General features: G+C 64.1%; 50 protein-coding genes, 1 tRNA gene and 5 pseudogenes (2 of these 56 cut by a window edge). 21 read left to right on the top strand and 35 right to left on the bottom strand.

The features are described 5' to 3' along the window. The 3 genes and pseudogenes from IPK20_03935 to IPK20_03925 all read right to left on the bottom strand — a co-directional run. Positions 1-403: pseudogene (locus IPK20_03935) on the bottom strand (alpha/beta hydrolase); it reaches 469 nt to the left of the window's first position. A 40-nt stretch (positions 404-443) separates the two neighbouring features. Beyond that, positions 444-1,349, bottom strand: a complete 906-nt coding sequence (locus IPK20_03930; GenBank protein ID MBK8015941.1) for an EamA family transporter — start codon at positions 1,347-1,349, stop codon at positions 444-446. A 146-nt stretch (positions 1,350-1,495) separates the two neighbouring features. Further along, positions 1,496-1,996, bottom strand: a complete 501-nt coding sequence (locus tag IPK20_03925) for a DUF4124 domain-containing protein (GenBank protein MBK8015940.1) — start codon at positions 1,994-1,996, stop codon at positions 1,496-1,498. 171 nt (positions 1,997-2,167) lie between these two features. Here IPK20_03925 and dnaE point away from each other — a divergent pair, with 171 nt between their 5' ends. After that, positions 2,168-5,626 carry a DNA polymerase III subunit alpha gene (dnaE, locus tag IPK20_03920; GenBank protein ID MBK8015939.1) on the top strand — a complete coding sequence of 1,153 codons (3,459 nt, stop codon included), beginning with the start codon at positions 2,168-2,170 and terminating at the stop codon, positions 5,624-5,626. Positions 5,627-5,741: 115 nt separating this feature from the next. Continuing rightward, a complete protein-coding gene (locus tag IPK20_03915; protein ID MBK8015938.1) occupies positions 5,742-6,233 on the top strand; it encodes a WbuC family cupin fold metalloprotein in 492 nt (163 codons plus the stop codon). On the opposite strand, the gene IPK20_03910 is transcribed toward IPK20_03915, so the two are convergent. The 3 genes and pseudogenes from IPK20_03910 to IPK20_03900 all read right to left on the bottom strand — a co-directional run bounded on the left by IPK20_03910 (position 6,215) and on the right by IPK20_03900 (position 8,568). Then, on the bottom strand, positions 6,215-6,712 hold the full coding sequence (locus tag IPK20_03910) for a hypothetical protein (protein ID MBK8015937.1): 498 nt from the start codon (positions 6,710-6,712) through the stop codon (positions 6,215-6,217). The genes IPK20_03915 and IPK20_03910 overlap by 19 nt on opposite strands. A 16-nt stretch (positions 6,713-6,728) precedes the next feature. After that, positions 6,729-7,595 (bottom strand): PEP-CTERM sorting domain-containing protein, encoded by an 867-nt coding sequence (locus tag IPK20_03905; protein ID MBK8015936.1) that lies wholly within the window; start codon positions 7,593-7,595, stop codon positions 6,729-6,731. A gap of 141 nt (positions 7,596-7,736) precedes the next feature. Beyond that, a pseudogene (locus IPK20_03900) lies at positions 7,737-8,568 on the bottom strand (ABC transporter substrate-binding protein). A 376-nt stretch (positions 8,569-8,944) separates the two neighbouring features. Between IPK20_03900 and IPK20_03895 the strand changes: the two are divergent. Further along, complete coding sequence (locus IPK20_03895) at positions 8,945-12,208, top strand: cobalamin-dependent protein (protein MBK8015935.1); 3,264 nt, start codon at positions 8,945-8,947, stop codon at positions 12,206-12,208. An 80-nt stretch (positions 12,209-12,288) separates the two neighbouring features. Next, positions 12,289-13,173 (top strand): 23S rRNA (adenine(2030)-N(6))-methyltransferase RlmJ, encoded by an 885-nt coding sequence (locus IPK20_03890; GenBank protein ID MBK8015934.1) that lies wholly within the window; start codon positions 12,289-12,291, stop codon positions 13,171-13,173. 104 nt (positions 13,174-13,277) lie between these two features. Here the strand turns inward: IPK20_03890 and IPK20_03885 are convergent, their stop codons facing one another. Next, positions 13,278-13,592: a hypothetical protein gene (locus tag IPK20_03885; GenBank protein ID MBK8015933.1), complete on the bottom strand. Its 315-nt coding sequence runs from the start codon at positions 13,590-13,592 to the stop codon at positions 13,278-13,280. A 616-nt stretch (positions 13,593-14,208) separates the two neighbouring features. On the opposite strand from IPK20_03885, the gene IPK20_03880 reads away from it, so the two are divergent. The 4 genes and pseudogenes from IPK20_03880 to IPK20_03865 all read left to right on the top strand — a co-directional run bounded on the left by IPK20_03880 (position 14,209) and on the right by IPK20_03865 (position 19,260). Then, positions 14,209-16,509: a PAS domain S-box protein gene (locus IPK20_03880; protein MBK8015932.1), complete on the top strand. Its 2,301-nt coding sequence runs from the start codon at positions 14,209-14,211 to the stop codon at positions 16,507-16,509. 181 nt (positions 16,510-16,690) lie between these two features. Next, positions 16,691-17,340 (top strand): annotated as a pseudogene (locus IPK20_03875) (response regulator). Between the two features lie 357 nt (positions 17,341-17,697). Continuing rightward, positions 17,698-18,393, top strand: coding sequence for an Hpt domain-containing protein (locus IPK20_03870; GenBank protein MBK8015931.1), 696 nt, complete (start codon positions 17,698-17,700; stop codon positions 18,391-18,393). A gap of 51 nt (positions 18,394-18,444) precedes the next feature. Beyond that, on the top strand, positions 18,445-19,260 hold the full coding sequence (locus IPK20_03865; GenBank protein ID MBK8015930.1) for a hypothetical protein: 816 nt from the start codon (positions 18,445-18,447) through the stop codon (positions 19,258-19,260). An 18-nt stretch (positions 19,261-19,278) separates the two neighbouring features. Here IPK20_03865 and IPK20_03860 read toward each other — a convergent pair whose 3' ends face one another. Further along, positions 19,279-21,402 (bottom strand): EAL domain-containing protein, encoded by a 2,124-nt coding sequence (locus IPK20_03860; GenBank protein MBK8015929.1) that lies wholly within the window; start codon positions 21,400-21,402, stop codon positions 19,279-19,281. Between the two features lie 173 nt (positions 21,403-21,575). Further along, a complete protein-coding gene (locus IPK20_03855) occupies positions 21,576-23,423 on the bottom strand; it encodes a PAS domain S-box protein (GenBank protein MBK8015928.1) in 1,848 nt (615 codons plus the stop codon). A 409-nt stretch (positions 23,424-23,832) separates the two neighbouring features. Between IPK20_03855 and IPK20_03850 the strand changes: the two genes are divergently transcribed. The 3 genes from IPK20_03850 to IPK20_03840 all read left to right on the top strand — a co-directional run bounded on the left by IPK20_03850 (position 23,833) and on the right by IPK20_03840 (position 27,457). Next, positions 23,833-24,630, top strand: a complete 798-nt coding sequence (locus IPK20_03850) for a class II aldolase/adducin family protein (protein MBK8015927.1) — start codon at positions 23,833-23,835, stop codon at positions 24,628-24,630. 70 nt (positions 24,631-24,700) lie between these two features. Then, positions 24,701-25,639 carry an AEC family transporter gene (locus IPK20_03845; GenBank protein ID MBK8015926.1) on the top strand — a complete coding sequence of 313 codons (939 nt, stop codon included), beginning with the start codon at positions 24,701-24,703 and terminating at the stop codon, positions 25,637-25,639. Between the two features lie 270 nt (positions 25,640-25,909). Then, positions 25,910-27,457 carry an altronate dehydratase gene (locus IPK20_03840; protein ID MBK8015925.1) on the top strand — a complete coding sequence of 516 codons (1,548 nt, stop codon included), beginning with the start codon at positions 25,910-25,912 and terminating at the stop codon, positions 27,455-27,457. Between the two features lie 5 nt (positions 27,458-27,462). Here the strand turns inward: IPK20_03840 and IPK20_03835 are convergent, their stop codons facing one another. Beyond that, positions 27,463-28,704, bottom strand: coding sequence for an MFS transporter (locus tag IPK20_03835; GenBank protein ID MBK8015924.1), 1,242 nt, complete (start codon positions 28,702-28,704; stop codon positions 27,463-27,465). Positions 28,705-28,947: 243 nt separating this feature from the next. Here IPK20_03835 and IPK20_03830 point away from each other — a divergent pair, with 243 nt between their 5' ends. Next, the gene (locus IPK20_03830) at positions 28,948-29,922 is read left to right on the top strand and encodes a serine protease (GenBank protein ID MBK8015923.1); all 975 of its coding nucleotides are present in this window, start codon (positions 28,948-28,950) and stop codon (positions 29,920-29,922) included. Next, entirely contained in the window at positions 29,923-30,585 is a 663-nt protein-coding gene (locus IPK20_03825; protein ID MBK8015922.1) for a gamma-glutamylcyclotransferase, read from the top strand. A 32-nt stretch (positions 30,586-30,617) separates the two neighbouring features. On the opposite strand, the gene IPK20_03820 is transcribed toward IPK20_03825, so the two are convergent. Both IPK20_03820 and IPK20_03815 read right to left on the bottom strand, forming a co-directional pair. Continuing rightward, positions 30,618-31,487 carry an aldo/keto reductase gene (locus IPK20_03820; GenBank protein ID MBK8015921.1) on the bottom strand — a complete coding sequence of 290 codons (870 nt, stop codon included), beginning with the start codon at positions 31,485-31,487 and terminating at the stop codon, positions 30,618-30,620. Next, on the bottom strand, positions 31,484-31,906 hold the full coding sequence (locus IPK20_03815) for a VOC family protein (GenBank protein ID MBK8015920.1): 423 nt from the start codon (positions 31,904-31,906) through the stop codon (positions 31,484-31,486). The genes IPK20_03820 and IPK20_03815 overlap by 4 nt, the downstream gene beginning before the upstream one ends. Before the next feature lie 216 nt (positions 31,907-32,122). Between IPK20_03815 and IPK20_03810 the strand changes: the two genes are divergently transcribed. The 3 genes from IPK20_03810 (at position 32,123) to IPK20_03800 (ending at position 35,703) form a co-directional block, all read left to right on the top strand. Further along, positions 32,123-33,421, top strand: a complete 1,299-nt coding sequence (locus IPK20_03810) for an aspartate aminotransferase family protein (GenBank protein MBK8015919.1) — start codon at positions 32,123-32,125, stop codon at positions 33,419-33,421. A 306-nt stretch (positions 33,422-33,727) separates the two neighbouring features. Then, positions 33,728-34,486 (top strand): SDR family oxidoreductase, encoded by a 759-nt coding sequence (locus tag IPK20_03805; protein MBK8015918.1) that lies wholly within the window; start codon positions 33,728-33,730, stop codon positions 34,484-34,486. Between the two features lie 8 nt (positions 34,487-34,494). Continuing rightward, a complete protein-coding gene (locus IPK20_03800; protein ID MBK8015917.1) occupies positions 34,495-35,703 on the top strand; it encodes an oxygen-independent coproporphyrinogen III oxidase-like protein in 1,209 nt (402 codons plus the stop codon). A gap of 10 nt (positions 35,704-35,713) precedes the next feature. Here the strand turns inward: IPK20_03800 and trmB are convergent, their stop codons facing one another. The 3 genes from trmB to thiS are packed head-to-tail and all read right to left on the bottom strand — an operon-like array spanning position 35,714 to position 37,453. After that, positions 35,714-36,412, bottom strand: coding sequence for a tRNA (guanosine(46)-N7)-methyltransferase TrmB (trmB, locus tag IPK20_03795; protein ID MBK8015916.1), 699 nt, complete (start codon positions 36,410-36,412; stop codon positions 35,714-35,716). Positions 36,413-36,435: 23 nt separating this feature from the next. Further along, positions 36,436-37,233, bottom strand: a complete 798-nt coding sequence (locus tag IPK20_03790) for a thiazole synthase (GenBank protein MBK8015915.1) — start codon at positions 37,231-37,233, stop codon at positions 36,436-36,438. Positions 37,234-37,249: 16 nt separating this feature from the next. Continuing rightward, positions 37,250-37,453 (bottom strand): sulfur carrier protein ThiS, encoded by a 204-nt coding sequence (gene thiS, locus IPK20_03785; protein ID MBK8015914.1) that lies wholly within the window; start codon positions 37,451-37,453, stop codon positions 37,250-37,252. Positions 37,454-37,620: 167 nt separating this feature from the next. On the opposite strand from thiS, the gene IPK20_03780 reads away from it, so the two are divergent. Beyond that, positions 37,621-38,088 carry a hypothetical protein gene (locus tag IPK20_03780; GenBank protein MBK8015913.1) on the top strand — a complete coding sequence of 156 codons (468 nt, stop codon included), beginning with the start codon at positions 37,621-37,623 and terminating at the stop codon, positions 38,086-38,088. Between the two features lie 333 nt (positions 38,089-38,421). Here the strand turns inward: IPK20_03780 and IPK20_03775 are convergent, their stop codons facing one another. After that, the gene (locus IPK20_03775) at positions 38,422-39,078 is read right to left on the bottom strand and encodes an OmpW family protein (GenBank protein MBK8015912.1); all 657 of its coding nucleotides are present in this window, start codon (positions 39,076-39,078) and stop codon (positions 38,422-38,424) included. A 217-nt stretch (positions 39,079-39,295) separates the two neighbouring features. Between IPK20_03775 and IPK20_03770 the strand changes: the two genes are divergently transcribed. Both IPK20_03770 and IPK20_03765 read left to right on the top strand, forming a co-directional pair. Beyond that, positions 39,296-40,102, top strand: a complete 807-nt coding sequence (locus tag IPK20_03770; protein MBK8015911.1) for a c-type cytochrome — start codon at positions 39,296-39,298, stop codon at positions 40,100-40,102. Between the two features lie 214 nt (positions 40,103-40,316). Beyond that, a tRNA-Gly gene (locus IPK20_03765) sits at positions 40,317-40,390 on the top strand. Between the two features lie 35 nt (positions 40,391-40,425). On the opposite strand, the gene IPK20_03760 is transcribed toward IPK20_03765, so the two are convergent. After that, on the bottom strand, positions 40,426-40,698 hold the full coding sequence (locus IPK20_03760; GenBank protein MBK8015910.1) for a hypothetical protein: 273 nt from the start codon (positions 40,696-40,698) through the stop codon (positions 40,426-40,428). Between the two features lie 316 nt (positions 40,699-41,014). Between IPK20_03760 and IPK20_03755 the strand changes: the two genes are divergently transcribed. Continuing rightward, positions 41,015-41,812, top strand: coding sequence for an A/G-specific adenine glycosylase (locus IPK20_03755; GenBank protein MBK8015909.1), 798 nt, complete (start codon positions 41,015-41,017; stop codon positions 41,810-41,812). Here the strand turns inward: IPK20_03755 and IPK20_03750 are convergent. The 13 genes and pseudogenes from IPK20_03750 to IPK20_03690 form a co-directional block, all read right to left on the bottom strand. Continuing rightward, positions 41,799-42,383 carry an LON peptidase substrate-binding domain-containing protein gene (locus IPK20_03750; GenBank protein MBK8015908.1) on the bottom strand — a complete coding sequence of 195 codons (585 nt, stop codon included), beginning with the start codon at positions 42,381-42,383 and terminating at the stop codon, positions 41,799-41,801. The two genes, IPK20_03755 and IPK20_03750, sit on opposite strands and share 14 nt — an antisense overlap. 9 nt (positions 42,384-42,392) lie before the next feature. Further along, positions 42,393-43,019, bottom strand: coding sequence for a UbiX family flavin prenyltransferase (locus IPK20_03745; protein ID MBK8015907.1), 627 nt, complete (start codon positions 43,017-43,019; stop codon positions 42,393-42,395). A 2-nt stretch (positions 43,020-43,021) separates the two neighbouring features. Then, positions 43,022-43,567 (bottom strand): hypothetical protein, encoded by a 546-nt coding sequence (locus IPK20_03740; protein MBK8015906.1) that lies wholly within the window; start codon positions 43,565-43,567, stop codon positions 43,022-43,024. Positions 43,568-43,671: 104 nt separating this feature from the next. After that, positions 43,672-44,534 (bottom strand): annotated as a pseudogene (rapZ, locus tag IPK20_03735) (RNase adapter RapZ). Between the two features lie 58 nt (positions 44,535-44,592). Further along, complete coding sequence (locus IPK20_03730; GenBank protein MBK8015905.1) at positions 44,593-45,537, bottom strand: HPr kinase/phosphorylase; 945 nt, start codon at positions 45,535-45,537, stop codon at positions 44,593-44,595. Beyond that, positions 45,506-45,991, bottom strand: a complete 486-nt coding sequence (locus IPK20_03725) for a PTS sugar transporter subunit IIA (protein MBK8015904.1) — start codon at positions 45,989-45,991, stop codon at positions 45,506-45,508. The genes IPK20_03730 and IPK20_03725 overlap by 32 nt, the downstream gene beginning before the upstream one ends. A gap of 69 nt (positions 45,992-46,060) precedes the next feature. Beyond that, complete coding sequence (locus tag IPK20_03720; GenBank protein MBK8015903.1) at positions 46,061-47,581, bottom strand: RNA polymerase factor sigma-54; 1,521 nt, start codon at positions 47,579-47,581, stop codon at positions 46,061-46,063. A 50-nt stretch (positions 47,582-47,631) separates the two neighbouring features. Further along, positions 47,632-48,396 carry an LPS export ABC transporter ATP-binding protein gene (gene lptB / locus IPK20_03715; GenBank protein MBK8015902.1) on the bottom strand — a complete coding sequence of 255 codons (765 nt, stop codon included), beginning with the start codon at positions 48,394-48,396 and terminating at the stop codon, positions 47,632-47,634. 4 nt (positions 48,397-48,400) lie between these two features. Further along, a complete protein-coding gene (gene lptA / locus IPK20_03710; GenBank protein ID MBK8015901.1) occupies positions 48,401-49,012 on the bottom strand; it encodes a lipopolysaccharide transport periplasmic protein LptA in 612 nt (203 codons plus the stop codon). Further along, positions 48,972-49,376, bottom strand: a complete 405-nt coding sequence (gene lptC / locus IPK20_03705; GenBank protein ID MBK8015900.1) for an LPS export ABC transporter periplasmic protein LptC — start codon at positions 49,374-49,376, stop codon at positions 48,972-48,974. Before lptC (IPK20_03705) ends, lptA begins: the two co-directional genes overlap by 41 nt. Beyond that, a complete protein-coding gene (lptC, locus tag IPK20_03700) occupies positions 49,358-49,591 on the bottom strand; it encodes an LPS export ABC transporter periplasmic protein LptC (protein ID MBK8015899.1) in 234 nt (77 codons plus the stop codon). The genes lptC (IPK20_03705) and lptC (IPK20_03700) overlap by 19 nt, the downstream gene beginning before the upstream one ends. After that, a complete protein-coding gene (locus IPK20_03695) occupies positions 49,588-50,121 on the bottom strand; it encodes a phenylphosphate carboxylase subunit delta (protein ID MBK8015898.1) in 534 nt (177 codons plus the stop codon). The genes lptC (IPK20_03700) and IPK20_03695 overlap by 4 nt, the downstream gene beginning before the upstream one ends. Further along, positions 50,121-51,114 (bottom strand): annotated as a pseudogene (locus IPK20_03690) (KpsF/GutQ family sugar-phosphate isomerase). Before IPK20_03690 ends, IPK20_03695 begins: the two are co-directional and overlap by 1 nt. 115 nt (positions 51,115-51,229) lie before the next feature. Between IPK20_03690 and IPK20_03685 the strand changes: the two are divergent. Next, positions 51,230-53,188: a cation:proton antiporter gene (locus IPK20_03685; protein ID MBK8015897.1), complete on the top strand. Its 1,959-nt coding sequence runs from the start codon at positions 51,230-51,232 to the stop codon at positions 53,186-53,188. A 13-nt stretch (positions 53,189-53,201) separates the two neighbouring features. Here IPK20_03685 and IPK20_03680 read toward each other — a convergent pair whose 3' ends face one another. From IPK20_03680 to IPK20_03660, 5 genes are all read right to left on the bottom strand, one after another. After that, positions 53,202-54,695, bottom strand: coding sequence for a type II secretion system protein (locus IPK20_03680; GenBank protein ID MBK8015896.1), 1,494 nt, complete (start codon positions 54,693-54,695; stop codon positions 53,202-53,204). Positions 54,696-54,897: 202 nt separating this feature from the next. Continuing rightward, complete coding sequence (locus tag IPK20_03675) at positions 54,898-55,572, bottom strand: prepilin-type N-terminal cleavage/methylation domain-containing protein (protein ID MBK8015895.1); 675 nt, start codon at positions 55,570-55,572, stop codon at positions 54,898-54,900. A 199-nt stretch (positions 55,573-55,771) separates the two neighbouring features. Further along, positions 55,772-56,176 (bottom strand): hypothetical protein, encoded by a 405-nt coding sequence (locus tag IPK20_03670; protein MBK8015894.1) that lies wholly within the window; start codon positions 56,174-56,176, stop codon positions 55,772-55,774. A 19-nt stretch (positions 56,177-56,195) separates the two neighbouring features. Next, positions 56,196-56,513, bottom strand: a complete 318-nt coding sequence (locus tag IPK20_03665; protein MBK8015893.1) for a hypothetical protein — start codon at positions 56,511-56,513, stop codon at positions 56,196-56,198. Continuing rightward, positions 56,513-56,984 carry the 3' portion of an ABC transporter permease gene (locus IPK20_03660; GenBank protein MBK8015892.1) on the bottom strand. 296 nt of this gene lie beyond the right edge of the window, so the window shows 472 of its 768 coding nt (coding positions 297-768); the start codon falls outside the window, past its right edge; it ends in the stop codon at positions 56,513-56,515. The genes IPK20_03665 and IPK20_03660 overlap by 1 nt, the downstream gene beginning before the upstream one ends.

The following is a 56,984-nucleotide window of genomic DNA, read 5'->3' as shown; positions in this document are numbered from 1 at the left end:
CCCGGCGCAGTGAGTTTCATGCCGAAGCCTTCGGCCAGCACGAGTCTTCCGATCCTTTCGGGCCGGATTCCCGCATAGAGCCCGGCGATGTTTCCCCCATGCTGTGGCCGACCACGGCGGCCGGCACCTGGGAGCAGAAGGTATCCAGGAGCACATCGAGATCGGCGAGATAGTCCGGAAACCAGTAGCCGTCCGGAGCCCATTCGCTCAATCCGAAGCCCCTCCAGTCCGGTGCGATGACGTGCCAGCGATGACGCAGCTCGTCGACCACGAACTGGAACGAGGCCGACACGTCCATCCAGCCGTGCAGCAGCAGCAGGGGCGGATCGGCAGGCTCGCCCCAGGTGCGGACGTGGTAGCGGAGCGAACGGATGCGGACGAAGCGGGAGACGGCGGTCTTCATGGGGACGGTCGGGGGATGTGGGAATCGGCGGCTGGAATGATCAGTCGGGCGGCTGGTCCGTGAGCAGATCGTGGCGATGGCGCCTTGCGATGTGCCAGGCGTTCAGGGCGAGGGCCGCAGCGATGGTCGTCATGCCGGCAAGTTCGGCGGGACGCAGGTGCTCGCCCAGCTGCACGGCAGACGAGACGGCGGCCACGACAGGCACGGCGAGCGACGACAGGCTGGTCGTGCCGGCAGGAAGTCTGTGCAGAACGTAAAGCCACATGTACCACCCAAGTCCGGTGGCGATCACGCCGCTGAAGAGCAGGCACGCCACGAAGGGTGCGTTCCACTCGACAGGCTTCTGCGGAACGACGGCACCGATGAGCAGCATGGGCACGAGCCCCACCAGCATCTGCCAGAACGTGAACTGCAGGGCATCCGTGCCTTGGCGGTTGTGCAGCCGCTTGGCGAAGACGACGCCGGCGGCCCAGGAGATTCCGGCCAGCACCGCCAGCAGCTTCGACAGGAGCGAAGTCTGCATTTCCCACGGTTCCAGGATGGCGGTCAGCCCGGATAGCGCGAGTGCGATCGCGAGCCACTGGATGCCTCGCAGGCGCTCGCCCAGCACGGGCCACGCGAACAGCAGCACCCAGAACGGCATCGTGAAAGTAAGGATGGAGGTCTTTCCCGGACCGCTGTCCACCAGAGCCCAGGTGTTGAAGATCAGGAAGGCCGCGGTCTGGACGCACCCCACGACCGCGACGGAGCGCCACGGCATCGGCGACAGCCGCCGGCCTGACGCTGCGACGATCACCGCCAGCGTGACCGTCCCCACGGCGACACGCATCCAGGCGAAATCGAACGGCCCGGCGTAGGCCAGCGCGATCTTGGCGGCGATCCACGCGTAACCCCAGATGAGCGCGAGCGCGGCCATCACCCACGCAGCGCGCACTTCAGGGCGCATGCCCGAGGCCTCCCCGGAACGAACGGTTGCTCCGAGGCAGGGTCGATCGAGCCGCCGGCAGTTCGCGCGTCGAGGCGCGCCTGGCCGGGAGGGCGGGACCGGCGTCACGCCCGTCCGCACGAGTGGCCACGTGGCATCGAGGCGCCTCAGCGAGTTTCGTTGCGGGCCCGCAGGGCGTCGTCGAGATCCTTCCGCGCGTTCTCCACATTGCGTTCGAGTTCGGCCTGACGGTGCATGTAGGCTTCGTTGGGCCGCACTCCCCCGCCTGCGTTGCCGGTCATCTCGCCGGGCTGGGGTTCGCGGCCCCGCTCGAGCGCGACCTGGGCATCCTCGAGCGCCTTGCGCGCCCTGGTGACGCGGTCCTCGGCCGTCTGGGCCGCCTTGCGCCTCGCGTCCAGCCGGGTCTCCAGCTCGTTGCGTTTGCGTTTCTCCTCGTCGGCCCGCTTCTGCGCGGCCGCCTTCTGGTCGGCCGAAGGCGGGGGCGGCGACTCCAGAGCCTTCGATTGCGTGGCGCCCTTGAGAGGCTGGTCGGAGTAGATCACGCGGCCATCGGGCATGACGTTCTTGTACAGCGTCTGCGCGTGCGCGCACGCCGCCGCGAGGCAGACCATGCCGATGATCATCGATGAGGCGGCCGCGGCGCGCATGAACGTTCTCCCCCGGACGAGACGGAAACGATGTTGCCGCGCGAGACTTCCCACAGACCGTGCCGCGGCTTGTCGAAGCATAGACCGAAACGCCTGCGAGGTCGTTCCGCGCCGGAGTCCGGCAGACCCGGGCGTTATAGAATCCCAGATGATCCCCCGCTCGCCGACGGCATGACCGACCCCCGCTTCATCCACCTTCGCCTTCACAGCGAGTACTCCGTCGTCGACGGTGCCGTGCGCATCGACGATGCCGTCGCCCGCGCGTGCCGCGACCGCATGCCGGCACTGGCGCTCACCGACCTGTCGAACCTGTTCGGCGCGGTGAAGTTCTATCAGGCCACACGAGCCAAGGGAATCAAGCCCGTCCTCGGGCTCGACTGCTGGATCACCCACGACGAGGACCGCGACAAGCCGCATCGCCTGCTGCTGCTCGTGCAGAATCGGGACGGCTACCTGCGCCTGTGCCGCTGGCTCACTCGCGCATACCGCGAGAACCAGCACCGCGGCCGCGCGGAGATGCGGCGGGAGTGGTTCGAGGAAGAAGGCACCGCCGGACTCATCGCGCTGTCCGGAGGTCCCGCCGGTGACATCGCCCAGGCAGTGCTCTCGGGCAACAACGAGCGGGCGCGCGGCTTTGCCACCTACTGGTCCGAGCGGTTTCCCGGGCGTTTCTACATCGAGTTGCAACGGGCGGGTCATGGCGAGGCGCAGAGCGCGGAAGGCGGTCTGCTGCGCATTGCCGCCGACCTGCGTCTGCCGCCTGTTGCCACGCATCCGATCCAGTTTCTCGATCCCGAGCACTTCACCGCCCACGAGGCGCGGGTGTGCATCGCCGAGGGACAGGTCCTTGCCGACCAGCGCCGTCCGCGCCGCTTCACGCCGCAGCAATACTTCAAGTCGGCCGATGAAATGGCCGCCCTGTTCGAGGATCTGCCTGCGGCGCTCGCCAACACGGTGGAAATCGCGAAGCGCTGCAACCTCACTCTGGAACTGGGCAGGAGCAAGCTGCCGTTGTTTCCCACTCCTGCCGGCCAGAGTCTGGAGGAGTTTCTGCGCGACCAGTCGCTCGCCGGTCTGGAGACGCGGCTCGCACACCTGTATCCGGATGCGGCGGAGCGTGAAGCCAAGGCTGCGGTCTACCGGGAAAGGCTCGAGTTCGAGATCCGCACCATCGTGCAGATGGGATTTCCCGGCTACTTTCTCATCGTGGCCGACTTCATCAACTGGGCCAAGAGCAACGGCGTGCCGGTGGGCCCGGGGCGTGGATCCGGCGCGGGCTCGCTGGTCGCTTACGTGCTGGGGATCACGGACCTCGACCCGCTGCGCTACGACCTGCTGTTCGAGCGCTTCCTCAATCCCGAGCGCGTGTCCATGCCCGACTTCGACGTGGACTTCTGCCAGGACGGGCGCGATCGCGTCATCGACTACGTCCGCCGGAAGTACGGAGCCGAGTCCGTCTCGCAGATCGCGACGTTCGGAACGATGGCCGCAAAGGCCGTGGTGCGCGACGTCGGCCGGGTCATGGAGTGGAATTACAACCGCACGGACGAACTGGCCAAGCTGATTCCCTTCCAGCCCGGCAAGCTCATCACGCTGGCGATGGCGCGGGAAATGGAGCCGCGGCTCAAGGAGCGCGAGCAGACCGAGGAGGAGACGCGCGATCTCCTGGCGCTCGCCGAACAGCTCGAGGGACTCACGCGCAATGTCGGCATGCATGCGGGCGGCGTTCTGATCGCGCCGGGCAAGCTCACCGATTTCTGTCCGCTGTATTGCCAGCAAGGTTCGGACAGCGTCGTGTCGCAGTTCGACAAGGACGACGTCGAAGCCGCGGGGCTGGTCAAGTTCGACTTCCTGGGCCTCACCACGCTCACCATCCTCGACTGGACACTGCGGTTCATCCGGCTGCTCGATCCGGCCGCCGACGTGCAACTCGAGGCGCTGCCGCTCGACGATGCCGCGGCCTACCGGGTCTTCGCCACCGGCAACACGACGGCGGTGTTCCAGTTCGAATCGCGCGGAATGCGGGAGCTGCTCACGCGCGCCCGTCCGGACCGGTTCGAGGACATCATCGCGCTGGTCGCGCTCTACCGTCCGGGTCCGATGGATCTCATCCCGGACTTCATCGACCGCAAGCACGGGCGCAGCTTCGAATACCTGCATCCGCTGCTGGAACCCATTCTTCGTCCCACCTACGGGATCATGGTGTACCAGGAGCAGGTGATGCAGGCCGCCCAGGTGTGCGCCGGGTACTCCCTGGGCGGTGCGGATCTGCTGCGCCGCGCGATGGGCAAGAAGAAGCCGGAAGAGATGGCGAAGCAGCGCGCCATCTTCGTCGAGGGTGCTGCGACCAAGGGCATCGGCGAGGCCAAGGCGAACGAGATCTTCGACTACATGGAGAAGTTCGCGGGCTACGGCTTCAACAAGTCGCACGCCGCGGCGTATGCGCTGGTGGCTTACCACACCGCCTACATGAAGGCGCATCATCCTGCGGCCTTCATGGCGGCGAACCTTTCGGCGGTGATGGACGACACCGACAAGGTGCAGCTCTTTCACGAGGATGCGCGGGCGAACGACATCCGCATCCTTCCTCCGGACATCAACACCGGCGAGTACCGTTTCGTGCCGGTCGATGGAGGCAGTGTCCGCTATGGCCTGGGCGCCGTGAAGGGAACGGGCGAGAGCGCGATCGAAAGCATACTCGCGGCACGGCGCGAGGGCGGTCCGTTCCGCGATCTGTTCGACTTCTGCCGCCGCATCGACACGAGACTTGTCAACCGCCGGGTCGTCGAGTCGCTGGTGCGGGCAGGCGCGTTCGACAGCATCGACAAGGACCGCGCGCGGATCTTCGCTTCGGTGGGCATCGCGCTGGGTGCGGCGGAACAGGCGATGCGCAGCGCCAATCAGTCGAGCCTGTTCGGCGGTGCTGCGGAGTCCAGCGTTCCGGCGCTCGCGCTCGTGGATGCCCGGTGGACCGAGCACGAGCTTCTCCAGCACGAGAAGACCGCGCTCGGTTTCTACCTGAGCGGACATCCGTTCACGGCGTACCGCGCGGAGTTCGCCAACGTGGTGCGCACTCCGCTGGCCCGGCTGGCGCCTCCCCCCATGGACGAGCCCAACCGTGGCGTCGTCCTGGGAGGCGTCGTGGATTCCATCCGGTTCCAGAAGACGCAAAGCGGACGGATGATCGTCCTCATGCTGTCCGACGAGACGGGCAGCCAGGAGATCACGGTGTATAGCGAGGTCTTCGACCAGTACCGCGACATCGTGCGCGAAGATGCCGTGCTGGTGGTGGAAGCGAAGCTGCGCGCCTTCCGCCGCGGCGGTGACGACGGGGACGGCGGCACGAGCCTGCGCATCTCCGCCGAAAAACTCTACGACGTGGCTGGCGCCCGCGCCCGGTTCGCGCGCGGGCTGCGGCTCAGCATGAACGGCGAGGCCGACGCGGACCGATTGAAGAAGTTGCTTGCGCCCTATCTCAAGGGCACGTGTCCCGTCCGCATCGAGTACCGCAACGGCAAGGCGCGCTGCGAACTGCTTCTCGGGGAGCAATGGCGCGTGACGCCGGACGATCAGCTCGTGCGTTCGCTGCACGAGTGGCTGCGCGCAGACAACGTGCGCTTCGTGTACTGACTGACACCGGCCGCCGCGCAGCGCGGTTGCAGTACACTCGGAGCGTCTTCGATCGATCGTGCCGGGCTCGCATGAGCACCGTGCGATTTCCTCCTGCGACACGGCAACACCCGTCATGACATCCGCAAATCAAGTGACGCTGATCGGCGACGATCTGCTGGACCAGACAAGCCACGAAGCGCGCCGCAGCGCCCGCGGCCGCAAGAACCTCAACTTCCATGCGGCCGAGGACGCGCCCTGCAATCGGCTGCTCAATGCAGTGGAACCGGGCTCGTACGTGCAGCCGCACCGGCATCTCGACCCGGCCAAGGACGAAACCTTCATCGTGCTGCGCGGCGCCTTCGGGCTGGTGCTCTTCGACGATGAGGGTACGGTCACTCGTGCCGTGCTGCTGCGTGCCGGCGGGAACCTCGTCGGCGCCAACGTTCCTCACGGGGTGTTCCATACCGTGCTGTCGTTCGAACCGGGATCGGTCTTCTTCGAGTCCAAGGCCGGACCCTACCGGCCGCTCGCCGACGAGGAGCGCGCGCAGTGGGCGCCGAAAGAGGGGGAGACGAGCGTTCCTGCGTTCATGACTAGGCTCGAGTCCTACTTCGACCGGGGCTGATCCTCCGCGGCCGGCGACCCGGCCGGATCTGCCAGGGAAAGCGCCAGTGCTTCGATCGCCTCCATATCCGGCACGCGCTCGTCCGACCATTTCTGGTGGCGGTACTCCCGTCCCCCGCGGCCCTTCACCAGAATCTCGATGTAGGCGCTGCCCGGAGGGCGCGGTCCTCCGGGTTCGCGTGTGTGTCCCAGCAGGCGGGTACCGGCCAGAATCAGTTCGCGCCGTTGCGGTTCGGTGAGCGGGATCTCGTGGGTCGCGGGCCTGGCACCGCGTCCGGCGGACGGGACGCGCATGAGGGTGGCGGTGCCTCCGGCGCGGAGTGTCACGATGATCGTCACGCCCAGAGGATCCGGCGCCACGTAGCGGACTTCAGCCAACTCGCCGTCGCGGCGCCCGGTTCCGGAGGCGCGACATGCGCCCGCGACGGCGCACTGCCCCAGGGCGATCAGCAGCGAACGCCGAGATCGCTTCCCGGCCACGGACCCGATCGAAGGATCAATGCAACGATGACCGGCGGCGCCCGGCGGAAATCGTCACCAGCAGGCCGCACGCCAACAACGCCCAGGTGCCCGGCTCGGGGACGGCGGACAGCACGAAGTGAGGATCGAGGGCCGCCATGCCACCCACCAGCCGGTTGTAGTCGTCGAAGGGGACGAGCACCGGATCGGAAAGGAACTGGAGGAACTGGGCGTAGTAGCGGCTGTACATCACCGGATCGTCGCTGACCGCCCCGAGGCCCATGAGGCCGTCGTTGGAAAGCGTGGGGTTCACGGCACGGTCCACCGCACCGCCCAGGTATTCGTCGTACAACCCGATCATGTGCCCGAACTCGTGCGCCTTGGTCGAGTCCGACGAATCGGCGAACCACTTGATCATGCTGTCACGGCAATCGAGCGCGTTGGGGTGGGAGTTGCAGTCCCCCGGCCGCGCCGCCACCGAGACGGCCTGGTCGAAAGGCCCTTCCAGCGTCACGTCGATGCGCAGCCCGAAGCTCAGGTCGTTGGCGAGGTCGTCGATCCGGAATTTTCCGTTCCATATGGATTCGATCTCGTCTTCCGTCTGGGACTTCCAGGCCAGCTGCTGGGCCTCGGTGAAACCCAGCGCCAGAGCGAAATTGAAGGCGATTTCCACGTGCTTCACCACGTCGGTGCCGTCGAAGTACCGCTCGTAGCTCAGTTGCCATCCGAAGGACGGGACCGACACCTGGGTGGACGTGCCGGGCACCGTATAGGTGTAGGCCGGGGAGGACAGAGTCCCGTCGACCTCATCGACCACGGCGCCAGGGGGAATGGCGGCATGCGCGGCGGCGAGCGGGGCACAGACGAGCGCGGCAAGGACGGCGAAACGTGAAGCGACGTTCATGAAAGGGTCTCCTGGAGGGCCGGCTTTCGGTCGCGCGAGCCGGAATCGTGTCGCGCGCCACAGCCTGTTGGCCCGACTGTGCACCAGAGGCCTGCTTCGGCGCAAGCGCTTCGTCCTGGCACATTCGCCAGCGCGGCGGCCCTACCGGGCGCTGAGGGCGGTACGCAGTTCCCGCAGATATCTCAGCCCTTCGATGGCCCGGCTGCCGTACCAGGAGGTCATGCCGCCGTCGATGAGCGACACGTCCGGGGTGCAGCCGGGCGGTAGGGCGGCGCGCACTTCCTCCAGGTGACGCTCGCCAAAGCTGTAGGGCTCCGTGGACAGCAGCACGTGGCGGACATCGCGCAGCAGGGGTGGCGAAAGATCCACCGAGGATAGCGCGAATGCGCGACCTCCGGCACCGTGTCCCAGCCCACCAGATTCAGCATGCGCGAGATATAGGTGTCCCGCGAGACGGTCATCCAGGGAGACTTCCAGATGAAGTAGAGGACCTTTTCGCGGGGGAGCTCCTGGACGGCGACGCGGGTTGTCTCCAGCGCCATCCCGAACGTCTCGCAGAGTTCCTCCGCCCGGGCCTCGCGCCCGAAGATCGCGCCCATGAGACGGTAAAGCTTGAGATTGTCCTCGGGTTCGATGGGATGGGTGACGACCACGTTCGGGACGAAAGCCGACAGTTCCTCCACGACCGGGCGGGGTTCTCGTCGACGTTCACGATGAGGTGGGTGGGTCCCAGCTTGCGGACCTTGGGAACATCCACCGTCTTGGTACCGCCCACTTTGGGCACTCGGCGCACGGGGCCTTTGGGATGCACGCAGAACCCGGTGCGGCCCACGATCTTGTCCTCGAGACCGAGACTGAACAGCAGTTCGGTGATGCTGGGAACGAGAGAGACGATTCTGACGACGCCCGACGCGGGCTCGTGGCAGGTCCCGGCGGCATCGATGAGGCGTGGATCGGCGACTCGGTCGGGCATGGCGTGTCCTCGAAACCCGGGGGGGCCGGACGCCCGGCGCGCCGTCGCCTCCCGGGGCGGTTGCGCCAGAATTCTAGCCCGGATATTTTTCTCGCCGGGACCGCCTCGCGTGCGGCGACGGCGCCGGAAGCTCCGGCGGTCCCGACCCGATGCCCGACGGCATCGGATTGGGTCGGAGGGCGGGGCAGATGCCTGGACTCCGACGAACGGAAAACCCCGCCGTGGCGGGGGCCGCCGGGGCGGTTTCGGTTGACGTTTACGTCAACGGCAACTTGGTGCAATAATCCGCGCCCCTTCGTCCGTCAAACGGATGGCCGGCCCGCCCACGAGGCAGGCCTTCCACCGAGTCCGGCCTTTCTCATAAAGCGAGCCCGCCATGACCGATCTCTCCGTGCAGAACCAGAGCCCCGAGTTCAAGACCGTCAACAAGGTCCGATTCGTCACCGCCGCCAGCCTGTTCGACGGCCACGACGCGTCGATCAACATCATCCGGCGTCTGCTGCAGTCCAACGGCGCCGAGGTCATCCATCTCGGCCACAACCGTTCGGTGGACGAGATCGTGACGGCAGCGATCGAGGAAGACGCCCACGGTGTCGCCGTGTCGTCCTACCAGGGCGGGCACGTGGAATACTTCCAGTACATGATCGACCTGCTGCGCAGCCGCGGCGCCGGCCACGTGAAGGTTTTCGGAGGCGGCGGTGGCGTGATCGTCCCCCAGGAAATCGCGCATCTGCAGTCGTACGGGGTGGAGCGGATCTACTCGCCCGAAGACGGCGCCAGCATGGGCCTGGTGGGGATGATCCAGGACATGCTCAAGCGCTCGGACCGGGACATCGCCAGCGAGGTGCCGGCCCATCTGGACGGGCTGACGGCAGGCGAGCGCCATGTCCTGGCCCGGGTGATCTCCGCGCTCGAGAACGAAGTCCTCCCCGATTCATTGCGCGCCGAACTCAACCGCCAGGCCGCCGGCCGCGGCAAGGTGCCGGTGCTGGGAATCACCGGCACCGGCGGCGCCGGCAAGTCCTCCCTCACCGACGAGATCATCCGCCGGTTCCGTCTGGATCAGAGAGACCGCCTGAAGATCGCCGTCGTCGCGGTCGACCCCTCGCGCAGGAAGTCCGGCGGCGCCCTGCTCGGCGACCGGATCCGCATGAACGCGAACCATCATCCCAACGTCTTCTTCCGTTCGCTGGCCACCCGCGAAGCGGGCAACGAAATCGCCGCCTGCCTGCCGGATGTGATCTCCGCCTACAAGGCCGCAGGCTTCGACCTCATCGTCGTGGAGACGTCCGGCATCGGCCAGGGTGACGCTGCGATCGTGCCGCTCGTGGACACCTCGCTGTACGTGATGACGCCGGAGTTCGGGGCCGCGAGCCAGCTCGAGAAGATCGACATGCTGGACTTCGCGCATTTCGTGGCGATCAACAAGTTCGACCGGCGCGGCGCGGAAGATGCCCTGCGGGACGTCAGCAAGCAGATGCAGCGCAACCGCGAGGCGTTCACCACGGCGCCGGACAAGATGCCCGTGTTCGGGACCATCGCTTCCCGCTTCAACGACGACGGCGTGACGGCCCTGTACGGAGCGCTTTCCGCCGAGCTCGCCGGCAAGGGGCTCGCGCTGGAGCCCGGCGCACTGCCCCGGCTGTCGATCCGCTCGTCCTCGGCCGTGAAGGCCGTCGTGCCGGCTGCCCGCGTGCGTTACCTCGCGGACATCGCCCACGCGGTCCGCGACTACAAGGCCCAGGCGCTGGTGCAGTCTCGCATTGCCCGCGAGCGTCAGCAGCTCTCGGCATCGCTTGCCATGCTGAACGCGGAGTGCAAGGAGTCGTCCCCGTCGCTCGAGGCGCTGATCAGTGTCCGCGATCAGAAGCTCGACCCCAAGGCGCGCAAGCTGCTGGAGATGTGGCCCGATCTGCAGAAGGCCTACTCGGGCGATGAATACGTCGTGAAGATCCGGGACAAGGAGATCCGCACCGAACTCACGACGACCTCGCTTTCCGGCACCAAGATCCGCAAGGTGGCCCTGCCGCGATACGAGGACCACGGCGAGCAGCTGAAGTGGCTCATGCTGGAGAACGTCCCCGGCTCCTTCCCCTTCACGGCAGGGGTGTTCGCCTTCAAGCGGGAGAACGAAGACCCCACCCGGATGTTCGCCGGTGAAGGAGACCCGTTCCGGACCAACCGCCGGTTCCATCTTCTTGCCAAGGACATGCCGGCCAAGCGCCTGTCCACGGCCTTCGACTCGGTGACGCTGTACGGCTTCGACCCCGATCTGCGTCCGGACATCTACGGCAAGGTCGGCAATTCCGGCGTGTCCATCGCGACGCTCGAGGACATGAAGGTGCTCTACTCCGGCTTCGACCTGTGCGCGCCCAACACGAGCGTGTCCATGACGATCAACGGGCCTGCGCCCACGATGCTCGCGATGTTCATGAACACGGCGATCGACCAGCAGGTCGACAAGTTCCGCGCCGACAACGGCCGCGAGCCCACGGAGGACGAAGCGGAGAAGATCCGCGAGTGGACGCTGCAGACCGTGCGGGGCACGGTGCAGGCGGACATCCTCAAGGAAGACCAGGGACAGAACACCTGCATCTTCTCGACGGAGTTCTCGCTCAAGGTCATGGGCGACATCCAGGAGTACTTCGTGCACAACGGCGTCAAGAACTTCTACTCCGTGTCCATTTCCGGCTATCACATCGCCGAGGCGGGCGCGAATCCGATCAGCCAGCTCGCGTTCACGCTCTCCAACGGGTTCACCTTCGTGGAGGCCTACCTCGCGCGGGGCATGCACATCGACGACTTCGCGCCCAACCTGAGCTTCTTCTTCAGCAACGGCATGGATCCCGAGTACACCGTGATCGGCCGCGTCGCGCGCCGCATCTGGGCCACCGCGATGAAATTCCGCTACGGCGCCAACGAGCGCAGCCAGAAGCTCAAGTACCACTGCCAGACGTCCGGCCGCAGCCTGCACGCGCAGGAGATCGACTTCAACGACATCCGCACGACGCTGCAGGCACTGATCGCCACCTACGACAACGCCAACAGCCTCCACACCAACGCCTACGACGAAGCCATCACCACGCCCACGGAGGAATCGGTCCGCCGGGCCATGGCGATCCAGCTCATCATCAACCGCGAATGGGGCCTCGCCAAGAACGAGAACCCGAACCAGGGCAGCTTCATCATCGAGGAGCTCACCGAGCTCGTGGAGGAGGCCGTCCTGGCGGAGTTCGAGCGGATCAGCGAGCGGGGCGGCGTGCTCGGTGCCATGGAAACCGGCTACCAGCGCGGACGCATCCAGGAGGAATCGCTCTACTACGAGCACAAGAAGCACGATGGCTCCTATCCGATCATCGGCGTGAACACCTTCCGCAACCCGCACGGCGATCCGATTCCGGCCACGCTCGAGCTCGCGCGCTCCACCGACGAGGAGAAGCGCTCGCAGCTCGACCGCCTGCGCAAGTTCCACGAGGACCATTCGACCGAGAGCAGCCAGATGCTGGCGCTTCTGCAGCAGGCCGTCATCGACAACGGGAACATCTTCGAAGTGCTGATGGACGCCGTTCGCTGCTGTTCCCTCGGGCAGATCTCGCACGCCCTGTTCGAGGTGGGCGGACAGTACCGAAGGAGCATGTGAGGCACGATCGGCTGTCCGCGGCGGCCGGAATCGATTCCCGGCCGCTCCGGCGGTCCGGCTGCCTCACCTGAGTCCTCCCCGTGCTCGCCTACCGTCACGCCTTCCACGCTGGCAATCACGGCGACGTGCTCAAGCACGTGTTGCTGGTGGCCGCGCTCAACCATCTCAACGCCAAGGACAAGCCATACTGGGTGGTCGACACGCACGCCGGCGCGGGCGGCTATGCGCTCTCGACAGGCTATGCGCAGCAGCGCGCGGAGTACGAGTCGGGCATCGGCAGGCTGTGGTCGAGAAGCGATCTTCCGCCCCTCGTCCGCGACTACGTCGAACATGTCCGGGCGTTCGATCTCGCCCATGCGTCGCCGCGCGCCACGGGTGAATCGGCGGGAAGCGAATCCTTCCCGCGCCAGTACCCCGGTTCCCCGGAGCTCGCCCGCGCACTGCTGCGCAGCCAGGACCGTCTGCGGCTTTTCGAACTCCATCCCACCGATCACGAGATCCTTGCAGCCCACTTTGCGGACGAGAAGCGAGCCAAGGTGGAGAACAGGGATGGCTATGGGGCGATCAAGGCCCTGCTGCCGCCACCCTCCCGGCGGGGACTCGTGTTCATGGATCCGCCCTACGAGCTGAAGACGGACTACCCCAAGGTGCTGGAAGCGGTCGAGGAGGGTCTGCGGCGTTTCGCGCACGGCATGTTCATGATCTGGGTGCCCGCGCTTTCGCGCCGCGAACCGCAGACGCTGATCGACCGGCTCAAGGCGCTGCCGGTGTCGGACTGGCTGCTGGCCAGTCTCATCGTGTCCGAACCGGACGAAGGCGGATTCGGCATGCTGGGGAGCCACGTCTTCATCGTGAACCCGCCCTGGACGCTGGCGGCCCAGCTGGAGAGGGAACTCGGCTTCCTGGCGCGGACGCTGGCCCGGTATCCCGGGTCACATCACAGACTCGAGCAGCGCGCGAGCTGACGCCGGCCCGGCTGTCGCCTTCAGTCCGGAACGATGCGCACCGCGTAGTTGGGCGGCAGATGCTGCGTCACGGTCGTCCATGAGTCCCCGGAGTCTTCCCAGATTCACAGGTTGCCGGTGGTCGATCCCATGGCGAGCAGCGTCCCGGAGGCATCGATGTCCAGCCCGTGGCCGTACACCAGATCGTAGGCCGGTCCCCGTGGCAGACCTTCGGAGAGCACCTCGAAGGACTTGCCGCCATCGCGGGTGCGGGTGACCACCAGCCGCGCTTCCACGGGTACGCGCAATTCGTCCCGGGTCGCGGGCACGAACCAGACGGTGATGGGTTCGCCATTGCTGCGCGGATCCACCGCGACGGAGTGGATTCCGGGATGTTCGTAGCCGCCTCCGAACCACTCCAGCTGCTGGGACGATCCCATAGCGGCCGCACGAGATGGAAGACATCCCCCAGCACCTGGCGCACCGTATCACCGCGGGCCTCGCATGACGGCGCGGAGATGTGTCGCTGCGGCTGCGGGGTGAAGTGGACGATGGGCATCGCGAGCGTGGCCGCCAGCTCGGGCCGGGAGCGCCCGGTCTACGCGGCCTCGCGGCCGCGCTCCGTGCAACATGGCTGTCACTTCCCCCTCGGATCCCGTCGAGGGAAGGCTTCCGGCCCCGGGTCGCGCCGTCTTCGCGTTGACCCTCCGACACCGATTTGCCAGAATCCCAGTTGTTGCAGTCCTTCCGAGTCCTCCCGACGCCGACTGGAACGCGTGTCACGACGGGCCGCCAACTCCCCGCGGTCTGGGCGAATCCCTCACGAATCCCTTTGCGGATTGCTGGAGTTCTCGATCATCGTGACGCAAGCAGGCGCCTATTCCCAGCCCAGGTTTCGTCCAGGTCCCACCACGTGCGATTGCGCCTTCGATCGCGCCGAGGAAGAAGATTGATGAGTGCAGCACAGCCATACCCGCTTTTCCCGGAGCGGGATGAGCAGGGGACGGCCGGCAGCACGTTGGCCGGCAGCCGCCACTACGCCTCGCGTGAACTTCGATGAGTTTTCGCGACACGATGACGTTCCAGAGTTCCGCTGTGGCGGGAGCGGTCGCGAGCCCTGCCGGGCCTTCCCGACTGTCCGGGTCCGTCACCGCGGCCGGGGATCGGGACTTTGTGCCGGATTTCTGGCGATTGGCGTTCCAGGAACTGCCATTGCCCGTTTGTGCGTTCGATCCTGGAACATTCGAGGTCGTCTTCTCCAATCGCGAGTGGATGTCGCTTCAGAGCAAGCGCGCGGCCTCGGATCGGCCGACGAGTCTCCAGGGTCTGTTCGGCAGCGAGTGGTCACGATTCTGCGAGGAACTCTCCGCCGATGTGGACAAAGGGCAGCCGTTTGCGCTGCCGAGGACCTATCGAGGAGAGGGCGGACTGATCCTGTCCGTGAGAAGGCTCGCCGCGAATTCCGCGCCCCCGGAAGTCGCCCTGCTGTCGGTGGCTTCCGCGTCCGCAATCGCACCTGCGTTCGAATCGGTTCCACCCCAGGGCGACGGACTCATGGACCTGTCCAGCGAGTGGCTCTGGGAGCAGGACGAGGAATTCCGATTCACCTGGTTCTCTCCCAACATCTACCGCATTCTCAAGATCGAGGCGTCCCAGAGCAGCGTGGGCAAGACGCGCTGGGAGATCGCTCCCATGGACGTGCCGGAAGATCGCTGGCGGGAACACCGGCAGACGCTTCTGCGCCGGGAACCGTTCCGCGATTTCATCATGACCCGCAAGGGCGGCGATGGCCGGCTGCACACGCTCAGCATCAGCGGTATCCCCGTCCACGACGGCGCCGGCGCTTTCCGCGGATATCGGGGGGTGGGCCGCGACATCTCCCGCAGCCGCTCGGTCGAGGACGCGTTGCGGGAGAGTGAAGCCCGCATCCGGGCGCTCGTGGAGCTGTCCGCCGATTACTACTGGGAACAGGACGAACGACTGCGCTTCACGCAGATCTCTTCCGGACACACCGGTTCCGCGGTGTGGAAGCGCATGATCGGCCGCACTCTCGACGAGTGCAGCCATGACGCGCTCAGCGAGCCGGGTCTCGCGGAGTACGCCGAAGCGACGCGCGAACTGCGAAGCTATCGCGGTCTCATCGTGCGATGTGGCGACGACCATGGCGACATGCGTGTGCTCTGCGTGAGCGGCATGCCCGTGTTCGACCGGGACGGCGCGTTCCGGGGCTATCGAGGTGTCGCGCGGGACACGACAGAGAGATGCGCCGCGGAAGAGGCATTGCGGGAATCGGAAGAGCGCTTCCGCCTGCTTGCCGAGAACATGCGCGATGTCTTCTGGATCGTCGACGCGTCCGCGCGCAACTTCCTTTACGTGGGCCGCAGTTGCGAACGCGTGTGGGGCGTGCCGCGGGAGAAGGTGTACGAGGACGCCCGCGTCTGGCACGGACTGCTGCACCCCGACGACCGGGACCTCGTGCAGACGTTCCTCCAGACGGTGCAGGAAGGCGAACCGATCGACGCGGAGTTCCGCATCGTGCGTCCCGATGGAACGACGCGCTGGCTGTCCGCACGTTCGTCCATCATGGTGAACGGACGCGGCGAGCGGCTGACGTGCGGCATCACCGAAGACATCACCGAGCGCAAGCTGCGTCACGACAGGGCGCTGGAGCTCGCCGCACGTCAGCGTGACGCGTTGGTGCGCGAGGTTCACCACCGTATCAAGAACAACCTTCAGGGTGTGGTGGGACTTCTCCGGCGCGAGGGAGTGAACAAGCCGGCGTTGCGGGAACTCGTGGACTGCGCGGTGACGCAGGTGCAGGCGGTGGCGACGATCCACGGAATGCAGGGCCGGTCCAGCCGGATGCACCTGCGTCTCGGCGAGATGGTGCAGGAGATCGTGAACATGCTGCAGTCGATCAGCTACGGGCCGCTGCAATGTTCGGTGAGCATTCCTGCCGGGGCCGACATGATCGTCGCCGAGGGGGAGGCGGTCGCGCTCGCACTCATCCTGAACGAATTGCTGCTCAATGCGGTCAAGCACTCTTGCGGCGGCAGCGCCGGTACACGGGTCCTGGTGGAGGCGCCGGACGGCCATGCGCAGATCACGATCCGGAACGCCGGAACGCTTCCCGCTTCCATGCGGTTTCCCGACGAAGGCCTGGGAGCCGGTCTGAGTCTGGTCAAGGCGCTCCTGCCCGGATCGGGTGTGGAGGTGTCGTTCGAGCAACTGAATGACGAGGTGTGTACCCGGGTCGGGGTGACCGAACCGGTGCTGTGCAACCGGCGAGAGGGGAACTCGCCGGATCCGGCGGCCGTTCCGGCCGCACCGCGGCGAGTCCCGGGGAAGAACTCATGAAATGTGGAGGGGTGCGTGCAATGGCAGGGCGGGGACTGGCGGGATCGGACGCCTCGCAGCAGCCGCATCCTGCCGTGGCCGAGTGCCGGCCGGAGCTTCCGCGGACTGCTGTGGCCGATGAGCAACGAGACCGCAAGCCGGACGAACCGGCTGCGATTGCATGATTTTGGGGGAAACGACGATGAATGACCATGCACAAACCGAAACTCAGCGCGGCCAGAGAGCCAGCCTGCTGCTCGTCGACGACGATCGGCTGGTCCTTGCCACGCTTTCGGACGGTTTGCGGGAGATGGGTTACCGGGTTTCGGTGGCGGCGTCCGGCCGCGAGGCCATGGAGGCGATTGGACGGGAGACCTTCGATCTCGTGATCCTGGACGTGCGCATGCCCGGCATGGACGGGATCGAGGTCGCGGCCCGGCTGCGGGAGACGGGCGGTCCTCCCCCTTCATCTTTCTGTCGGCCTACGGCGATCTGGACATCGTGCGCCAGGCGTTCGAGAACGGGGCGCTCGGCTATCTGCTGAAGCCGATCGACATTCCGCAGATCGTGCCGTCCATCGAAGCCTCGCTCGTGCGGGCCGCCGAGATCGGCCGGTTGCGCGAATCCGAAAGCCGGCTGGGCAACGCGCTGGTCATCGAGCAGAAGACGCGCACGGCCGTGGGCGTGCTGATGGAGCGCTACCGCATCGACCGGCAAGCGGCCTTCGAAGTGCTGCGCCACCACGCGCGCTCGTCCCGACGCAAGATCAGCGAGTGCGCGGAGGACATCCTCAAGGCCGTCGAGCAACTCAACAAGCTGACCCCGCCGAAGGACCACATCAATCGGCCATGATGGAGTTCGCGCGCGCGCCGCTCGTCGCCCGAAGATCGCTAAAGAACGACCGCGCATCGTCGTAATTCCGGTCAAGGACCTTGCGGGCGGCGTTCCTTTTCGATCCGCTGCCAAGAGCGTCCACACCGTCTCGCCGACCTAATTCCTGTCGGCCACCATCTGCCAGTGTGCTTGGGGGTCGAACATGGAGTCTTCCGTCGGGGCGCGGTCAGCACCCCTCACAGCAAGTATTGCGCATGTCCCGGAGCGCACATTCCCCCTGCCGGACGCATCGCGCGTTCGTTCCTGCGTGAAGGGAATCGGTCCGCGGTTCGAAGGCGCCCGCCGTAAATGCTGCCGGCAGCAGGGGTGCCGGTCATGAGCGCGTCGCACGCACTCCCACGCGGCGTCTACGTTACCGAGGCATCGCAGCACGTGCGCCAGGCGCGCGGCTGCATTCCGTTCCTGGATGGACCGCCGGCCGATGCCGGCGAGTCGCTGGAGAAGATGTTCCGTGCGGTCTGCACGATCCGGGGTGGCGCAGCGACCTTCGGTTTTCCGGATATCGCGTCCATCAGTCATGTGGTGCAGTCTCTGGTGGACCAGATCCGGCAAGGCGGCCTGCGTCCCACGCCCTCCCTCAAGCGCACGCTGTGTGAGGCGCTGGATTCGATCGATACGCTGCTCTCCCGGACGGCTCGCGCCGAGGTGGCGCCGGCGACGACCAGACAGGAACCCACCGAAGAAGTGGACGGTTGCGACGACCTCAAGCAAGTCCCGGCCACCGAGATCGTGGACGTCGTGCTGCGGCCATTCGACTACGACGCGCTCCATCGCGTGGTGACGCAGCTCGACGACGAGGGCCTGGTGCGGCTGCTGTATGGCCCGGATCTTCTGCCGTGCGGCAGGGTGCATTGCGTGCTGCAGCCCGCGGATCCCGACGCGACGCTCCGCCTCCATACCCGGCTGTCGTCGGTCGCCGCGCCATGCGCATTCAATGCGGACGCCGGTGAACCCGGCGGCGAGCCGGTCGGATGCAACGCGGGAAAGGGCAACTTCCCGCTCACGGACTGACCTTCGCATGCCGTTGCCAGCCACCCACCGAAAAATTCCGGCCGCGATGTCATGACTCGAGTCCACCAGCACAAGATCCGGCGGCTCATCGCCGAGCGCACCGGCCTGGTTCTTTCGCATGTTCTCGAACAGCACGTGTACGAGCACATCGTGATCCGCGCCGCCGAATCGGAAGCGGCCGGCATGGATCGCTATGTCGAGGCACTCGAGGATCCGCACGCGACGGAATGGGGCGATCTGCTGGATCTGCTCCTTGCCCACGGCGAGTTCGACTTCGATGCAGGCAACCGTCTGCAGCGTGCACTGGATCGCGTCGCGCACGTCCGAGCCCGGATTCCGCACATATGGATATGTGGCTGCGGCTTCGGAGAGAGCGCGTACTCGGCTGCGTTCTTCCTCGCCGAGCAGCGAGACTGCCGCGAATTCCCGGCCCGCATCCTCGCGACCGACGTCCATCCCGACGCACTCGCTGCAGCGTCAGCCGGCGTGTATCCCCTGCGCTGCGTCACGAGAATGGCGCACGACAGGGCGTCCCGGTTCTTCCTTCGCGGCACGGGAGGATGGAGCAGGTTCGCGCGGGTACGCGCGGAGTACCGGCAGACGATCGAGTTCCGCAGGCTGGACGTCGGGCTGCCGGTGTGGCCGGCGTGGGGCCCGTTCGACGTGATATTCGTCACGGGCAAGGCTTTCGGCCAGGCCGGCCGACCTCCGCTGCTCATCCGTCAGAGATTGGACAGTCTCCTGCGCGACGACGGAGTCGTCGCATGGGAGCCGATGCGGTGGAACGACCGGTACGAGGCGCAGACGTCCGTGCCGGTCCGGCTTGCGGACAGATCGGCGAGGGTGGAGCGCCGGCCCACCGCGTGAGAGCCGGGGAGGGTTCGCTCACCCGGCCGGCACATTGCGCGGAACCCAGCATGCGGCGACCTTCGTCAGCGCGTCGACGGTCATCGGGCGCCCGAACAGGAATCCCTGGGCGCATTCGCATCCCATGGAGGCGAGCAGGGCGTGCTGTTCCGGTGTTTCCACGCCTTCGGCCACGATACCGATTTCCAGGGCACGGCCGAGGGACACCATCGCTCTGACGATGGAACGTGCGTCATCGTCCGCCATCGCATCGTGGACGAACGAGCGGTCGATCTTGAGCACGTCGACCGAGAACCGGCGCAGGTAGCTCAGCGAGGAATGACCCACGCCGAAATCGTCGACGGCGAGCCGCACCCCGCGCCGCTCGAGACTGTGCAGCGCGGACATGGTCGCCGGCACGTTCTCCATCAGCGTGCCCTCGGTGATCTCCAACTCCAGCAGCGACGGCGCCAGTCCGGAACGCATGAGTGCCTGTTCCACCAGGGACGGGAGCCGTGGGTCCTTGAACTGTCCGTTGGACAGATTGACGGCCACCCGCAGGCTGCACCCAAGCCGGCTGTTCACCCGGGCGATGTCCCGGCAGGCCCGCGAAATGACCCATTCGCTCAGCGTGGCGATCTGGCCGATGTCCTCGAGCAGACGGATGAACGTGTCCGGCATGACGGTGCCGCGGCGCGGATGGTGCCAGCGAAGAAGCGCCTCCACTCCGATGAGGCGGCCGGAGAGCATGTCCACCTGGGGCTGATACATGAGCGCGAACTCCTGCCTCGCTGCCGCGCCACGCAGGTCCGTTTCCAGCGCCAGGTTCTCCTGCGCTGTTGCGCTCATCTCCGGGCGGAAGAAGGAGAAGCCATTGCGACCCGTGTTCTTGGCGTCGTACATCGCGATATCGGCGTGTTTGAGGAGCGTGGCGGGGTCCGCGCCATCCTGAGGATGGATCGCGGCACCGATGCTTGGAGACACGTAGAGGGCACGGCCCAGCACGTCGAAGGGAGGAGCAAAGCCGGCCACGATCTTCTCCACCACCCTCCTGCAGTGGGCGAGACCCTGAAGATCCCGCAGGATCACGGTGAACTCATCTCCGCCGAGACGTGCCACCGTGTCGGATTCCCGCAGACAGGCCCGCAGACGAAGGGCGACGCAGCGCAGCAGTTCGTCTCCCGCCTCGTGCCCCAGCGTGTCGTTGATGAGCTTGAACCGGTCGAGATCCAGATAGAGCAGGCCCACCGGCTTGCCGCTCCTGCCGCAAGCGGTGATCGCCTGTGCCAGCCGATCCAGGAACAGGTTGCGGTTGGGCAGTCCGGTCAGAACGTCGAAGTTGGCCAGCTGGTTGAGCCGCTCCTCGATGGAGACTTGCTGCGAGACGTCCCTTGCCGTCGACACATAGTGAGTGATCCTGCCGGCGCCGTCGCGGATGGGGCTGATGGTCTTCTCTTCGTGGTACAGCTCGCCGTTCTTGCGCCGGTTCACGAAGCGGCCGCGGAAGACGTTTCCGCTCGAGAGCGTGCTCCACAACGACCGGTAGAAGTCCCTTCCGTGCAACCCGCTGCTCACGAGCCGCATGCTGCGGCCCCTTGCCTCGCTCCATTCGTAACCGGTCACCTCCTCGAACGAGCGGTTGACATACTCGATCGTCCCGCGCGAGTCGGTCACGGCGATGGCGTCTCCGGTCTGTTCGACGGCCACGGCCAGACGCTCGGTCTCCTGCAGTCTGCGCTGCAGCGGGGACGAATCGCCCACCACGAAGTGGCGCACACTGGTGCCGCTTGCCTGCAACTGGCACCGGGACAGGGTGGCGGGAAACCGTTCTCCGTCCGGACGCATCGCAGTTACACGCAGGACGGCTCCGGCAACCCCGATGTCCGGCGGAAGATCTCCGTTCCGTGCGAGCCACTGGCCCGGGAAGGCGCAGGAAGGGAACAGCGCCAGGAGCGGCCGGCCGATCAAGTCCTGGCGGGAACACCGGAATATGGCCTCCGCGTGTTCGCAGGCATCGACGAGGTTGTCCCGTTCGTCCGCGACGAGCAGGCCGTGGGTGATCAGAGTGTCGCTGTAGTCCCGGGCCGCCGCAGCCGCATTGGTGCCTTCGCCGCCACGGGCAGGCCTGCGCCAGTGCAGAGCGCCATCGAGGGAGTGCCCCATCCGCTTCCTCCATCCTGCCGACGGGTCCTGAGCGGTCCGGAGGCAGGGATATCGTTGCGGCGGAAGGTCGGCCGGAGTGTCCAAGGAGCGCCGCTTAGAGTGGGCGGCGCGTGCCCGGGGCACGACAGCAGAGGGTCGCGCCGGAGCACTGGGAATTCTATCCCTGTCTTTCCTTACTGTCGCGCGGCATCGGGCAGCTGCACCCGAATGTAGGGATCGGTGAGCGTCACCGCGGTGCGGACGCCCTCCGGTGTGTTGCAGATCTCGACCGACATGCCCGCTCCAGGCATCAGCGCGCGAACCAGACCGAGACCGGTGCCGGCATCGGTGTGTTCGTCGAACCGGAAGGCCGCAGGCAGGACGCCGGAATTGCTGATCACGACGCGGATCTGGTCCTCTGCGTGGTCCAACCCCACGCTCACGTGGGTCCCGGGTCCCTTCGCGTGCTTGACGGCATTCATCATGAGTTCGTTCAGTACGAGAGCGATGCCGGCGGCTTCGCCTTCGAGGACGCCGTAGCGCCGATGCGCTGCGTCCGACTGCTGCAGAAGAATCGGCTGTGCCGTGAGTTCCTCGAGCATTCGCGCAATGGCGCTCACGATGTCGCACACGGCCACCCGGTCGGAGCCGCGGCCGGACTGGAGTCCGTGCACCAGCGCGATGGACTGCACCTGCGAGATCGCCGCTTCGAGCGGCGCCGATCGCCCCCCGGAAAGTCTCGCGTGCTTGCGCAGCAGACCCACGACACCCTGGAGGCTGTTCTTGATCCGATGATGGACCTCGCGCACGAGGACGTCACGCTGGCGTTCCGCATCCTCCAGAAGCCGCCGCTGGTGCTGCACGCGGTCGGTGATGTCCTCGGTGACGCCGCAGACGAGCATCCGCCCCCGCCGGTCCTTCATCGGAGTCGAACGAGCTGTCAACCAGCGTGCCTGTCCGTCCGGCCGGACAATGCGGAAGTCCACTGTCACGCTCTCGCCTTGCCTCTGACGCTCCACGGCGTCGTCCAGGTTCGGCAGGTCTGCAGGATCGACCAGCTCGCGCCAGGCGCCCGGATTGTTCCTCGCTTCGTCGGGCGTCAGCCCCCATACGCGCTGCACGGCAGAGCCGAGGTACTCGATGCGCTCGAGCGAGGGGTCGCTGATCCACAGCACCTCCTGCGTGTTGTCGGTGATGAGCCTGAACTGCTCGAGCGTGTCCTCGAGATCCGTTCGGGTCTCTCGTTGTGCGGTGATGTCCTCGCCCGTGGCACAGATGCTCACGGTTCCAGTCTCGACAGAGGTCTGGAACGTGTACTGCTCCCTGAGCCACCGGATCGTTCCGTCCGGCCGGACCATCCGGTGTTCCGAAACGAGCCTTTCGGACCTGGGACCGTGCAGCCACGTCTCAAACCTTTCCAGGTAGTAAGGTCGATCGGCGGGGTGGATGGATCGCACGCGGGCGGACGGATCACTGCAAAGACCCGTCGCCGTCATTCCACTCAGGGTCTCGTAGGCAGGATTGACATACTGGAGGCGCATCTCGCCGTCATCGAATTCCGCGAACCAGACCGTGGCTTCGATGTTCTGGATCAGTTGGCGGAAGCGATCGCGCAGGTCCCGCACGGGATGCAGGGAGTCTGGGAGACCTGGCACCTCCCGATCTCGCCCGGGCGATCCATCCGCCAGAATGTCACCGAGCGTTCTGCGGTCGGTCAGGTCACGGACGTGCAGGAGAGCGGTCAATGCGCCGTCCGGGCCCAGCGGGGCAACGGCGGCATGCACCTCGAAGTGCCAGACTCCGTCCGAAAGCACTGCCGGGAACTCCACCGCGCGCGGGGCTGCGTGTGTGAAGACATGATCAAGGGCAGCTTCGAGGGCGTCCACGCATGCCTCGGGCAGCGCCAGCTCCTTCAGCAGCCGGCCCGTGCAACCGGCAGCGTCGACGCCCCACCGGGCAACGGCGCGGCTGGCGAGAAGGCATCGTCCGTCGCGGTCGAAGCAGAACTGGATGTCGGGAGAGAGGTCGCAGAGCGCGCTCAAGAGCGCGTAACCGGAGGGTGGCGCTCCAGTGGGGGACACATGCGGCGCCGCGATCATCGTGGAATTGCCCGATGGAGAAGTCCCCTTCGACTCCGGGCGGAGTTTCGTTCGCGGCGCAGCAGGCAATTTATTTCCGATATTGCTCATCCGATCCCCATCACTCCGGACCGCAGGGGATACGTTGGTGTGGCATGGGGTCGAAGCACCGCGGGGATTCGGCGGCACGCGAAGACGCTTTCGGTGAACGGCGAGGGCCGCAAGTCTCTTCCGGATCACTATCGCGAACTGGTCCGGGCAAGTCAAGACGCCGCAGATCCCAGCGGCGACGGCATGCGGAAGGCTGCGTCTGCAGTGCCGGCCAGGTCTGCGGGGTTATGATCGGACCACCCAATGCTGCTGGAGACATCACATGACCGAGCAGGCACGACAACTGCGATCCGTGATCGCCGATTCCTCGTCGGCACGAAGCCGGATGAGCCCGGGCGAATGGGAAGTTCGCTGCGATCTCGCGGCCGCCTATCAGCTCGCTCACCTGTTCCGCTGGACCGATCTCATCTTCACTCACTTCACTGCCCGGGTGCCCGGCACGCGGCACATGCTCATCAACCCGTACGGTCTCATGTTCGACGAGATCACCGCGTCGACCCTGGTCAAGATCGACGAGGAGGGCGACGTCATCGAGGATTCCACAGGCCTGGGAGTCAATCATGCCGGCTTCGTGATCCACGGTTGCGTTCATGCCGCGCGGCCCGAGGTGAACTGCGTCATCCATACCCATACCCGGGCCGGAGTTGCCGTGTCGGCACAGAAGGACGGGCTGCTCGCACTGAGCCAGCACGCGCTGCGTACTTTCGGGATGCTGACGTATCACGACTACGAAGGCATTGCGCTCGAACTGGATGAGCGCACTCGGCTCGCGCGGGACCTCGGTCCGGAGTCGAAGGCGATGATCCTGAGAAACCACGGCCTGCTTTCGCTGGGAGCCACGGTCGGCGAGGCGTTCGAGCTCATGTATTACCTGGATACCGCCTGCCAGATCCAGATCGACGCGCTGGCCGGAGGCCGGAACACGGTGATCGAAATCTCCGAGCCAGTCGCGCAGAAGGGCTACCAGCAGTTCCAGGGACCGGGCGGAGCGGAAGTCAGCAAGGCTTGGACCGCGCTCGTGCGGATGCTCGAACGCAAGGGAGTGGATTACCGCTGCTGACCCTGAGCGCGGGGGTGCCGCAAGCGGACCCGTCCCGGGTTCGCTGCGCGCCGACCCCGGCTCGCACCGCATGAGCACCATCGTCCATCAGTTCGGCCTCGTCGCGCCCCACTTCGTCCTGGTTCTCATCGGATTCCTGCTGGCGAAATCCGGCAAGTGGCCCAAGGCGGTCAGCGATTCCCTGGCGGCCTTCGTCTTCGCGGTGGCCGTGCCGGCGTTTCTCTTCCGCCTCATGAGTGATCCCGGACGGTTGCCGCCGTTCGATGCCCGGCTGCTGCTCGCGTTCTTCGGGGGATGTCTGCTGACGTTTCTCGCCGGACGCCTGGGTTCGTGGTGGCTCTTCCGCCTGAACGGAGTCCAGCAGACCGTGTTCGGGCTCGGCGGCGTCTTCTCCAACAACGTGCTCCTGGGCATTCCGCTGGCAAAGGCCATGCTGGGGGAGGCCGGCGTGGGACCCGTCGCGCTGGTCATCGTGTTCAACGCGATCATCCTGTGGTCGCTCGCCACCGTATCCGTCGAATGGGCCCGCCACGGCGAGGTTTCAGTGAAGGGTTTTGCACGGACCGCAAAGCAGGTGCTCACCACGCCCGTGATCGTAGGGGTCATTTCCGGCGCCGCCTTCGGGCAGACGGGATGGCAGCTGCCGTTCATCCTGGATGAGCCGTTGCGCATGGTGGGCCAGTCTGCTGCACCGCTCGCGTTGATCGTCGTGGGGATGGGACTGTCGGAATACGGCGTGAAGGCGGGCTGGCAGGAAGGTTCCGGCATCACCGTTCTCAAGCTGCTGATCCAGCCGCTCATCGTCTGGACCATGGCGCACCTTCTGGGCTTGCCTCCGCTGGAGACCCAGGCCGTGGTACTGCTGGGTTCGCTCCCCGTGGGCATCAACGTCTATGTGATGTCGCGGCAGTTCGAGGCACTGCAGGGCCCGGTCGCATCGGCCATGGTGTTGTCCACGGCCATCTCCGCCGTCACGACGCCCTTGCTCGTCGCGCTCGCGAAGCATTAGGGAAGGCCCGGCCAGGCAGACTGGCCGGCCCGCGCGCAACCGCCGCGCACGGGCGGACCGGGTGAGATTGCGGGCGCGACCCGGTACCATCGCGCCCTCCGCACGGCGCCGGATTCGGCCCGGACGAACTCGGGCGGATGGCAGACGTTTCAGGTGGCGGGCGCGCGTGCTCCATGCGCCGTCGTGTGGGCCTTGCCGTCGCCCGCCCGCCCCCGGACCCTGCATCGGGACCACTTGCAACCATCCGATTTTCCGCAGAGGAGCGACCGCATGATCGAGATCCACGACAAGCCCGCCGCCGGAACCACGATCCGGCTGCATCCATCCGACAACATCGTCGTAGCCAGGACCGATCTGCCGATCGGAGCCCGGCTGGATCCGGAAGGCATGACGAGCCGCAGTCAGGTCCAGGCCGGGCACAAGATCGCGGCGCGTCCGATCCGCAAGGGCGAGCCGATCGTGAAGTACAACGTGACCATCGGCTTTGCCTCGGCGGACATCGTTCCGGGCACCTGGGTACACGCGCACAACATGGAGTTCCGGGAATTCGATCGAGACTACGCCTTCTCAGAGGATTACCGCGCGGTCGAATTGCTGCCGGAATCGCAGCGGGCGAGCTTTCTCGGCATCGTGCGGGGCGACGGCCAGATTGCCACGCGCAACTACATCGGCGTGCTTTCCACCGTGAACTGCTCCGCCACCGTGGTGCACAAGATCGCCGAGTGGTTCACGCCCGAGCGGCTCGCGGACTTTCCCAACGTCGATGGAGTCGTGGCATTCGCGCATGGCTCCGGCTGCGGCATGGAGCAGACGGGCGAACCGATGGATCTGCTGCGGCGGACATTGGGTGGCTACGCTCGCCACGCGAATCTCGCCGGGTGTCTGGTCGTGGGGCTGGGCTGCGAGAGAAACCAGGTGAGCGGGCTTCTGAAGGAGCAGTCGCTGCAGGAGAACTCCCGGCTCAAGGCGTTCGTCATGCAGGAGTCGGGAGGCACACGGAAGACGATCGAGGCCGGCATCGCGGCCGTTCGCGAAATGCTTCCCGCCGCCAATCGCGTGACGCGCGTGCCGGTGCCCGCGAGCCACATCACCGTCGGACTGCAGTGCGGAGGCTCCGACGGTTTTTCGTCGATCACGGCCAATCCGGCGCTCGGTGCCGCCATGGATCTGCTGGTGCGTCACGGAGGCACGGCCATCCTTTCGGAGACTCCCGAGATCTACGGCGTCGAACACACCCTCACGCGCCGGGCAGTATCGCGGGAAGTGGGCGAGAAGCTGATCGAGCGCATCCGCTGGTGGAAGGACGAGTACACCGTGGGCCGCGACACGCAGATCAACGGACGTGTGAGTCCGGGCAACCAGTCAGGCGGGCTGGCGAACATCCTGGAGAAGTCGCTCGGTTCGTCCATGAAGGGCGGCACGGGGCCCCTGATGGCGGTGTACCGTTACGCGGAACCGGTCGTGCAGAAAGGGCTCGTCTTCATGGACACGCCCGGATTCGACCCCTGTTCGGCGACGGGACAGATTGCGGGGGGCGCCAACGTGATCCTGTTCACGACGGGCCGGGGCTCGATGTTCGGTGCCAAGCCCGTCCCGTCCATCAAGCTCGCGACCAACACGCCCATGTACCAGCGGCTCGAGGAAGACATGGACATCAATTGCGGGGAGATCCTGGACGGCAGGGTCTCCGTGCAGGAAATGGGGCGGCAGATTCTGGATCACATTCTCCGCGTCGCATCCGGCGAGCGCAGCAAGAGCGAACTCCTGGGCCTCGGTGACCATGAATTCGTGCCCTGGAACATCGGGGTCGTGGGCTGATGGACTCAGGCTCGGGCGGTGGCGGGAGCCGGACCTCCTTGGGGAGGAACCGATGAGGCCCGCCGCAGCAGCCAGATGGCGATGACCATGTTGAGCACGTTCCACGCAGTGCCGTTCAGGAAAGCAGCACGGTAGCCGCCGGTGAGATCGAATATCGCGCCGGACATCCATCCGCCCAGGGCCATGCCGACGATGGTGGCCGTGATGGTCGCGCTGATGCGGGCGCCGGCCTGTGCCGGCGGGAAATGCGCGCGGATGATCATGGCGTAGGAGGGAACGATTCCGCCCTGCGACAGGCCGAAGAGGGCCGACACGATGTACAGCGGCACCAGCCCGTCGAAGGGGAGGAACAGCAGCAGTGCCGCGCCCTGAAGAGTGGATCCCAGGAGCAGCGTTTTCAGCCCGCCGATGCGATCGGAGATCCAGCCGGACGCGAGCCGGCTCACGATTCCGAAACCCAGCATGAGCGACAGCATCTCCGCGCCACGCGCGGGACCGTAGCCGAGGTCCGCGCAGTAGGCCACGAGGTGCACCTGCGGCATCGACATGGCGACGCAGCAGGCCACGCCCGCCACCAGCAGGGCCGTCTGCAAGGTCGACGGGCGCAATCCCAGCGGACGCTGCATGGCGATCGCAGCCGCGCCCGCGGGCGCGGCTGCGGCGGGCGATCGGCGACGCAGCACCCAGGAAAGCGGCAGCATCGCGACGAGACAGAACACGGCGATGCCGGCGTAGGTCGCGCGCCATCCTGAGGTGGCGATGAAGTGCTGGATGACCGGCGGCCAAAGTACTCCGCCCAGGTAGTTGCCGCTGGCGAAGATGCCCACCGCCAGCCCGCGACGGCGGGCGAACCACAACGACGTGTCGGCCAGCAGCGGGGCAAAGGTGGCGGCGCACCCCGTGCCGATGGCGATGCCCTGTGCAAGCGCGAACATCCACAGGCTGCCTGCGAACGATGCCGCCAGGAATCCGGCGGACAGCACGGCAATGCTGACCGCCACCGGGAGGAAGATGCCCACGCGGTCGCTTGCCCTTCCCACCAGCAGTCCTGCAGCGGCGAAACCGATCATGGTGAGCGTGTAGGGCAGCGACGCGTCGGCGCGGGCCACACCGAATTCCGCCTGTACCGCCGGGAGCGCCACGACGACGGACCACATTCCGACAGCGCCCAGCGTGGAAGAGGGCCAGAGCGAGCCACAGACGCAGCCACGCGTAATCGGAGTCGATGTCCGCCGAGCGCGTGGCATCGGTGCCGACGGTGAAAACGGTGGCTTTGCTCGATGATCGAGGCGGCATGCAGAGTCTCTGAAAGGCGTCCTGGCCCGGCGACGTGCGGCGCGCCGCGGAGTCCGCTTCGGGATCGACCTTGCACTCGCGCCTTCGGACAGAACCATACACCAGAAGAACGCACACGCCGCACCGCCGCGGTGAGTTATGATTTTCCTGTCGTGCCGCGTCCTGCGTCGCGCTCATTCCTCTTCACGGTTTCCATGGCCGAAGATCGCGACTGGTCCTTCCCACCCGATCTGCAACCCAAGCAGCGCGACGTGGCTTTCGAATTGCAGCCGGTCCTCGATGCGGTGGTCTCCGTGCGAACGGAGATTCCGGACAACGCCTTCACCGCCTCGATCCTCGGTACCGAGCGCGCTGGAAGCGGTGTCGTCATCCGCGACGATGGTCTCGTGCTCACCGTCGGCTACCTCATCACCGAGGCCGAGACGCTGTGGCTCACGACGAACGACGGGCACGTCGTCCCCGGCCACCCCCTGGCCTACGACTTCACCACCGGCCTGGGGCTCATCCATCCGCTGGGCAAGCTGCAGGTGCCTTCGATTGCCCGCGGTTCGGCGGCGCGCATCGTGGCGGACGACGAAGTGTTCGTGATCGGCCACGGTGGGCGCGAGCATTCCCTGCGGACGAAGGTCGTCGCCCGGCGCGAGTTCGCGGGCTATTGGGAATACCTGCTCGACGATGCGCTGTTCGTCTCGCCGCCGCATCCTCAGTGGGGCGGGAGTGCGCTCGTGGACCAGGAGGGGTTTCTGATCGGTATCGGTTCTCTGCTGGTCGAGGAAGTCGTCGATGGCAATCGCGTCCAGGGCAACATGTTCGTGCCCATCGATCTCCTGGAGCCCATACTCGATGATCTGTTGCGCACCGGTCGCACCGCGAACCCGCCCCGGCCCTGGATGGGCATGTACGTGACCGATGCCCAGGGCCAGCTTGTGGTGGCGGGTCTGGCCCGGTCAGGCCCCGCCGAACGCGCAGGCGTGATGGTGGGCGACAGGGTGGTCGATGTGGCGGGCGAGCGGGTTCACTCCCTTGCGGATCTCTTCCGCGCTGTCTGGCGGCTCGGACCGGCGGGAGTCGAAGTTCCGCTCGCTTTCCGCCGCGAGGACGCCATGGTGCGGGTGAGGCTCATCTCCGCCGACCGCTCGGATTTCCTCAAGAAGCCACTCCTGCACTGAATGGGCGAGGTAGGTCGGCGGGAGCTGGAAGACGACGCCGTTCGCCGGGCCGTGAGGGAGGCAGGATTCGGACACTTGCTGCTCCCCGACGACGTTCTCGATGCCTCGCTCGAGGCGACGCTGTCGCTGCGCGAGCCGGAACTGCCTGTGTGGGTCTTCGCCTACGGCTCGCTGATCTGGCGGCCTCTCATGCAACATGTCGAGAGACGTGATGCCCAGGTGCACGGGTTCCATCGCGGTTTCTATCTGCGCTCGTTCGTCAACCGTGGCTCGCCGGCCCGGCCGGGCCTCGTGCTCGCCCTGGATCGGGGCGGTTCATGCCGGGGAGTGACCTACCGTCTGGAAGAGGATGCCGTTGCCGGGGAACTCCGGCTGCTCTGGCGGCGCGAAATGATCATGGGGACCTACGAGCCGCGCTGGCTGCGCGCACAGACGCCAGGCGGAGCCGTGCAGGCTCTGGCCTTCGTGGTGAACCGCGCGCTCCCGCTGACCTACGCCGGACGGATCAGCGACGAGGAGATCGTGCAGATCGCGCGCACGGCACGGGGCCACTACGGGTCGTGTGCGGAGTACGTCATGCAGACCGCGCTGAGTCTCGAGAGCGCGGGTATGCCGGATCGACGTCTCAGCCGGCTTGCGGAGAAGCTCAAGGATCAGCGCTGAGCACGCGGATCGCGGTTCGAGCGGGCCTTCGGTCAGGTCATCGCGAGCGGCTTCTTTCTCGAGGGAGGCGGAAACGACTGGTCGACTTCCGCGAGATCCCGGTCCGTCAGGCGTACGCCACAGGCGCCGAGATTCTCCTCGAGGTGACGGGCCTGCTGTGCCTTGGGAATCGCGATCACTCCCTGCCGACGCAGGACCCACGCGAGGGCAGCCTGGGCGGCGGTCGCATCGTGCCGTGCCGCGATGCGAGCAAACGCCGGATCGCCGGCCAGCGCGCCCTGATCGATCGGACAGTAGGCCATGAGCGGGACGCCACGATCCTGTTGCCAGGGAAGCAGATCGAACTCGACGCCGCGCTCCGATGCCGAGTAGTACACCTGGTTCAGCGCGCATTGCGGCCCTGACGGGAGTTGCCACAGTTCCTCCATGTCCGCCATGTCGAAGTTGCTCACGCCCCAACGCGCAATGAGCCCTTCTGCCCGGAGTTCCTCGAACGCCTCGACGGTCTCCCGCAGCGGCACACGGCCTCGCCAGTGCAACAGATAGAGATCCAGCCGTTCCAGTCGAAGCCGGGCGAGAGAGCGCCGGCACGCCTGGGGCACACCTTTGCGGCTCGCGTTGTGAGGGTAGACCTTGGACACCACGAACACGTCCTCGCGGCTCACGGTGCCGGCTTCGATGCTGTCGCCCAGTGCCTGTCCCACCACCTGCTCGGCGCCGCCTTCGCCGTACATTTCCGCGGTGTCGACAAGGCGGTACCCCAGCTCCAGCGCGGTTCGCACTGCAGTGACTTCCCGTGCGCGGGAGCGCTCGCTTTCGCCCATCCGCCATGTCCCCAGGCCAAGGGCGGGAACGCTCGTGCCATCAGGCAGCCGTACGGCCGGAGGCGAAGGAGGATTCATTTTGCGAACAGGCGCGATGGGTCGGCGAATGCCTTGAACTCGAGCGCATTGCCGCAGGGGTCGAGAAAGAACATGGTGGCCTGTTCGCCGACTTCGCCCTTGAACCGGATGTGAGGCTCGATCAGGAATTCCACACCTCGCGTCCGCAGCCGCTCCGCGAGCGCGGACCACTCGTCCATGGAGAGGACGACCCCGAAGTGACGCACCGGAACGCTGTCGCCATCCACCGGGTTCGTCCGCCGGTGTCCCGCTTCGTCCGGGGCGAGATGGGCGACGATCTGATGCCCGTAGAGATCGAAGTCGATCCACTCCGCGGATGACCGTCCTTCCGGACACCCCAGGAGGCCGCCGTAGAAGCTGCGGGTGGTCTCGAGCGAAGTGACGGGAAAGGCGAGATGGAACGGGTGTGTCACAGGCATGGCGATCGTCTCTGCGGAAATTCGTGTGCATCGGGTGCGCGGGGGCATCCTCGCCCGCAGGCCGCGCGTTCGTCCGGATTCTGACAGCAAACCGCGCGCGTTTGCGCTGCCCCCGGTCCGAGGCTAACCTCGCGATTTCCCGATGTCCGCCTGCATACTGCGGACTGCGAGATCCACCGGTCGCACCTGACGATGAACACAAAGGAGGAAACGAAAATGGACGCCGCCAGACAAGCCGAACTTCTCGCGGATGCGGGGCGTTATCTAGCGGGCGGCGGAACCGGTCTTTTCATTCTGCCGCCGGAGCTCAATCTTGTCGTGGCCAGAGGCAAGGGCAGCCGGGTGTGGGACGTCGCAGGCAGGGAGTATCTCGACTATCACCTTGGCTCCGGTCCGGTTCTTCTCGGACACGCGAACGAAGCAGTCACCGAAGCGGTTCAGGCCCAACTCGGCAAGGGCACGACGTACTTCTTTCTCAACGAACCGGAGATACGGCTCGCAAAGCGGCTGGTCGAGGCGATTCCCTGTGCCGACGTCGTCCACTACACCGGTTCGGGAACCGAGGCGACCTACTATGCACTGCGCATCGCGCGGGCATGGACGCGTCGGACGAAGATCCTCAAGTTCGAAGGTGCCTGGCACGGGATGCACGACTACGGCCTGTGGGGCACCGTACCTGCCAAGCCTTCGCAGTATCCGCAGTCCCTCCCCGACTCGGTGGGCGTCCCGAACCAGGCGGGAGAAACGGTTCTGGTGACGCCGTTCAACGAGACCGAGCGTGCCGTCGCCATGATCGAGCGGCATGCGGACGAACTGGCTGCCGTGATCGTGGAGCCCCTGCAGCGGGTGATCCAGCCCGAGCCGGGATTTCTGGAGGCGATCAGAAAGGTGACCCGTGACCGGGGCATCGTGCTGATCTTCGACGAGATCGTCACCGGGTTTCGCATTGCCTGGGGCGGTGCGCAGGAACGCTATGGTGTTCTGCCCGATCTCGCCTGCTACGGCAAGGCCATCAGTGGCGGATTCCCGCTGGCTGCCGTGGCCGGAACGGCCGAGGTGATGTCCGTGCTCGATGCTCGCAGCCGACCCAAGGCTGACGTCGTGTGGGCGACCAACACCCTGAACGGCAATCCGGTGTGCGCAGCGGCGGGTCTTGCGGCTCTTGATCAGCTGTCGCAGCCCGGCGTCTACGACCGGCTGCATCGTGTCGGATCCCGGCTGCGCTCCGGCATTCTCGAGGCCGCGCAGCGGCACGGCTTCGCGGTGCAGGTACCCGGGGAGGACGCCGTATTCGGCGTACGCTTCACGGCCCACAAGCCATTGCGCACATGGATGGATCTGACCACGTCGGACAAGGACCTTGGCTGGCGTTGGGCCATCGAACTGATGAAGCGCGGGCTGCTCGTGAACCCCAACGAGAAGTTCTATATCTCCATCGAGCACACGGATGCCGACGTGGATCACACGCTGGGCGTTGTCGATGAGGCGTTTGCGGCGTTGCGCGCAGGTTCCTGAGGCCGGGTCCGATCGGGTCCGGCGAATGCGTGCAGGGCCCGGGGTGGTAACGCAAGTGCCGGCCCATGCGTGCCGAAATTGCGGAGTCCGGTTGCACTGCGGACGGCGTCCGGCGCGCGCTGAGCGGCCTTACAATGCCTGGCTCCAGGCAGAGCTCATGAGGCAATGGCGGTAACGCGTCGAGGACGTTACAGGATGAGTCCTTGGCCCGGTCGCGTGGGCTGTGGCGGCGTCCGTCACCTCGATCGGAGCTCTCGGCGGGACTTGGGCAACATCCATCAACATCATTGAAAGTGGGAGCAGGCGATGAGTGCGAACGGCAAGGTGGCGTTGGTCACGGGGGCGGGAACGGGTATCGGCAAAGCGGCGGCGCTGGCACTGCTGAAGGCAGGCTATAAGGTCGCCCTTGCCGGGCGCCGTCTCGAGCCGCTGCAGCAGGCAGCCAGGGATTCCGGCGCGTCTGCCGACATGACACTTGCCGTGTCCACCGATGTGGCGGACCCGGCGTCCGTCAAGGCGCTCTTCGCGACCGTCAAGCAGACGTGGGGCCGGCTGGACGTGCTCTTCAACAATGCGGGCGTCGGCGCACCGGCCATTCCCATGGAGGACCTCACCTTCGAGCAGTGGAAGACGGTCGTCGACATCAATCTGACCGGGCCGTTCCTCTGCACCCAGGAAGCGATCCGCATCATGAAAGAGCAGACGCCCCAGGGGGGACGGATCATCAACAACGGGTCCATCTCGGCACACGCTCCACGACCCAATTCCGTTCCCTACACTGCCACCAAGCACGCGATCACCGGACTCACCAAGTCCACGTCGCTCGATGGCCGCAAGTACAACATCGCCTGCGGCCAGATCGACATAGGCAATGCCGGTACGGAACTCACCGCGCGGATGGCAAAGGGTGTGCCCCAGGCGAACGGCGAACTGGCGGTGGAGCCGTTGATGGACGTCAATCACGTGGGCGAAGCGATCGTTCACATGGCCGGCCTGCCCCTGGAAACGAACGTGCAGTTCCTGACGATCATGGCGACCAAAATGCCGTTCGTGGGACGAGGCTGAGTCACGAGATGCCGGGGGCGCAGGGCAGGCCGGATGCAGCACCCGCCTCCCTGCGGCGAATCGGTGAGGGCATCCGATTCAGTGTGCTGCCGCCTCTTTCTCTTTACGTTCATGTGCCGTGGTGCCTGCGGAAGTGCCCCTACTGTGACTTCAACTCGCATGAATCCCGCGAGCCGATTCCCGAGAGCCGATACGTCGACGCACTGATCGCGGACCTCGAGAGCGTCGTGCCGGAAGTCTATGGCCGGCGAGTGGAAACCGTTTTCTTCGGCGGCGGAACTCCAAGTCTCTTCTCGCCAGAGTCTTTCGATCGTTTTCTGTCTGCCGTGCGCGCGCTTCTCGGCTTGGAACCGGACGCCGAGATCACGCTGGAAGCCAATCCCGGGACGTTCGAACAGGCCAAGTTCCAGGCATTCCGGGAATTGGGCATCAATCGTCTGTCCATCGGGATCCAGAGCTTCAAGGATCGCTTCCTGACGTCGCTTGGCCGTGTCCACGATTCGGAGGAGGCGGGCCGCGCCGTCGGGATTGCGCGCCGATTCTTCGACAACATCAATCTGGATCTCATGTACGCCCTGCCCGGCCAGTCGGTGGAGGAGGCGCTGGCGGACATCCACCAGGCAATGGCAGCGGGTGTGGCTCACGTTTCCGCCTACCACCTGACGCTCGAGCCGAACACGTACTTCGCGCGATTTCCACCGCCGCTGCCGGACGACGATACGGCGGCCGACATGCAGGAGCGGATAGAGAAGGCGCTTGGCCAAGCGGGCTACGACCATTACGAGACTTCGGCGTTCGCCTTGCCTGGCCTGCGTGCACGGCACAACCTGAACTACTGGAGCTTCGGTGACTATATCGGTGTTGGCGCCGGAGCCCACGGCAAGATTTCCTTCCGCGACAGGATCGAGCGGCAGACCAGGGCGAAGCATCCTCGCGACTACATGGAGCGGGCTCTGCAGGGGCGGGCCGCCGACAGCAGGCGCGAAGTCACGCCCGGCGAAGTGCCGTTCGAATTCATGATGAACGCGCTGAGGTTGAATGGAGGTTTCCCTCTCTCGCTGTTCGAGGCGCGTACCGGACTCGACTCCGCCGTCGTCCTGCCCACGCTGAATCGCGCCGAGGAGGACGGCTACCTCGAGCGAGACCTTCGCGACGTGCGGCCAACGATGCGAGGCAGGCGCTTTCTCAACGACCTGCTGCAGCGATTCCTCGACTGAACCGGACGATCTAGGGTGCGGCCCTCGGGAATTCTCCGTGCCGGCGAAACACGAGATCCCAAACGCCGTGGCCCAGCCTGAGTCCTCTCGATTCGAACTTGGTGAGGGGGCGGCTTTCGGGACGCGGGGCAAAGCCCTCGGAGGTATTGGTCAGCCGCGGTTGAGCGGAAAGCACGGCCAGCATCTGCGTTGCGTACTCCTCCCAGTCGGTGGCCAGATGCACATAGCCCTCCGGCTCGAGGCGCGATGCAAGCAGTTCGACGAACGCTCCTTGAATCAGGCGGCGCTTGTGATGACGCTTCTTCGGCCACGGATCGGGAAAGAAGATGTGGATGCCCCGAAGGGAGCACTCGGGAATCATGTGATTCAGCACTTCCACCGCGTCGTGCTGGATGATTCGCACGTTGGTCAACTGCTGCGCGGCCAGCAGCTGCAGCAGATTTCCCACTCCGGGGGTGTGCACTTCCATGCCGAGAAAGTCGATCTCCGGGTGACGCGATGCGTAGTCGGCCGTGCTTTCTCCCATGCCGAAGCCGATCTCGACGATGCGGGGCGCCCGTCTTCCGAACGCGGTGTCCAGATCGAGACACTCCGGGGCATAGGGAATGCCAAATCGCGGCAGTTCCTGCTCCACCGCACGGCGCTGGGCATTCGACGTGCGGCTCTGACGCAGGACGAAACTGCGGATGGGACGTGTCTGCCCTTCCATGCTGGGACGTTGCCTGGCGGGGCTCAGGCGGCTCGGGAGGGGGCGATTACGCCGGATGTCGGCGAGCTGGCGGCGGCCTGATAGGCCTTCCTGGGCATGCGGCCGGCTACGAAAGCCTCCCGTCCTGCCTCCACGGCCTTGCGCATGGCCGAAGCCATCAGCACCGGATCACGAGCCGCCGCGATGGCGGTGTTCATCAGAACCCCCTGGCAGCCGAGTTCCATGGCGATCGTCGCATCCGACGCAGTGCCCACCCCTGCATCGACGATCACCGGTACCTTGGCCTGATCGAGAATGATTTCGAGGTTCCAGGGATTGAGAATGCCCATTCCGGACCCGATCAGGGAGGCGAGCGGCATGACCGCCACGCAGCCGATGTCTTCAAGTTGCCTTGCAATAATGGGGTCGTCCGACGTGTAGACCATCACGTCGAAACCTTCCGACACGAGTGTCCTCGCGGCGTCGAGCGTCTCGATCACGTTCGGAAACAATGTCTTCGGATCGCCCAGGACTTCCAGCTTGACCAGGTTGTGGCCATCCAGCAGCTCTCTGCCAAGCCGTAGCGTCCGCACGGCATCTTGCGCCGTGTAACAGCCTGCCGTGTTGGGCAGGAGCGTGAATCGGGAAGGCGGAATGAAATCCAGGAGGCTCGGTTCATTGGTCATCTGCCCGATGTTCGTCCGGCGTATGGCCACGGTAACGATCTCGGCGCCGCTCGCTTCGATGGCGTCACGCGTCTGCTCGAAGTCCCGGTACTTGCCTGTGCCCACGAGTAACCGCGAATGAAAACTCCGCGTACCGATCTTCAGAAGTTCTGTCATGACTTTCCTATCGGATTCAACCGCCACCCACCGCGACGACAACCTCGAGTTGATCCCCCTCCTTCACCTCGACCAGGTGATGGCGGCTTCTCGGGACGATCTCCCCGTTGCGCTCCACGGCTACCTTGCGGCTCCCCAGGCCCATCTCGTCCAAGAGGGCCGAAACGGTCGTTTCGGCGGCGACGGACATGGACCTGCTGTTCACGGAGATGGTGACCACTGCGGCTGGAACTCTTGTTGCTGGGTTGTGTGAAACGTGCAGGGTGAAGTATAAGCGGGCTGGCGAAGCCTGCCGATGGAGCCCGATAACGAACTGTTAAACCTCGAGATTGGGACCGTCCGGAAGTGCCGGACGTCGAATTCGTCATGTCGACTATCGTTACACCCATGATGACACGCAGCCTTTGGTTAGTGTGGATCCTCCTCGCCATCGCCTGGGTCGTTCCGTTGGCGGCAGGGGTCCTTTGGCTTCTCACTTACCAGCCGAATCCCTCATCCCAGACCGCCCAGACCGTTTTTCAGGGAATGGTTCTCTGCATCATGGGGATGGCGGCGTCCTCGATACTCAACCTGTGGCTTTACCTGCGGCGCAAGCGCTCCGCGCGATCCACCCGATGGCTCGCCAAGGGTTTCATCTGGAGTGTCGCCGTCACCTTCCTCGCCGTCCTGTGGATCAGAGCGTTGTTCGTTGCGATCCATGATGACGTCACCGAGCATGGAGCCTTCGTCGGCTGGTTCGGCTATGCGCTGATCATGGTGGCGATGGTGTCGTTCAACCTCATCGTGATGTGGCGCCGCACCCACATGCGCCGGCGGCGGCGGTCACATGGCAGGTCTCCTTCGGAAGACGACTGAGCGACGCTTCCGGAGGTATCAGGACTCTTCGTAGCGCGCTCTCCCCGAGCAGTTGCCTCTTCGGCCCGGACGTCGCATGCGAAAGATCCGGATTGCGCCGGGCGCCATCAGCGCCGAATCAGCCCCACGAGAGCAGACTCCAAGAGGCCGCCGCGCCGCAGGAACGGACGCGTTGCCGCCGGGAACCGCATGGTGGCTGAGCCGCTGCAAGGTGCGTTGGGTCGCCGCGGAAGAATCCGGCAATTCCAAGACAATGTCTGCGCCACGTCGACCGACAGGCGCAGACATCAAGAGACATCACGCGCTCGTGGAAACCCGCGAGCGCGGTTTGAATCAGAAGCGGTAACCGATGCCCACACCGACGGCAATAGGATCGAGCGTCACCGCGCTCACTTTTGCACCAGTCGCCTTCAGCATGACGTCAGAGTTGATGTAGATTTTCTTCACGTCGATGTTGAGGAAAATCTTGTCGGCCAGCTTGATGTCCATGCCCACCTGCAACGCTGCGCCGATGCTCGAGCTATCCAGATCCAAGGCACCGACGCCTGGAACGTTCAACGAGACCGAAGAGATCCGTGTGTAGTTGATGCCCGCGCCGACGTATGGACGCACCATGCCGTCCGGAAGAAAGTGGTACTGCGCGGTCAACGTGGGTGGCAGATGCTTGAACGTGCCGATCTTGGTGCCGCTCAACGTGACATCGTGTTCCTGCGGAATCGTGAGAATCAGTTCCGCAGCGATGTTCTTGGTGAAAAAATACGTGATGTCGACTTCAGGGATCGTCTTGTCGCTCACTTCGATGGCATCGGCCGGTACGCTCAGCGACCCGATTGCATCCGACTTGTTCGCCATCGAAAGATTCACGGCACGCGCTCGGACCATCCACGAACCTTCATCCGCTTGCGCCGTGCCCATAGCCACCGTTGCAGCCACTACCGACATCGCCAACCCAACCGCGCCTTTCATGATTGCTTTCCTTTCTAGGTCCATTGACACCGCGAAGCAGTGTGCGCTGCGCACTCACCAAAGTATTGACGCACGTCAACGGTATGCCCCCCTCCGCGATTGCCTGTCGAGCGAACCCGGAAGCCGCCTTCCGACAGGTTGAATTCCGACGATGTCCCGATGCTGATAAGGTAGGACGTCGGATCCTTGGAGGCCGGTTGGAGGCGACACGATGTCCAGAGTATCGAACCTCGCGCGCGGGATGGCGGTGGCCTTGGCCGTCCTGCTGACTCTTGTGGCATGGAGGCCAATCGCATTTGCATCGGATGCCAGTTTCACTGTTCCGGACGAATCGTCGATTCCGAGCGGCCCCGTGGGCGACGCGATTCGACGTGGGCGGCTCCTGCTCACCGAAACCGCCACGCAGTTGCCCGAATATGCAGGAAACGATTTGCGTTGCTCCAGCTGCCACCTCGAAGCGGGGCGCCGGCCGTATGCGGCACCCTGGGTCGGTATCTGGGGCGTCTTTCCCGAGTACCGCAGCCGCAATGCGCGAATCAATGCGCTCGAAGACCGCATCAATGATTGTTTCGAGCGGTCACTCAACGGAAAGCGTTTACCTCTCGACAGCGACGATCTGCGAGCAATGATGAGTTACATGCACTGGCTGTCGCAGGGAGTGCCGACCGGAGTTTCGGTAACCGGAAGAGGCTTCCGTCGAATCGAAGCGCCGGCTCCACCGGACAGCAGACGCGGACGCGTCGTATACGACACGAGATGCGCGGCCTGCCATGGACCGGAAGGACAAGGGATGGCCGGCTCCGGCGGAGAGATCCTGTACCCCCCCTTGTGGGGTCCGCGCTCGTTCAATGTCGGTGCGGGAATGGCGAGACTGTCCACGGCCGCTGCGTTCGTAAAGGCGAACATGCCTTTCCACGAACCCGGCACGCTGACGGATCAGGAGGCCTTCGATGTGGCCGCGTTCTTCACCGCCCAGCCAAGGCCCGACTTTTCCTCCAAGCACCTGGACTGGCCCAAAGGCGGCAAGCCCAAGGATGCCCGCTACTGACTGATGAAGGGCAGAATCGTGGATTCCGGGAGACGCGACTTGGCGCAACTCGAACGATTCTGCGCCGACCGTGTTGCAGCCCAGAACAGAGACCGGAAAGCTGGAAGGGAGGGGCGGGACTCCATCTGCCTGGCGGTTGCGCACATTCGTCGGACCGACATTGCCGACGCTGGCACCATGCGCCCTTCGGGTTGCCGTAGAATACCGGTCCGAAGCGGGTGTAGTTCAATGGTAGAACGAAAGCTTCCCAAGCTTTAGACGTGGGTTCGATTCCCATCACCCGCTCCACAGCAGAGCCGCTCTGTACTGAACAGGGGCCGATGCTATTGTTCGGGGGGGTTGCAATAGCGGGACCACTCGAACACCAGGTCCAGTGCCGCTTTCCGGCGAATGCCGTACTTGCGTATTTGCATCATCGCCGACTCTTCGCTGCCACGCTTTGCGATCTTCCGGCCGAATCCCACTTCGTTCAGCGGACCGACAAGAACGTCTCCTTCCTTGAGCGCGATAGGCGTGAGCCGCATGACGACTCCGTGACCCGCATCGTTCTTGGTCACGATGAAATCGCAGCGCTCGTCCGTCCAGGCAATTTCCATTTCAAGAGTCTCGCGGGCAAGAACGGGATGACAGGTTGCAAGAAGGAAGGCGGCGACAGTCGCGATCCGCGCAGCAATCCGGAGTTGGCTACCTTGGGGGAAGAACTCGAACATGAAAGTGGTCTCGAAGATGGACGCTCGGTGATTCATCGCCGAACAAGTCAGAGGGGTGGATGTTAGGACACCATTCCCAGGGTGTGCGGACGAAGATTGCATCTTCTGACGTGCTGCGGGCTCGAACGTTCACCGCCGCGGTTGCAGGCGAGGGCAAGAAGAGTCAGGAATCTTCTTGTCCTTGCAGCGCACCCGTCTTCAGTTGCGTTGGTGCGGCATCGGGAATCGCGCGGTGAACCACTCCTTTGCCGAGCGCATCGTTCGTTGGCAGCGGGTTCACGGCCGTCATGCCCTTCCATGGCAGCGAACCCGGGAACCTTACCCCATCTGGATCTCGGAGATCATGCTCCAGCAGACCCAGGTCGGTACGGTGGTGCCGTACTTCGAGCGATTCCTGGCACGTTTTCCCGTCTTGGGCGTACTGGCCGATGCGGCGCCAGACGATGTTCTGCGCCATTGGAGCGGTCTTGGCTACTACGCTCGTGCACGTCACCTTCACGCTGCCGCAAAGCACGTCGTTCACGACCTGGATGGACACTTTCCCCGGAGCAGCCAGGACATCGCGACTCTGCCGGGAGTCGGCCGCTCCACGGCAGCAGCAATCGCCGTCTTTGCCTTTGGTGAACGAGCCGCCATCCTGGATGGCAACGTCAAGCGGGTCCTGGCGCGCGCGTTCGGAGTCGAAGGTTGGCCCGGTTCCCCAAGGGTGGAGACCCAACTTTGGGCCCTTGCCGAATCGCTGTTGCCGCGTCCGGACGACATCGTGCCGTATACCCAGGGGCTGATGGACCTGGGTAGTCTCGTCTGTACACGCACTTCGCCAATGTGCGATCGGTGCCCATGGGAAATTCATGTGGGTGAACAATCCATGGCCGCAAGGGATGAGTCATTGCGCTGGTGGCCTTTGTCGGCACTTTCCGACGCTGGTGTTCCCGCACCCGTGAGGAGGATCCTGTCGCAGCTGACAGTCGAGGGAATGCTTCCGTTTACCCGCGACTGATCAAGTCCAGAATCCTGTCGAGCCTCCCCTGGGCATCGTTGGAAACCAGCCAGCGCTGCTTCTCCAGAAGGTCGAGGGGCAGAATCTCCGCCAGGCGATAGCTGACCCACGAGGCGTCGTCGAAACGATGAGGTTCCGGGAAGTGCGCGGCGCCAAACTTGCCAACAACCTGTTCGAGTATCTCCACACAAGGCTGATGTCGCGACGCGACCGGAGCCGAGGGCTCGGGATCGAGCAGGACCGCTTCACCCACTATCAGGCCATCGGCCTTCACGACGGTGCTCAAGAGCCGGAATCGCTCCTGGCCATGAGTCCGAACATGAAACACCCCGAGCTGTGGCATCTCCCATTGGTCGATGACGGCCAGGCAACCGACCTCCGTGGGCAGGGCAGGCTTGCCGACTTCACCACCCTCGGAGATCAGACAGACCCCGAACCCCGTGCCGTCGCGCAGACAGGCCTTGGTCATCGCAAGGTATCGTTGCTCGAAGATGCGTAGAGGCAGTGATCCGCCGGGGAACAATACCGTGTTGAGGGGAAAGATTGGGAGCGAAATGGAACGATCCGGCACGTCTTGCCGCTACTGCCGTGATTCCGGGCCCGACGCGCCCCATCGTGGCACGAGGCGATGTGCAATGCCTAGCTGATCAAGCACTCGCGCGACGACGAAATCGACGATGGATTCGACCGACCCGGGTCGGTGATAGAACCCAGGGTTCGCAGGAAGGATGACGGCCCCCGCCTGGGCGAGACGCAGCATGTTCTGGAGGTGCAGTATCGAGAAAGGTGTTTCGCGAGGAACCAGCACAAGCTTGCGTTGCTCCTTCAGTACGACATCGGCCGCGCGTTCGATCAAGTTGTCGGCAAGGCCGTTTGCGATTGCGCCGAGAGTTCCCATGGAGCATGGGCAGACGACGAGTGCATCGGGTGCATTCGAGCCGGACGCAAGCGGGGCATACCAGTCATCACGACCGAATACCTCGAGGCGATCGGCGGGGCAGCCATACCGTTCCACCAGGTGCCTCTGTGCCTCTCGCGGCTGCACCGGCAGCCGGACGTCGAGTTCCTGATGGGCAACGACCTGGGCGACCTGGGAGTAGACCAGCCATACTCTTGTCTCCGATTCGAGGAGGCACTCCAGCAGGCGCAGCCCGTACGCCATTCCGGACGCTCCCGTGAAACCCAATGCGATGGTGCGTATGGACATCGTTAGCGCGCGTCCGCTGGGTTGTCGGTCCCCTTCGGAAGCGGTGCCTCGTTTCCGGCCGCGCTCTGGGTTTCAGCGTTTCGCATTTGCTCCATGCGTGCCTCCAGCTTTTCGATCTCGGATTTCAATGCCTCCAGTTCCTTGCGCTTGAGCGACAGTGCCGCTTCGTCGCGGGCAATGTCGGCATCCCTTTGCCTTCTTGCGGTGACCATCGCGCACATGACCTCCTGGAACCGGTCGCCGATGGTTTCCGGGACGATGGCAGTCGGTTCAGGGTCAGCGGCCGCGGAACTCTCTTGCATGGCCCCCTCCTCGGCGAACAGCTGCCATGCAAGTACCCTGAGAGTGTGATCCCGGCAATGGATTCTTTCCTGATAGATGGCCTGACGGGCGGTTCCCGAGCGGACCTTGACCGGCTTGCCGAAAGAGACCTTTCGCCAATAGGTCACCTCATCGCCGCGAATCGATACCTTCGAACGATCGTAGTAGTGCTGGTCGGAGCCGATCGCAGGGACGCGAATCCATTCGGCTGCGACTGCGTTCGACATGCTCCAGAACGAGAGGCAGCAGGTCAGCAGGGCTTCCCGGCCGCACGCGAAAGGGACTCCGAGAATCCCTCCCGAACAGCGGCGAATCCAGCCCGGACGGGGCGTCATTTGCGTGGCAGCAGTTCGGCCGAGGTAAGTTCCCGGTGCCGCAGCAGTACCGGGCGTTCGGTCTGAAATTGTCGTGCGAGGGACTCTGCCAGGTAGACGGAACGATGCCTTCCACCGGTACATCCTATGGCGATCGTGAGATAGCTGCGGTTGTCTCGTTCAAAACAAGGCAGCCAGCGTTCCACGAAGCCTCGGATGTCGTGGAGCATGGCACCCACCGCTTCGTTGGCTTCGAGGAAGGAAATCACCGCCGTGTCACGACCGGTCAGCAATCGCAGCCGCTCATCGTAGTGAGGATTGGGCAGGCAGCGCACATCGAAGACGTAGTCGGCATCAAGGGGTATGCCGTGCTTGAACCCGAACGACTCGATCAGCAGGGTAAGTCCCGCATGGGCGCCAACATTCACGAATTCCTTCACCCATCCGCGGAGGGCATTGGCGGACAGATCGCTCGTGTCGATGCGGTGCGCAATCGATCGCAGGGGCTCGAGCAGATCCCGTTCCCGTTCTATGCACTCCGGCAGCGTGCTGATGCCATCCGATAGGGGTGGCGCCGGCGTGTCTCCGAGAACCGTTTCACCAGAGTATCGGTCTTGGCTTCCAGGAACAGGACACGGGGATCGATCGAGCGACGGCGCAAGCGCTGGATGAGATCAGGAAGCTCGTCGAGTCCCTCTCCGCTCCGGACGTCCACGCTGATGGCAGCGCGGGCGTAGCCCGCCTGCTCGAGGTGGTCGACCAGTGACACGACCAGCTTGGCGGGAAGGTTGTCTACGACGTAGTAGCCGCTGTCCTCCAGTACGTTCAGCGCAATGCTCTTTCCTGACCCGGCCAGTCCACTGATGATGACAAGACGCATGCTCATGGCCGCATACGCCCGGTAGGAGTTGCCTTCTGAATCGCGCTCGGCTGATGGCTCATGTGTCGTTGTCGCCCAGATGCTGTTCCTGTCGCCGGATGAATTCGTGGGTACTGTCGATACCACGCAACTGCAGGACGTAATTGCGGACAGCGGCCTCCACGAGTACGGCAAGATTGCGTCCGGCGGCGACTGGAAGTTGAACCTTTCGCACGGCCACCCCCATGATCTCTTCCGTACTGGCGTGCAGAGGCAGTCTTTCCAGGCCCGGGACAGTGCCCTTGACGGGACGCTCGAGCTGCACGATGAGCTTCAGATTCTTCCGGATCCGCACCGCAGTCTCGCCGAAGATGGTCCTGATGTTCAGCATACCGAGACCTCGGACCTCCAGGAAATCCTTGAGCATCTCGGGGCACCGGCCTTCCAGCGTCTGAGGTGCGATGTGATAGAGCTCCACCACGTCGTCGGCAACCAGGCCACTTCCGCGTGTGATGAGTTCCAGAGCGAGCTCGCTCTTGCCTACTCCACTGTCTCCGGTCAGCAGCACCCCCATGCCCAGCACGTCGAGCAGGACACCGTGGCGTGTCACGAACTCCGCGAGTTCCCGCCCGAGGTAGGTCCGGATGACCCAGATGATCTGAAGGCTGGGAATGGGAGAGGACAGGATCGGAATCCCCATCCGGGCGGCCTGCTCGATCAGAAGAGGCGGTGCCCGTTCGCCGTCACTCAGAATGAAGCACGCAGGACCATCCGCGACCATCTGCGCGAGTATCTGCTCGGCTGCCAATTCGCCGAGACTGGTGAAGTAGTCTGCCTCGGTATGGCTGAAAATCTGGATCCAGTTCGGGTGGATGTAATTGAGGTGTCCGATCAGGCCCTTGCTGGAACTGTGGATGCGCTGGGAGTCCAGTATCGGACTGCTCCCGCGGTCCCCCTGGAGCCAGGTGAGCTTGAGCTCGGACCGGTTGTCGTCAAACAGCCGCGCGATGCTGAGCTGGGGCATGGGGCTCCCAGGACACGATCAATCGCTGGACCTCCTGAGCCGACGGTGCCGACTCGATCTGCAGCCGTAGCGAGCGATCGCTGAACATCTCGGCGATTTCCGAGAGGATCTGAAGATGAATCTCCGTGGCCTTGTCCGGCACCAGCAGCACGAAGATCAGATTGACCGGGTTTCCATCCGGCGCCTCGAAGGGAATGGCTTGCTTCAGGCGGACAAAGGCCCCTGCAGCTTCCTTCAGCCCCTTTATGCGCCCGTGCGGCAGCGCGATTCCATGCCCCAGACCGGTCGAACCAAGGCGTTCGCGAGCGAAGAGGCTGTCGTATACGACGTTGGCTCCGATACCCTGGCCATTCTCGAAGAGCAGGCCTACTCGCTCGAATACGCGCTTCTTGCTCGTCACGTCGAGATCGACGAGTACGCGCGTTTCAGGAAGGATCTTGGAAACGAGTGTCATGGCACCCAAGCATCGGTCACCGCAGCCGTGTTGTCTACCGCGACCGACTGCAGGGCGGGAGATCGCCCGTCAGAGGGTCTTGCGCAGATTGACCGGAAGAATCTGCAACGATTCCCGGTATTTTGCGATGGTGCGGCGTGCCACCACAATGCCTTGCTTGCCCAGAATTTCCGAAATCTGACTATCGGAGAGTGGATGCCGGGAGTCCTCCTCTCCAACCAGTTGTTTGATCAGGGCCCGAATCGCTGTCGCGGAACATGCCCCCCCGGTTTCGGTGGCAACGTGGCTGCCGAAGAAGTACTTCAGTTCGAAGATTCCCCGCGGCGTCAGCATGAACTTCTGCGTTGTCACCCGGGACACCGTGGACTCGTGCAGCCCCAGCAACTCGGCTATCTCCCTGAGAACCAGGGGTCGCATCGCCACTTCGCCGTGCTCGAAGAAGTGCCGCTGCCTGTCCACGATGCACTGGGACACCCGAAGGATCGTGTCGAATCGCTGTTGGACGTTCTTGATCAGCCACTTGGCCTCTTGAAGCTGCCCCGACAACTGCTGAAAGCTGGCGTCCCGGTTGCGCGACAGGATCTCGGCATACATGCGGTTGATACGCAGTTTTGGCATCGCATCCGGATTGAGGGACGCGATCCAGGCGCCCTTGATCTTTCGCACCAGTACGTCCGCGACGACGTACCTCGCCTCTTCCTTGGAAAAGCTCAGGCCCGGTCGGGGATTCAACCCGGTAATGAGCTTCTGCACCTCGCGCAGCATCTGGTCTTCGCACCGCAGGACTTTCTTGAGCTTTCCGTAATCGCGGGACGCGAGCGCATCCAGGTGGTGCTTGACGATGGTCAGCGCTTCGGAGCGGCAGGGAATTTCTGCCGGCATTGCAAGAAGCTGCAATTCCAGGCACTCGGCAAGGGTTCTCGCGCCGACGCCCGCCGGTTCGAGTTGCTGGACATGCCTGAGGGCGATCAGCAGGTCGTCCGTCTCGGCTTCGAACTCTTCCGGCAGCATCGACGCCAATTCCTCCAGATCCTGCTTGAAGTAACCGTCGTCTTCCAGGGAGTCGATGATGACCGATGCGAGCTGCATTTCGCGAACGGGCAAGCCCGACATGTTGACTTGCCACAACAGGTGTTCCCGCAACGAGGGACCACCACTCGCAACCTGAGGAAACTCGGAGTCCTCGCCATCGGCATTGGTGCCGGAGCCGGAATAGGAGCCTTCATCCACCCAGTCCGCGTCATCCAGAGCTTCGCGTGCGGGTTCCGCACCCACGTCCGGGACCTCGGGCATGTCACTCGGGGCGTCGTCGAACTCCTCGGGGCCGCTCGATTCCGACGAGGTGTTTCCCTGGGCATCGTATTCGGCCGAATCGTGGGGGGGAGTGACTTCTGCGGGGTTGGCCGGCGACGCGGCAGCGCCTTCTTCCCCCTCTTCTTCTTCGCGCTCCAGCAGAGGGTTGTCCTGAAGAAAACGCTCCAGCTCCTGATTCAGCTCAAGCGTGGACAGTTGAAGCAGACGGATGGACTGCTGCAGCTGAGGCGTGAGCGTCAGGTGCTGCGAGAGCTTGAGCTGCAGTGAAGGCTTCATGAGATGCTGCCGTGCGAGGTTCCGTGGCGTTGAGAGCGATGGTAGGTAGGCTAGAGACGAAAGTTCTCGCCCAAGTAGACCTTGCGCACTGCATCATTATAGACGATCTCTTCCGGATGCCCGCAAGCAAGCACCGAACCATCGTTGATGATGTAAGCGCGATCACAGATGCCGAGCGTCTCCCGGACGTTGTGGTCCGTGATGAGGACGCCGATACCACGCTCCTTGAGGTATCGAATGATCCGCTGGATGTCGATGACGGCAATCGGATCCACGCCTGCGAACGGTTCGTCCAACAGAATGAACCGAGGGTTGCTGGCGAGAGCGCGGGCAATCTCGACACGGCGCCGCTCGCCTCCCGACAGGCTGATGGCGGGGCTATTCTTGAGATGGCTCACGTGAAGATCATGCAGAAGTTCATCGAGACGCTCATCGACATCCGAGCTGCGTATCTCCTGCAGTTCGAGTACGGCCCGTACGTTCTCTGCGACCGTCAGTTTCCGAAAAATGGACGGTTCCTGAGGAAGATAGGACAGGCCCATCCTGGCACGGCGGTGTATGGGCAGGCGCGAGATGTCTTCGGAATCGAGAACGATTTCTCCACCGTCCACCGGTACGAGGCCCACGATCATGTAGAAGCAGGTGGTCTTGCCCGCGCCGTTTGGGCCTAGCAGTCCCACGACTTCTCCGCTCTTCACGTCGAGCGAAACGTCCTTGACGACGGTTCTCGCCTTGTAGCGTTTCATCAAACCACCCGCCCGCAATTCGCGACTGAGGGCTGCAGGCAGGGTCAGATCGGGGACGAGCGCGTTCATGTGTTCAGCGCTCGATGGCGCCGGATGGCTTGAGCGTTGTCCCGGCTCCGGCCGGAGGAGGGGCTGGCCTGGGTTTGGGCAATATGGTCGCTCGCACTCTGCCATCCGGATTCTCGGCGGTGCTTGCAGGCTTGCCTCCACCCATGACCTGGAAGAATTCGCTCTTGGCATTGTAGGAGATGTAATCGCCTCTTACCTCGTCCTGGCCCTTGGTCAACCTGGCTGCGCTGAACATCTGCAGGAGGTCCTTCTTGCCGTCGTACTCGATTCGTTCGGCGAAGCCATCGATGTATTCGTCCTTTCCGTCCTGCTTCTGCCGGAACGTCGCCGGGCGACCATATGCGATTCCATACTGGAAACCATCGGCATCCTGCCGGACCACGACTCGTTCACCTTTGAGAACGAGCGTGCCTTGTGTAAGCACCACATTGCCCTCGAAGACCGATTCCTTCTTGGCGTCGTCGACGAGCATCTTGTCCGCTTCGATATGAACCGGTTTTTCACGATCGGCCTTTTCTGCGCGCGCCGGAATGCTTCCGATCGAAAGCGTCGAACACAACAGCGCGATGCCAAGCTTATTTACGGCCAAATGATGGCAAATTGAGGGGCGACGCATATGTCACCTTCACCTGAGACAGTAGTTTGAGGACACGGGCTCTGTGGTTGTACTCCATGCCGACTGAGTTCACGACTGTCTCACCCTGCGTCATCGTCACGGCCTTGTCGGAAATCGCCATGTCGTCATCCGGGATGAGATGCAGATACTCCGTGGCCAGTGCCATGGCGTTTTGATCCGCGTAGGCCTCCCGGAGAACATGAACGTTCCCAGTGAAATACACGTGATCTCCATCGCGTGAAACCAACGCGCGGTCCGAATCGACGTGAACGGGCGCCGTCTTCGGATCGAAGTGGATGAATCTCGGCTTCTCCATCTCGGTGCTGTTGTCATCCGGAAAGTGGATCATCTTCTTGCCGCGCATCTATAACGCTGGCTGCCATCGATGTTCATGCGCATGGCAGAGAAATTCTCCACCACGAAGTCCGGGTCATGGCGTGTGCTGCCGTCGCGCGGCACCGGCGGGGGTTGCACCTTCTGATCGAGCCACAGCGTCAATCCACCCAATACGAGCAGCAACAGCGCCGGGTACCAACGTACAAGGCGATCACTCCACGTAGCGGGAGTTTTCGTCGTCATTCGAGATACCGGCTCAACTGACCATCCAGTGTCCCCTGCGCGAGCATGACCAGTTCACAGAATTCCCGCACCGCGCCGCGCCCCCCCGGGGACTGCGTGACATGGTGGCAGTGGGAGCGCACCAGTTCGGGTGCCTCCGGAACGGTCGCCGCAAGACCGCATCGCCGCAGCACGGGCAGGTCGATCACGTCGTCGCCCATGTATGAGGCGCAATGCGCCTCCAATCCCAGCTTCGCCAACAGTTCCGCGAACCCGTCTTGCTTGCGGCCAACACCCAGCAGCGTGTGGGAGATCCCCAAATCGCGAGCCCTGTTCTCCACGCATGGAGATCGGCGCGCGGACAGCAGTGCCAGAGTAACGCCGCTTTGTTGAAGCATCTTGAGACCGTGGCCGTCTCGTGTGTTGAAGGCCTTCATTTCCTCGCCACCGTCGGACAGGTACAAGGTGCCGTCGGTCAATATGCCGTCGACGTCGAACACGGCGAGCCGGATTCCCCGTGCACGGGCCTGAGTGGAGGGTTCGGAGCGCATCACACCACCTTCGCACGGAACATGTCATGCATGTTAAGGGCGCCCACCAGCCGTTCATTCTCGTCGACGACCAGAAGCCCATTGATGCGGTGCCTCTCCATTTCTTCCACGGCCTCCACCGCAAGACGATCTTCCCGAACGGTGCGTGGTCCCCGTGTCATGAGGTGGGAGATAGGCGCTTCGCGAAAACTCACGCCCCTTTCCAGTCCGCGTCGAAGATCTCCGTCGGTCAGAATTCCCAGAACACGCCCCGCGTCGTCGGCCACCGCGGTCATTCCCAAGCCCTTCCCTGTCATCTCAAGCAAGGCCTGAGAGAGAGTTGCATCAAAGGCCGACCTTCGGAACGGCGTCGCCGGTACGCATCACGTCTCGGACATGGGTCAACAGTTTCCTTCCCAATGCACCTCCCGGGTGAGAACGGGCGAAGTCGTCCGGGCCAAATCCACGCGCTTCGAGAAGGGCGACGGCAAGAGCATCGCCCAGCGCCAGGGCTGCCGTGGTACTGGCAGTGGGCGCAAGGCCTAGTGGACAGGCTTCCTCGTCGACTGCCGCGTTCAGGTGAACATCCGCTTCCTTCGCGAGTGTCGAACCGGGGGCTCCGGTCATGGCGATGAGCCTGGCGCCTCGGCGTTTCACCAGGGGCACGATTGCCAGCAATTCCGCGCTCTCACCCGAATTGGAGAGCGCGATCATCACATCCTCGGAGGTAATCATTCCGAGGTCTCCGTGACTCGCTTCGGCCGGATGCACGAAGAACGCGGGCGTGCCAGTGCTTGCCATGGTCGACGCGATCTTGCGTGCGATATGACCTGACTTGCCGATACCGCTTACCACGACCCGCCCCCTGCACGCGAGGATCACACCGAGCGCGGTTCCGAAGGATCCGTCAAGCCGCCTGGCAAGACCGGATACCGCTCTTGACTCGATCTCCAACACCCGCCTTCCAAGGGCGAGACACTCGTCGACAGACAGTTTTCCGAGGGGCACCTGCATGGCCGAAAGTATACCTGTGCGACGGAACGACATGCCCACTGGCGAGAGCGCTCGCGGAAAATCACACCGCTCGCCGTTGTGACAGGGGCATGTGCTAGATTCAGAGCGGCCGCCCATGGAAACGTCGCTCGAAACCGCTCTCGTTCTGCTGGCGACTGCCGTGGTGGTAGTCGTCGCGTGCCGCCAATTTCGTCTGCCCCCCCTGATCGGCTATCTGCTGGTCGGCATCGCGGTGGGCCCACATGCGGTCGAATGGCTGCCCGACGATGCCAGCACCCGTCACCTCGGCGAGTTCGGGGTGGTGTTTCTCATGTTTTCCATCGGTTTGGAATTCAGCCTCCCCAAGCTGATGACCATGCGTCTGCTCGTCTTCGGACTGGGCGGAACGCAGGTCCTTCTCTCACTGGCGGCAGTTGTCGCCGTCGCCCAATTCGCTGGATTGGACTGGAAAGCGGGGGTCGCGCTTGGGGGTGCGGTCGCAATGTCCTCGACCGCCATTCTCGGGAAACTCCTTACTGACCGACTCGAACTCGGGTCGACGCACGGTCGTCAGATCATGGGAGTGTTGCTCTTTCAGGACCTCGCCGTCGTGCCATTGCTCATCGTGCTCCCGACGTTCGCACAGCCGTCTGGGGATCTGCTCGTGGCTCTCGGTGCCGCCGCGCTCAAGATCTCGGTGTCCTTTGCCTTGCTGCTCGGAATCGGCCAACGCATTGTCCGCCCCTGGTTCAGCCTGGTTGCAGCGCAGAAATCCGCTGAGTTGTTCGTTCTGAATGTCCTGCTGTTCACCCTGCTTCTGGCCTGGATGACCGAGGAAGCCGGCCTGTCCCTCGCACTCGGTGCCTTCATAGCCGGAATGCTCATCTCCGAAACCGAATTCCGTATCCAGGTCGAAGAGGACATCAAGCCCTTCCGGGACATTCTTCTGGGTTTGTTCTTCGTTTCGGTGGGAGCCCTTCTGGATCTTCACGTGGTGTGGGATCACGTGTTGGCCGTCGTGTTGCTCGTGGTTTCGTTTCTGCTCGGAAAATCGACGATTGCGGCGGGCCTCGCCAGGCTGTTCCGCGCGGACGCCGGAGTGGCGGTCCGCGTCGGTCTCGCGCTCGCCGGGGCCGGCGAGTTCGGTTTCGTTCTCCTGTCCAGAGCGGGCGAACTTCAGATCGTGCCACCAGCCACGCTTCAGATCGTGCTCGCCGCCATGCTGGTCTCCATGCTGCTATCTCCGTTCATCGTGCTGAACAGCGATCGCCTCGTGAGCCGCTGGGTTCGCTCCGAATGGATGCAGCGGGCGATGGCCTTGCACGACATCGCGGTCAAGTCCATGGGAATACGTGGTCACGTCATCGTCTGCGGATTTGGCCGATCCGGTCAGAACCTCGCCCGCATCCTTGAACAGGAAGCCATGGACTACATTGCTCTGGACCTCGATCCGGCCCGGATTCGCGAGGCGTCGATTGCGGGGGAATCAGTCGTCTTCGGAGACGCGGGACGTAGGGAAGTGCTGATGGCAGCAGGCTTGACACGGGCAGCGGCCCTTGTGATCACCTATGCGGACACTCATTCCGCGTTGCGGATACTGGGCCACGTTCGAGAACTTCGCCCGGAACTTCCCGTGGTCGTGAGAACCGTGGACGATACCGATATCGATGTCCTGCTGGCGGCGGGCGCAGCCGAGGTTGTGGCGGAGATCATGGAAGGCAGTCTCATGCTGGCTTCCCATGCCTTGATGCTGCTGGGCATTCCGCTGCATCGGGTCCTCAAGCGAATTCGGGCGACCCGTGAACAGCGGTACTCGCTTTTCCGGGGATTCTATCGTGGCGAATCCGACGAGTCCGACACCGAGCCCATTCGACTTCACTCGGTGCTTCTTCCCCCTGGCAGCGGCGCCATCGGCCGGCGGCTGGAGGATTTGAATCTTCAGGCGCTTTCGGTCGAGCTCACTGCGATCCGCAGAAGAAACATTCGCAGTCTGGATCCCACGCCTGAAACGGCCTTTGTCGAAGGCGATGTGGTCGTGCTGCGCGGACGCGAATCGGATCTCGCTTTGGCCGAGGCAAGGCTGCTACAGGGTTGATGCTCGTGCCGACTCACGGCAGGAGCCACGTGGCTCCGCAGTTAGTGCCTGCTTCGGTGTCTGCACGCCAGTACGCGACCTGTGTGCTGTTCGAGTCGTAGCACGCCGACGCATCAGGGACTGGTCCGCCCCCCGCGAAGGACGAAAACCGGAAATTTCCGGTGGTTGCGCTCCCGTCATCGATCTTCCGGTCGATCTCTGCAAGGATCGTGGAGGGCACCTGATTGCCGGTGTTCAGGTTGTGCCGACGGGAAGCGAGACCCGCGTATCGATTCCCGTATTCGAAACGGACGGCTGAGCCGAACGCATTTCGAGGTGCCGACGCCGCCGTTTCCGGGCCTGCGCCATAGGTGAATCCGCCGATCATGTAGCCGGCGCGCGCGAGGTGCTCCCAGAGGGCGATCGGCTCATCGACGGGTGCCCCGGCGGACCGCGATTCGATACGGGCGTTTCCGTCACCGTCGACGGTGACGCCTGCTATGTCACGCGTGGCAGTTGCGTAGTCTCCGGGAATTGATCGGTACCGGTCCATGAAACCGAAGTAAGCACCTCGGTACCCTTCGATCTCCGAAGTCAGGGCTCTCGCACGAGACGACAAGAGTAGTTCGTTCGCGCCCACCACGGCGCCTGCAAGCAACGCAAGAATCAGCATCACGAGCGCAACCTCGATCAGTGTGAATCCTTCCTGCTGACGTGCGTACCCCTGCATTTCCGGCTGCCGACAAATTCCTAGCCATCGAAAAAGCAGCGAATATGCCAAAACGAGAGATTTTCGACATTTCGAAAGGGACGCTCGTTCGTCGACCCGGTGACCTTCCGGCAACGACGATAGGAGACTGGCCGCCCCACAATTCTCGGGGAGAGGGTTAGCGCCTACTTTCCAGCGTCCCTGGGCATCCACGCACGCTGCTGCCCCGGGAGGATCCACGGGCTGAGGAGTGAACCAAGCGAAGTTGGAGTACTGGAAACCGCCGCTGAACGCATTTCCGTCGTCGATCTTGCGGTCCATTTCGGCAAGAATCGTCACCGGAAGAAAATTGCCGGTCTTCAGCGTATGCCGCTCTGGGGGATTGCCTGAGGGGTTGCCATAGCGGGCGTCATACGCGAGATCCGCGTATCCGCCATAGAGGTTGCGGGGTGCCAGTTTCGATACGGCATCGAGCGACGGGTTATCCGAGTACACGAAGTCGGCCGACAGGAACTGGGCCTTGGACAGGTGATCCCACACCAGGGCGTATTCCTTGACCACTCCCTGCGCGGCTGACGGTGTCGCCAGTACCTCGACGAGACCGTTTCCATTGCCTACACGGGTTGCGCCACGAATGTTGCGGTCCGCCGCATCATAGTCACCCGGATAGGCACGAAATCGATCCTGGAAACCCAGCCATGCGGTTCTCATCCCTTCGTGTTCGGCAATGACGGCCCTGACGCGGGCTGTGAAGACCAGTTCCTGACCCTTGAGAACTGCGCCGAAGGTGAACGCCGCCACCAGGAGAACGACCGCCATTTCGAGCAAAGCAATCCCCCGCTGCCTGCGGCGGGCAGCGGTTCCCCCGAACACTTGTCGTTCTATTGGATACACCTTGTTGTGCGCGAAGCTGTGGCCCTGAAATATAGGCTTCTCCGCACAAAATAAAAACGGGGAGTTGCCTCCCCGTTGTTATCGGATGGGAACGTGCTTCTTTACAACAACGTCGCACCGCCGCAGTTCACTTCTGTCGCACCGCTGAGTTTCCAGCTACTTGTGGCAGCGACATAGCAGAACGTGTCGCCTTGAGGGCAGTCCCGGTCCCACCGAACGCCGAAAACACGAAGGAACCTGTGAGCGGATTCCCGTCGTCCGTCTTGCGGTCGACTTCCGCCATGATTTCGACGGGTACCTGACTGCCTGTCTTGAGGTTATGCCGGGCCGGGCCTCCTCCCGCTCCGTAGGTGTTGTCATAGACGAGTTGCACGAAAGCGCCGTAGGGGTTCTTCGGAGTGCTGGCATCCGTGGGAGCTCCCGCCGCATAGGTGAAGTTCCCATTGAGGAAGCCCGCCCGCGTCATGTGTTCCCAGACCAGGTTGGCTTCGTCCGCCACGCTACCGCCAACGGGAGTCACGCCGTTCTGCACCCGGCCATCGCCGTTGCCGAAAGAGATGGTGCCCGTACCCCCCAGGTTCTGAGCGGCCAGTTGATAGTCACCAGGCAGCGCCCGATACCTGTCCTGGAATCCGTAGAACGCCGCCTTGATCCCGTCCTGCTGGGAAATGAGGTTGCGCACGCGGGCGCTCGTGATCAGTTCCTGGCCCTTGAGGATCCCGCCGAGCAGCAGCCCGATGATGACCAGCACGATGGCGATTTCGACCAGCGTGAATCCGCGCTGGCGATGTGCAGCTTTCATGGCGAGAACTCCAGATGGAAAATCCGATGATGATGCGGGGACTTTCGCGACATTCGTGCCAGGGTGTCGAGCCATCCTGCCTCCTGAAACAGAGACGACAGGAATTGTTCCCAAGACTTGGATAGCCGCTAACTATTGGATTATTAAGGTAATTACGCAGAACGCGATGCACGATCGCGCGAGACCGAGGGCGAATGGCTTACCGTTGACCCTTCGTCGGTGTCGACGAACTTTCGGCATCCATCCTGTTGAACTGCTCCACCAGAAAGCGCAACTCGTGAGGGTCCTTCACCGTTCCGCTTTCCAAGAGTCCGCCAAGCAACGCCCTCGCGCTTTCCACATCCCCGACGTCCTCGCGCAGGAAGATATGCATCTGCCTGGCCCAGGCAGGTACAGAAGCCTTCGTGACATGGTCCCGGATTGCATCGGCAAAGCGGATGGCAAGACGCAAGTCGCCCAGACGATGCTTTGCCATGATCGACACGTGGGCCAGCCACTGCCATCGCTCGTTGGGTGACTCCAGGAACCGCTGGTAGACGAATTCCGCCATGTCGCGCTGCTTGTCCGGGTGATTCAAGACCTGGGCGTACAGATGCGAAGCCATGAGCATTGGATACTGGGTGTCAGGGTCGAGCGCCAGCATCGCCGAGAGCCAGTTCTTGACCTTGCCGTAGTCTAGCCTTGCGAAAGGGGATGCTGATGCCCGGCTGGTTGTCGTACGTCTGAAGCTTCAGTGCCAGAACATAGGCAAGCGCAACCGGTTCTCCCAAGGCGGCTACCGTCAGAACTTCGCCTCTCGGCGGGTCTTGAAGGTCCACGGCCGACGCCATCGGTGCCGGGGCATACAGCCTGACGAGGATCTGCGCCAGGAGGATCGTTGCGAAGAGGCCGATCGACCACCTGGGGGCCTCGGTCCATGCACGCTCGGAGCTTGGGCGCATCAGAGATTCTTCCGGTAGAGATCCAGGAGCGCCGCCGATACCAGAACCACGATGTACGTGATCGCTTCCAGTGAGATGGAGAGCAGAGCGGGCGCATCGGGCGGAGATCCTGTAAGCCAGTCCGATCGCGTGAATCGTTCGAGATCGGGAAGCAGCAGGGCAATGCCACGAAGCACCGTCGCCAGCGCCTGCTGCGACCCATCGGTCGTCAGGAACGGGCTGGCCGTGGCGATCAGCACCAAGGACGACATGGTCCTTGAAAGAACGTAGAGCCCCATCACGAACGCCGTCCCCAGCAGGAAGTGGTTGAGCGTCACCGCGCAGAAGACCGCCGACGCAGCAACGATCCAGACTTCGAGCACAAGCGACAGGAGCCATGCGAAGACTGGCACGCCAGGCGCGTACGCGGCCACGGGCATCCAGAAAACGATCGCAACCACCAACGCGACCATCATGTATCCCGAGGCCTTG

This window comes from Betaproteobacteria bacterium, assembly GCA_016713305.1.
Taxonomy (GTDB): domain Bacteria; phylum Pseudomonadota; class Gammaproteobacteria; order Burkholderiales.
This window is presented reverse-complemented; position numbering and strand designations above follow the sequence as displayed.

What these genes read in the sequence shown, in the direction of transcription:
- IPK20_03930 (MBK8015941.1), bottom strand. Translation starts at nt 1,349, where the DNA reads ATGCGCCCTGAAGTGCGCGCTGCGTGGGTGATGGCCGCGCTCGCGCTC.
- IPK20_03925 (MBK8015940.1), bottom strand. Translation starts at nt 1,996, where the DNA reads ATGCGCGCCGCGGCCGCCTCATCGATGATCATCGGCATGGTCTGCCTC.
- dnaE (MBK8015939.1), top strand. Translation starts at nt 2,168, where the DNA reads ATGACCGACCCCCGCTTCATCCACCTTCGCCTTCACAGCGAGTACTCC.
- IPK20_03915 (MBK8015938.1), top strand. Translation starts at nt 5,742, where the DNA reads ATGACATCCGCAAATCAAGTGACGCTGATCGGCGACGATCTGCTGGAC.
- IPK20_03905 (MBK8015936.1), bottom strand. Translation starts at nt 7,595, where the DNA reads ATGAACGTCGCTTCACGTTTCGCCGTCCTTGCCGCGCTCGTCTGTGCC.
- IPK20_03895 (MBK8015935.1), top strand. Translation starts at nt 8,945, where the DNA reads ATGACCGATCTCTCCGTGCAGAACCAGAGCCCCGAGTTCAAGACCGTC.
- IPK20_03885 (MBK8015933.1), bottom strand. Translation starts at nt 13,592, where the DNA reads ATGGGATCGTCCCAGCAGCTGGAGTGGTTCGGAGGCGGCTACGAACAT.
- IPK20_03880 (MBK8015932.1), top strand. Translation starts at nt 14,209, where the DNA reads ATGAGTTTTCGCGACACGATGACGTTCCAGAGTTCCGCTGTGGCGGGA.
- IPK20_03870 (MBK8015931.1), top strand. Translation starts at nt 17,698, where the DNA reads ATGAGCGCGTCGCACGCACTCCCACGCGGCGTCTACGTTACCGAGGCA.
- IPK20_03865 (MBK8015930.1), top strand. Translation starts at nt 18,445, where the DNA reads ATGACTCGAGTCCACCAGCACAAGATCCGGCGGCTCATCGCCGAGCGC.
- IPK20_03860 (MBK8015929.1), bottom strand. Translation starts at nt 21,402, where the DNA reads ATGGGGCACTCCCTCGATGGCGCTCTGCACTGGCGCAGGCCTGCCCGT.
- IPK20_03850 (MBK8015927.1), top strand. Translation starts at nt 23,833, where the DNA reads ATGACCGAGCAGGCACGACAACTGCGATCCGTGATCGCCGATTCCTCG.
- IPK20_03845 (MBK8015926.1), top strand. Translation starts at nt 24,701, where the DNA reads ATGAGCACCATCGTCCATCAGTTCGGCCTCGTCGCGCCCCACTTCGTC.
- IPK20_03840 (MBK8015925.1), top strand. Translation starts at nt 25,910, where the DNA reads ATGATCGAGATCCACGACAAGCCCGCCGCCGGAACCACGATCCGGCTG.
- IPK20_03835 (MBK8015924.1), bottom strand. Translation starts at nt 28,704, where the DNA reads ATGCCACGCGCTCGGCGGACATCGACTCCGATTACGCGTGGCTGCGTC.
- IPK20_03830 (MBK8015923.1), top strand. Translation starts at nt 28,948, where the DNA reads ATGGCCGAAGATCGCGACTGGTCCTTCCCACCCGATCTGCAACCCAAG.
- IPK20_03825 (MBK8015922.1), top strand. Translation starts at nt 29,923, where the DNA reads ATGGGCGAGGTAGGTCGGCGGGAGCTGGAAGACGACGCCGTTCGCCGG.
- IPK20_03820 (MBK8015921.1), bottom strand. Translation starts at nt 31,487, where the DNA reads ATGAATCCTCCTTCGCCTCCGGCCGTACGGCTGCCTGATGGCACGAGC.
- IPK20_03815 (MBK8015920.1), bottom strand. Translation starts at nt 31,906, where the DNA reads ATGCCTGTGACACACCCGTTCCATCTCGCCTTTCCCGTCACTTCGCTC.
- IPK20_03810 (MBK8015919.1), top strand. Translation starts at nt 32,123, where the DNA reads ATGGACGCCGCCAGACAAGCCGAACTTCTCGCGGATGCGGGGCGTTAT.
- IPK20_03805 (MBK8015918.1), top strand. Translation starts at nt 33,728, where the DNA reads ATGAGTGCGAACGGCAAGGTGGCGTTGGTCACGGGGGCGGGAACGGGT.
- IPK20_03800 (MBK8015917.1), top strand. Translation starts at nt 34,495, where the DNA reads ATGCCGGGGGCGCAGGGCAGGCCGGATGCAGCACCCGCCTCCCTGCGG.
- trmB (MBK8015916.1), bottom strand. Translation starts at nt 36,412, where the DNA reads ATGGAAGGGCAGACACGTCCCATCCGCAGTTTCGTCCTGCGTCAGAGC.
- IPK20_03790 (MBK8015915.1), bottom strand. Translation starts at nt 37,233, where the DNA reads ATGACAGAACTTCTGAAGATCGGTACGCGGAGTTTTCATTCGCGGTTA.
- IPK20_03780 (MBK8015913.1), top strand. Translation starts at nt 37,621, where the DNA reads ATGATGACACGCAGCCTTTGGTTAGTGTGGATCCTCCTCGCCATCGCC.
- IPK20_03775 (MBK8015912.1), bottom strand. Translation starts at nt 39,078, where the DNA reads ATGGACCTAGAAAGGAAAGCAATCATGAAAGGCGCGGTTGGGTTGGCG.
- IPK20_03770 (MBK8015911.1), top strand. Translation starts at nt 39,296, where the DNA reads ATGGCGGTGGCCTTGGCCGTCCTGCTGACTCTTGTGGCATGGAGGCCA.
- IPK20_03760 (MBK8015910.1), bottom strand. Translation starts at nt 40,698, where the DNA reads ATGGAAATTGCCTGGACGGACGAGCGCTGCGATTTCATCGTGACCAAG.
- IPK20_03745 (MBK8015907.1), bottom strand. Translation starts at nt 43,019, where the DNA reads ATGTCCATACGCACCATCGCATTGGGTTTCACGGGAGCGTCCGGAATG.
- IPK20_03740 (MBK8015906.1), bottom strand. Translation starts at nt 43,567, where the DNA reads ATGTCGAACGCAGTCGCAGCCGAATGGATTCGCGTCCCTGCGATCGGC.
- IPK20_03730 (MBK8015905.1), bottom strand. Translation starts at nt 45,537, where the DNA reads ATGCCCCAGCTCAGCATCGCGCGGCTGTTTGACGACAACCGGTCCGAG.
- IPK20_03725 (MBK8015904.1), bottom strand. Translation starts at nt 45,991, where the DNA reads ATGACACTCGTTTCCAAGATCCTTCCTGAAACGCGCGTACTCGTCGAT.
- IPK20_03720 (MBK8015903.1), bottom strand. Translation starts at nt 47,581, where the DNA reads ATGAAGCCTTCACTGCAGCTCAAGCTCTCGCAGCACCTGACGCTCACG.
- lptB (MBK8015902.1), bottom strand. Translation starts at nt 48,396, where the DNA reads ATGAACGCGCTCGTCCCCGATCTGACCCTGCCTGCAGCCCTCAGTCGC.
- lptA (MBK8015901.1), bottom strand. Translation starts at nt 49,012, where the DNA reads ATGCGTCGCCCCTCAATTTGCCATCATTTGGCCGTAAATAAGCTTGGC.
- lptC (MBK8015900.1), bottom strand. Translation starts at nt 49,376, where the DNA reads ATGCGCGGCAAGAAGATGATCCACTTTCCGGATGACAACAGCACCGAG.
- lptC (MBK8015899.1), bottom strand. Translation starts at nt 49,591, where the DNA reads ATGACGACGAAAACTCCCGCTACGTGGAGTGATCGCCTTGTACGTTGG.
- IPK20_03695 (MBK8015898.1), bottom strand. Translation starts at nt 50,121, where the DNA reads ATGCGCTCCGAACCCTCCACTCAGGCCCGTGCACGGGGAATCCGGCTC.
- IPK20_03685 (MBK8015897.1), top strand. Translation starts at nt 51,230, where the DNA reads ATGGAAACGTCGCTCGAAACCGCTCTCGTTCTGCTGGCGACTGCCGTG.
- IPK20_03680 (MBK8015896.1), bottom strand. Translation starts at nt 54,695, where the DNA reads ATGGCGGTCGTTCTCCTGGTGGCGGCGTTCACCTTCGGCGCAGTTCTC.
- IPK20_03675 (MBK8015895.1), bottom strand. Translation starts at nt 55,572, where the DNA reads ATGAAAGCTGCACATCGCCAGCGCGGATTCACGCTGGTCGAAATCGCC.
- IPK20_03670 (MBK8015894.1), bottom strand. Translation starts at nt 56,176, where the DNA reads ATGGCTTCGCATCTGTACGCCCAGGTCTTGAATCACCCGGACAAGCAG.
- IPK20_03665 (MBK8015893.1), bottom strand. Translation starts at nt 56,513, where the DNA reads ATGCGCCCAAGCTCCGAGCGTGCATGGACCGAGGCCCCCAGGTGGTCG.